The organism is Microtetraspora sp. NBRC 16547 (assembly GCF_030268965.1).
GTDB lineage: Bacteria > Actinomycetota > Actinomycetes > Streptosporangiales > Streptosporangiaceae > Microtetraspora.
In genome coordinates this window covers 1-57671 of the sequence record NZ_BSSE01000009.1, presented here as the reverse complement: position 1 = coordinate 57671, position 57671 = coordinate 1, and the positions used below count along the sequence as shown (strand labels likewise).

The 57671-nt window shown below is 68.1% G+C and carries 47 protein-coding genes, 1 pseudogene and 3 CRISPR repeat arrays (1 of these 51 running past the window's edge); of the genes and pseudogenes, 26 read left to right on the top strand and 22 right to left on the bottom strand.

Features of this window, described 5'->3' with window-relative positions:
• The 8 genes from QSK17_RS14990 to QSK17_RS14955 form a co-directional block, all read right to left on the bottom strand.
• Positions 1-879, bottom strand: partial view of a hypothetical protein gene (locus tag QSK17_RS14990; protein WP_285705322.1) — the 5' portion only. It extends 207 nt beyond the left edge of the window; only the first 879 of its 1086 coding nucleotides appear in the window; the start codon lies at positions 877-879; its stop codon lies off the left edge, out of view.
• A gap of 165 nt (positions 880-1044) precedes the next feature.
• A complete protein-coding gene (locus tag QSK17_RS14985) occupies positions 1045-3324 on the bottom strand; it encodes a hypothetical protein (protein WP_285705321.1) in 2280 nt (759 codons plus the stop codon).
• 152 nt (positions 3325-3476) lie between these two features.
• On the bottom strand, positions 3477-5690 hold the full coding sequence (locus QSK17_RS14980) for a TIGR03986 family type III CRISPR-associated RAMP protein (protein ID WP_285705320.1): 2214 nt from the start codon (positions 5688-5690) through the stop codon (positions 3477-3479).
• Positions 5690-6238 carry a type III-D CRISPR-associated protein Csx19 gene (csx19, locus tag QSK17_RS14975; RefSeq protein WP_285705319.1) on the bottom strand — a complete coding sequence of 183 codons (549 nt, stop codon included), beginning with the start codon at positions 6236-6238 and terminating at the stop codon, positions 5690-5692. Before csx19 ends, QSK17_RS14980 begins: the two co-directional genes overlap by 1 nt.
• Entirely contained in the window at positions 6235-7833 is a 1599-nt protein-coding gene (locus QSK17_RS14970) for an RAMP superfamily CRISPR-associated protein (RefSeq protein WP_285705318.1), read from the bottom strand. Before QSK17_RS14970 ends, csx19 begins: the two co-directional genes overlap by 4 nt.
• The gene (locus QSK17_RS14965) at positions 7830-10223 is read right to left on the bottom strand and encodes an RAMP superfamily CRISPR-associated protein (protein ID WP_285705317.1); all 2394 of its coding nucleotides are present in this window, start codon (positions 10221-10223) and stop codon (positions 7830-7832) included. The genes QSK17_RS14970 and QSK17_RS14965 overlap by 4 nt, the downstream gene beginning before the upstream one ends.
• Positions 10220-11890, bottom strand: a complete 1671-nt coding sequence (locus tag QSK17_RS14960; protein WP_285705316.1) for a Cas10/Cmr2 second palm domain-containing protein — start codon at positions 11888-11890, stop codon at positions 10220-10222. Before QSK17_RS14960 ends, QSK17_RS14965 begins: the two co-directional genes overlap by 4 nt.
• A complete protein-coding gene (locus QSK17_RS14955) occupies positions 11875-12993 on the bottom strand; it encodes a hypothetical protein (RefSeq protein ID WP_285705315.1) in 1119 nt (372 codons plus the stop codon). Before QSK17_RS14955 ends, QSK17_RS14960 begins: the two co-directional genes overlap by 16 nt.
• 252 nt (positions 12994-13245) lie before the next feature.
• A CRISPR array of direct repeats spans positions 13246-14033; the repeat unit is 30 nt; unit sequence GTTGCGACCCCTCGCAGGGGCGATGAGGAC.
• Between the two features lie 96 nt (positions 14034-14129).
• Positions 14130-15012: a CRISPR direct-repeat array (repeat unit 30 nt; unit sequence GTTGCGACCCCTCGCAGGGGCGATGAGGAC).
• Between the two features lie 293 nt (positions 15013-15305).
• Here QSK17_RS14955 and QSK17_RS14950 point away from each other — a divergent pair.
• The 8 genes from QSK17_RS14950 to cas2 are packed head-to-tail and all read left to right on the top strand — an operon-like array spanning position 15306 to position 23247.
• Entirely contained in the window at positions 15306-16034 is a 729-nt protein-coding gene (locus tag QSK17_RS14950; protein ID WP_285705314.1) for a CRISPR-associated endoribonuclease Cas6, read from the top strand.
• The gene (locus QSK17_RS14945) at positions 16031-17464 is read left to right on the top strand and encodes a hypothetical protein (RefSeq protein ID WP_285705313.1); all 1434 of its coding nucleotides are present in this window, start codon (positions 16031-16033) and stop codon (positions 17462-17464) included. The genes QSK17_RS14950 and QSK17_RS14945 overlap by 4 nt, the downstream gene beginning before the upstream one ends.
• Positions 17465-17467: 3 nt before the next feature.
• Positions 17468-18502 (top strand): type I-B CRISPR-associated protein Cas7/Cst2/DevR, encoded by a 1035-nt coding sequence (gene cas7i / locus QSK17_RS14940; RefSeq protein WP_285705312.1) that lies wholly within the window; start codon positions 17468-17470, stop codon positions 18500-18502.
• Complete coding sequence (cas5, locus tag QSK17_RS14935; protein ID WP_285705311.1) at positions 18499-19164, top strand: CRISPR-associated protein Cas5; 666 nt, start codon at positions 18499-18501, stop codon at positions 19162-19164. The genes cas7i and cas5 overlap by 4 nt, the downstream gene beginning before the upstream one ends.
• A gap of 1 nt (position 19165) precedes the next feature.
• Positions 19166-21502, top strand: a complete 2337-nt coding sequence (gene cas3 / locus QSK17_RS14930; RefSeq protein ID WP_285705310.1) for a CRISPR-associated helicase Cas3' — start codon at positions 19166-19168, stop codon at positions 21500-21502.
• Positions 21499-21996 carry a CRISPR-associated protein Cas4 gene (locus QSK17_RS14925; protein WP_285705309.1) on the top strand — a complete coding sequence of 166 codons (498 nt, stop codon included), beginning with the start codon at positions 21499-21501 and terminating at the stop codon, positions 21994-21996. The genes cas3 and QSK17_RS14925 overlap by 4 nt, the downstream gene beginning before the upstream one ends.
• On the top strand, positions 21997-22977 hold the full coding sequence (gene cas1, locus QSK17_RS14920) for a CRISPR-associated endonuclease Cas1 (RefSeq protein WP_285705308.1): 981 nt from the start codon (positions 21997-21999) through the stop codon (positions 22975-22977).
• 6 nt (positions 22978-22983) lie between these two features.
• On the top strand, positions 22984-23247 hold the full coding sequence (gene cas2 / locus QSK17_RS14915; protein WP_285705307.1) for a CRISPR-associated endonuclease Cas2: 264 nt from the start codon (positions 22984-22986) through the stop codon (positions 23245-23247).
• Positions 23248-23376: 129 nt separating this feature from the next.
• Positions 23377-25603: direct repeats of the CRISPR family, unit length 30 nt; unit sequence GTCCTCATCGCCCCTACGAGGGGTCGCAAC.
• A gap of 184 nt (positions 25604-25787) precedes the next feature.
• Here cas2 and QSK17_RS14910 read toward each other — a convergent pair.
• Positions 25788-26225: an NUDIX hydrolase gene (locus QSK17_RS14910; protein WP_285705306.1), complete on the bottom strand. Its 438-nt coding sequence runs from the start codon at positions 26223-26225 to the stop codon at positions 25788-25790.
• A 78-nt stretch (positions 26226-26303) separates the two neighbouring features.
• Here QSK17_RS14910 and QSK17_RS14905 point away from each other — a divergent pair, with 78 nt between their 5' ends.
• The 5 genes from QSK17_RS14905 to QSK17_RS14885 all read left to right on the top strand — a co-directional run bounded on the left by QSK17_RS14905 (position 26304) and on the right by QSK17_RS14885 (position 29921).
• Positions 26304-27089: a GntR family transcriptional regulator gene (locus QSK17_RS14905; protein ID WP_285705305.1), complete on the top strand. Its 786-nt coding sequence runs from the start codon at positions 26304-26306 to the stop codon at positions 27087-27089.
• 123 nt (positions 27090-27212) lie between these two features.
• The gene (locus QSK17_RS14900; RefSeq protein WP_285705304.1) at positions 27213-27569 is read left to right on the top strand and encodes a hypothetical protein; all 357 of its coding nucleotides are present in this window, start codon (positions 27213-27215) and stop codon (positions 27567-27569) included.
• Between the two features lie 44 nt (positions 27570-27613).
• A complete protein-coding gene (locus tag QSK17_RS14895; RefSeq protein ID WP_285705303.1) occupies positions 27614-28360 on the top strand; it encodes a hypothetical protein in 747 nt (248 codons plus the stop codon).
• Positions 28361-28428: 68 nt separating this feature from the next.
• Complete coding sequence (locus tag QSK17_RS14890; protein WP_285705302.1) at positions 28429-29346, top strand: phosphotransferase family protein; 918 nt, start codon at positions 28429-28431, stop codon at positions 29344-29346.
• Positions 29343-29921: a class I SAM-dependent methyltransferase gene (locus QSK17_RS14885; RefSeq protein ID WP_285705301.1), complete on the top strand. Its 579-nt coding sequence runs from the start codon at positions 29343-29345 to the stop codon at positions 29919-29921. Before QSK17_RS14890 ends, QSK17_RS14885 begins: the two co-directional genes overlap by 4 nt.
• Here QSK17_RS14885 and QSK17_RS14880 read toward each other — a convergent pair.
• The 7 genes and pseudogenes from QSK17_RS14880 to QSK17_RS14850 all read right to left on the bottom strand — a co-directional run.
• Positions 29890-31053, bottom strand: a pseudogene (locus QSK17_RS14880) (ISL3 family transposase); the annotation flags it as partial. The gene QSK17_RS14885 and the pseudogene QSK17_RS14880 overlap by 32 nt on opposite strands.
• Positions 31054-31152: 99 nt before the next feature.
• Positions 31153-32046, bottom strand: coding sequence for a methyltransferase domain-containing protein (locus QSK17_RS14875; RefSeq protein WP_285705300.1), 894 nt, complete (start codon positions 32044-32046; stop codon positions 31153-31155).
• Positions 32047-32499: 453 nt separating this feature from the next.
• Positions 32500-32874, bottom strand: a complete 375-nt coding sequence (locus QSK17_RS14870; protein WP_285705299.1) for a hypothetical protein — start codon at positions 32872-32874, stop codon at positions 32500-32502.
• Between the two features lie 202 nt (positions 32875-33076).
• Positions 33077-35605: a GmrSD restriction endonuclease domain-containing protein gene (locus tag QSK17_RS14865; RefSeq protein ID WP_285705298.1), complete on the bottom strand. Its 2529-nt coding sequence runs from the start codon at positions 35603-35605 to the stop codon at positions 33077-33079.
• Positions 35606-35750: 145 nt separating this feature from the next.
• Positions 35751-35972 (bottom strand): helix-turn-helix domain-containing protein, encoded by a 222-nt coding sequence (locus QSK17_RS14860; protein WP_285705297.1) that lies wholly within the window; start codon positions 35970-35972, stop codon positions 35751-35753.
• Positions 35969-36799, bottom strand: coding sequence for a C40 family peptidase (locus tag QSK17_RS14855; RefSeq protein ID WP_285705296.1), 831 nt, complete (start codon positions 36797-36799; stop codon positions 35969-35971). The genes QSK17_RS14860 and QSK17_RS14855 overlap by 4 nt, the downstream gene beginning before the upstream one ends.
• A 93-nt stretch (positions 36800-36892) precedes the next feature.
• Positions 36893-37171 carry a helix-turn-helix domain-containing protein gene (locus QSK17_RS14850; protein WP_285705295.1) on the bottom strand — a complete coding sequence of 93 codons (279 nt, stop codon included), beginning with the start codon at positions 37169-37171 and terminating at the stop codon, positions 36893-36895.
• Positions 37172-37350: 179 nt separating this feature from the next.
• On the opposite strand from QSK17_RS14850, the gene QSK17_RS14845 reads away from it, so the two are divergent.
• From QSK17_RS14845 to QSK17_RS14800, 10 genes are all read left to right on the top strand, one after another.
• Entirely contained in the window at positions 37351-37641 is a 291-nt protein-coding gene (locus QSK17_RS14845) for a hypothetical protein (protein WP_285705294.1), read from the top strand.
• Positions 37638-38249 carry a DUF8175 domain-containg protein gene (locus QSK17_RS14840; RefSeq protein ID WP_285705292.1) on the top strand — a complete coding sequence of 204 codons (612 nt, stop codon included), beginning with the start codon at positions 37638-37640 and terminating at the stop codon, positions 38247-38249. The genes QSK17_RS14845 and QSK17_RS14840 overlap by 4 nt, the downstream gene beginning before the upstream one ends.
• A gap of 6 nt (positions 38250-38255) precedes the next feature.
• Positions 38256-39476 (top strand): hypothetical protein, encoded by a 1221-nt coding sequence (locus QSK17_RS14835; protein ID WP_285705290.1) that lies wholly within the window; start codon positions 38256-38258, stop codon positions 39474-39476.
• Entirely contained in the window at positions 39473-40918 is a 1446-nt protein-coding gene (locus QSK17_RS14830; RefSeq protein ID WP_285705289.1) for an SCO6880 family protein, read from the top strand. The genes QSK17_RS14835 and QSK17_RS14830 overlap by 4 nt, the downstream gene beginning before the upstream one ends.
• Positions 40918-42294, top strand: a complete 1377-nt coding sequence (locus QSK17_RS14825) for a putative type IV secretion/conjugal transfer ATPase (RefSeq protein ID WP_285705288.1) — start codon at positions 40918-40920, stop codon at positions 42292-42294. The genes QSK17_RS14830 and QSK17_RS14825 overlap by 1 nt, the downstream gene beginning before the upstream one ends.
• Positions 42295-42434: 140 nt before the next feature.
• Positions 42435-44024 carry a type IV secretory system conjugative DNA transfer family protein gene (locus QSK17_RS14820; protein WP_285705287.1) on the top strand — a complete coding sequence of 530 codons (1590 nt, stop codon included), beginning with the start codon at positions 42435-42437 and terminating at the stop codon, positions 44022-44024.
• Positions 44021-44398: a DUF4913 domain-containing protein gene (locus QSK17_RS14815; protein ID WP_285705286.1), complete on the top strand. Its 378-nt coding sequence runs from the start codon at positions 44021-44023 to the stop codon at positions 44396-44398. Before QSK17_RS14820 ends, QSK17_RS14815 begins: the two co-directional genes overlap by 4 nt.
• A gap of 76 nt (positions 44399-44474) precedes the next feature.
• Complete coding sequence (locus tag QSK17_RS14810; protein WP_285705285.1) at positions 44475-44903, top strand: hypothetical protein; 429 nt, start codon at positions 44475-44477, stop codon at positions 44901-44903.
• Positions 44900-46405 carry a hypothetical protein gene (locus tag QSK17_RS14805; RefSeq protein ID WP_285705284.1) on the top strand — a complete coding sequence of 502 codons (1506 nt, stop codon included), beginning with the start codon at positions 44900-44902 and terminating at the stop codon, positions 46403-46405. Before QSK17_RS14810 ends, QSK17_RS14805 begins: the two co-directional genes overlap by 4 nt.
• Positions 46406-47425: 1020 nt before the next feature.
• On the top strand, positions 47426-48307 hold the full coding sequence (locus tag QSK17_RS14800) for a hypothetical protein (protein ID WP_285705283.1): 882 nt from the start codon (positions 47426-47428) through the stop codon (positions 48305-48307).
• Between the two features lie 58 nt (positions 48308-48365).
• Here the strand turns inward: QSK17_RS14800 and QSK17_RS14795 are convergent, their stop codons facing one another.
• The 4 genes from QSK17_RS14795 to QSK17_RS14780 form a co-directional block, all read right to left on the bottom strand.
• Positions 48366-49088, bottom strand: coding sequence for a hypothetical protein (locus tag QSK17_RS14795; RefSeq protein ID WP_285705282.1), 723 nt, complete (start codon positions 49086-49088; stop codon positions 48366-48368).
• 39 nt (positions 49089-49127) lie between these two features.
• Positions 49128-49373, bottom strand: coding sequence for a hypothetical protein (locus QSK17_RS14790; RefSeq protein ID WP_285705281.1), 246 nt, complete (start codon positions 49371-49373; stop codon positions 49128-49130).
• 110 nt (positions 49374-49483) lie between these two features.
• Positions 49484-49837, bottom strand: coding sequence for a hypothetical protein (locus QSK17_RS14785; RefSeq protein WP_285705280.1), 354 nt, complete (start codon positions 49835-49837; stop codon positions 49484-49486).
• A gap of 58 nt (positions 49838-49895) precedes the next feature.
• Positions 49896-51146 (bottom strand): helix-turn-helix domain-containing protein, encoded by a 1251-nt coding sequence (locus QSK17_RS14780; RefSeq protein WP_285705279.1) that lies wholly within the window; start codon positions 51144-51146, stop codon positions 49896-49898.
• A 112-nt stretch (positions 51147-51258) separates the two neighbouring features.
• Here QSK17_RS14780 and QSK17_RS14775 point away from each other — a divergent pair, with 112 nt between their 5' ends.
• The 3 genes from QSK17_RS14775 to QSK17_RS14765 all read left to right on the top strand — a co-directional run bounded on the left by QSK17_RS14775 (position 51259) and on the right by QSK17_RS14765 (position 56055).
• Positions 51259-51804, top strand: coding sequence for a flavoprotein (locus QSK17_RS14775; RefSeq protein WP_285705278.1), 546 nt, complete (start codon positions 51259-51261; stop codon positions 51802-51804).
• A 227-nt stretch (positions 51805-52031) separates the two neighbouring features.
• Positions 52032-54263: an NsdA family TPR-like regulatory protein gene (locus QSK17_RS14770; protein ID WP_285705277.1), complete on the top strand. Its 2232-nt coding sequence runs from the start codon at positions 52032-52034 to the stop codon at positions 54261-54263.
• 571 nt (positions 54264-54834) lie between these two features.
• The gene (locus QSK17_RS14765) at positions 54835-56055 is read left to right on the top strand and encodes an amidohydrolase family protein (RefSeq protein WP_285705276.1); all 1221 of its coding nucleotides are present in this window, start codon (positions 54835-54837) and stop codon (positions 56053-56055) included.
• A gap of 51 nt (positions 56056-56106) precedes the next feature.
• Here QSK17_RS14765 and QSK17_RS14760 read toward each other — a convergent pair whose 3' ends face one another.
• Both QSK17_RS14760 and QSK17_RS14755 read right to left on the bottom strand, forming a co-directional pair.
• Positions 56107-57240 (bottom strand): IS630 family transposase, encoded by a 1134-nt coding sequence (locus tag QSK17_RS14760; RefSeq protein ID WP_285705275.1) that lies wholly within the window; start codon positions 57238-57240, stop codon positions 56107-56109.
• Positions 57241-57348: 108 nt separating this feature from the next.
• A partial coding sequence (locus tag QSK17_RS14755) for a transposase (RefSeq protein WP_502889210.1) occupies positions 57349-57671 on the bottom strand: 323 nt, incomplete at its 5' end.

Below are 57671 nucleotides of genomic sequence, written 5' to 3'. Positions count from 1 at the left end.
CAGATAGCGCGCCCGGACCGGGCGCGCGGTCACCTGCCCGCCCGTCAGCAGCTTGCCCAGCGTCCGCCGTGCTGCTTCCTTCTCTTCCCCCAAAATGAACAGCTCCTCCGGCCCCTGCAGGGAGGCGCCGCCGGGGAACAGAGCCTCCTCCCCCAGATATCCGGCCACGTTGGCTGCGTAGAAGCCGGGGCGCAACGCGCGGAGACGCTCCAGCGAGTCACGCAGCATGCGCCGTGCTGCCGGCAGGTCCAGCCTCAGGCGTTCGAGCAGTCCACGGGGTACATCGTAGAGATCCACGCCACCGTTCCGCAGCCTGATGACGGCGTCCTCCAGAAGCTCGAAGGCGACCCCGTCGACGCGCAGCGGCTTCGCCCAGTCGGACGTCCGAAGGTCACGCTCGGGCTTCGCCGACGCGCCACGACTCATCGCGTCCGCACGGCGTACGCGTGCTTCAAGACTCCTCAGCGGGTGATAGACGAGCTGCGCACGGGCCGCGCGGACTCCGCATGACTCCTCCTCGCTGGGCCACCCCCGCAACTGACGAGCCACGAGGTCAAGCCTCTCCCCGGCGGCATCGGACGAGGTCAGCCACCGAACGGCCGACTCCATCTCGCGTACCGTCTCCCCCGTCCGCGTGCGGGGCGGCACTCCCGCGAGAGTCTTTCGCAGTCTGCCGTACCCGTCGAGCAAGTGATCCGCGATCACCTGCTCGCACTCGTCACACCAACGAGTGCGGTCGACTCCGCTGCACGGCCTTCCGTTGTGCCGGGCCCGACGCAGCGGCCCGCGCGCGGCGTCCCTGAGCGCCGGCGAGATCAGTGAGAAGTACGCGTGGAAGGCGGTCGACTCGCATGCGGAAACGATGGCGGCGAGAGTCATGAGAATTGCCCCTCCGAGGCATGGCAGGAGAACGCGCCTGAAAACGCGGTCTCGTGAACATCGGCCTCGAAGTCCGAGGCCCTCAGAGGGAGCGGAATGAACCACTCAAGCTCGCAGGCGTTCCGCCGTTGAACGAGACAAGGCTGCCAACGGCCGCAGCCACCGTCAAGCGCTTTCCCGATAAATCGCCTCAAGAGTGTTGACAACCGATTTGTGACGACTGACGAGTACGTCATCGCCTCTGTCCGGTCCGCCCAGGTCGCGCACAGCGCGTCGCAGAACTTCACGGACTTCCGCGGACCGAGCCGTGCGAGGGCGGGCCCGACCCCGCCGATCCAGAGCATGTCCCTGGATCGACTCGTTCGCCAGCCTGCCCAGCTCCTTCAGCGCTGGGCGCTCCTTGCGGAGCTCCTCCCACTGCCCCCACGAGAACAGCGCCGGACGCAGCGTCTCCACGGCGATGTACACCGTCGGCACCCGGTGCCGCTGTTCACGACCGACCTCGGCGATCAGCGTCAGGCGCCGCCTGGCCGCTGCCAGGCACTGGGCAGCCGTCCAATCGTCGCCGGCGGCACCGAACACATCGTCTTCCAATGCCGTGAGCAGAGGAATCACGTCACGCAAGGTGTCGGAGCCACGTCCGACGAGGCGCCGAGCGGTCCGCAGATCCAGCCGCCTGACGGCGCTCACCGCCAGGCCGGCCAGCATGCGGTCCGCGCCCAGCCTCGCCAGCACTCGCTCACCGCCGCGAAGCTCGGACGCCGCGCCGGGCCTGCGGATCAGCTCTGTCACCCAGAGCGGGCAGGCAGCGGCCAGCGACCATTCCACGCCCGCCGCGATCATGCCGTAGTTGGTCAGGGGCGGTCCCGGGTTGAGGACCAGCACCAGCTCGTCGACATCACGGAGACTGCCCGATCCCCGCTTCCCGGTCGGCACCGCTTCAGAGGCGAGCCCGGCGACGATGGAATCCCGAGCGGCCTCGAAGGCGGCGGCGACGGGCGAAATCACGCGCACGTCGGCATCGCCGTCGTCAGCCGCCCATCGTGCCAGCGCCAAGGCCCGCTCCTGAGCCTCGGCGCTGGCGAGCAGCCGCAGTCGTACGGCTCCCCGGCGCAGCAAGGACTCGCGCCTCCTGCGCAGCTCGGCGAGGACCGTTCGTACGGCGACGCGGTCCTCGGCCTCCCTGCCGTCGTGGTCCAACCCGACGGCGAGAAGTCCCAGGACGTCACCGCTGCCCAGCACCGGCCATCCGGTCATACCGGTGCGGGAGACCAGCTTGATCCCCTGGTCGTCCTTCTCCCACCGGTCGGCGGCGTTCAGCAGAGTGGGCGGCAGTGGTCCCGCGAGCCGTTCCGAGCTGAGATGGGCCCGATGCGTGGACGCGGCGGTATAGAGCTTGATCAGCGCGTCGTCCTTGAGCATGGCCCCGCATGCGCTGGCCGGTTCCTTCCAGAGCTGCTGGGCCGTCATACGGATGTGCCCGACAAGGCCGCGTTCCCCGTCACCTCGGTGGGTGAGCGTGTCGACGAGCCGCTCCATGTGATCGTGAGCTTCGTGCGACAGTCGGCTCTTCTCCCCGTTGAAAAGGCCGCGGAGATGCTGCGCGAACCAGGCGCGGAGCAGCCCGTAATCCGCGGCCTCTCCGCGCCCGAGCCGCTCGAAAAGGGCTGCCTGCGCGGTCGGCCACGTCTCGGTGAACTTGCTGATCCGGCCGTCGGTGAGGGAACGGCCGGTGCCCGAGTTGGAGCCTTCCCGCATGGCGGCGGCGTAGATGGTGTCCCCGGCCTGCCGGGCGGCGAGCAGTTCCCATACCTCCTGGTTGGCAGGATCGATCTCGGCGAGTGCGTCCCAGAACCGGTAACGGAGCAGCCAGGACCGCAGCCGCGCTTCCATGTCCCACACCCCGTCGAGCGCGTACGGCCGTCGCGACCCGTCGATGTGGACGATCTGGGCGGGACGACGGGCAGCCAGCGCGGCGCACACGGCCCCGGCGCTGAGCGCGAACGCTCCCGAGCCGCACGTGACCAGGATCTCGGTGGGGGACCGTCCCAGGAGCCATCGACGCAGCGCCTGCGAGCCGTCTCCGAGAGTCGGCGCCTCCACCCCGACGACCGAGACCGCCGCGGGATCGAAACGCACGCCGTACAACCCGCCTTGCGAGGTGAGCCGCGCACTGATCTCCTCGGCGTGCTCGGCGAACGTCCGGTCTCCCGGCCCTCCCGGCCCTCCCGGCGTGGTGGTTCCGAGCAGAGCGACCAGGGAGACTGGGATCCGGGCGGAGGCGAGCCCCTCGAACACCTTCCTGAGCGGTCGGCGGTCCTTGCCTTCACCCTGTGGATCATCGTCGAGATCGGGGAGCAGCCCCTCGAAGCTTCGGGCCCCCGGCAGCCCCAGATCGCCGCCGCCCACGGCGTGAACGAGCAGAACGCCCTCGGTTTTCTCCACGACAAGGCCTTCCACATGGCAGGTCGTAACGGAATCGACCGGGCGACGTTAACCCATCAGACCAGAGCATCTCCCGCGAAATCGTGAACTATCACCCTCACGCTATTTCCGGAACACCTCTAAATCCGGAAGGTGCGGGAATTAATCATGACTCAACGGCTTTTGCTTCGCTTCCGCCGTCCAGAACGGCCGTCATCGCCCTCCTCTCGTTGTTCGTCCGCGAGATAGGTGGTCAGCGGTGTATCGGTGTCTCCCACGCCGGGCAGAGAGCGGCCTCGACCCGCCGTAGGCGCGTCCTTCGCGATTCTCTCGTTCTCGGTGAACCACTCGTAGGTCCTCCCCCGGGGATCCGGCGGCGCCGGGATGTTCTCCGCCAGCCATTTGGGACGTGTACGGGGATAGTGCACCGGCAGCTCGGCGTTGCCGCGTGCCACGGCCAACACCGCCTCCCTCACAGTGACCAGCTGATGTGAGCTGTCCACCAGGCGGACGAACTCCTCGCGCGACGCCTCCAGGACCTTGACTCCATCACCGCTCGGGAGCGACGCTGACAACGAGCGGTAGTAGTCTGCGAACTCCCCGCCGGAGTGGAGCCAGGTGTTCTCGGCGTCGATGTCGAGCCGTACGCTCCCGAACCCGAGCGGACGCCCGAGACCGATTCGGTGGAAGTGCTCCGGCGGCAGAGCGAGCAGCCAGGCGAGCGCTCCGAGTTCGAGGTCGTCAAGGTCCCTGACGTCGACGGAGAAGCGGAAGGTCGTTCCCGGTCGCACCCACCCCTTGACAGAGCGGTTCTGCGTGTCGTGCTGCTCCTCGTCGGTCGTCCGGTATCGCTTCCTCTCCGCGTCCGGGCTGCCGTTCTCGTCGTACGGGGCTCGGGAGCGGCGGTACTCACGGTAGTGGGAGCCGATCCGGACCTGGGCGGGATCGCGCAAGCCCTGCCCCTCGCTCCAGTGCTGACGCGGATCCAGCCCGGCGTGATGCCAGTACGCCTTCCTCCCGCGCAGGCCACGCCCCGGCCGGTAGAGCTTCTCCTTCGGCGTCCCGTCCCTGACCGGGCGATCCGGCCGGTCGGCCGTCTCGGCGAGATAGAAGCGTCCCTGCTGCGGCCTGGGCTGCCCGAGGATGGCGATCGGCAGACCGGCTCCGTCGAACCGTTCCACCGCCGCGTCGGCGTTCTGCTCACAGGTGACGGGGCCGATGCGCAGTCGGCCACGGTACGCCGCGGGACGCACGCCCGAACCTTGCGGAGAGACCCAGCCGAACACCCGATCGGCCGGTGACAACTCGTCGTAACGCCGTGCCGGCGCCAGCGAATCGGGCAGCAGTTCTCGTGGGGAAACGGGATAGAGATCGCGCGGCACCAGAACCGGATAGAGCGCCGTGACTCGGCCGTTCTCCTTCCGGGCGTAGCACAGCCGACCTCCCCTGATGTCCTGCCGAGCCGCATCGTAGAGATGTGGGCTCCAGGCGAGCTGCCCAGGACCGTCGCCGATCCGTTCTCCCGGACCGGCGACGCCGCCGTCAGCACGGCGGCGTCCGAAGATCTCGGCGTCGTCGTGCGCGCGGCGGTAGTCGGCGATCAGGTTGCTCCACCGCCGTTCCAGTTCGCTCCACAGCCCGGGCGCCAGTTCAAGCTTCTGAGGGGTCTGGCCTTCCTCCAGGTAGAAGAACCGTTCGCAGGTCTTGCGCTCGATGTTGGGGCCGGTGACGAAAGAGATGCCCTCGACGATTCGCTCCCCGCTTCCCCGCGTAAGTACCTCTTCTGTGCCCTTCCTAACAAACCGGACGACCTCAGTACCGTTGTTCTTGCTACGTCTGACCACGGCGCGGAGCCGTTCCAGATGCTGGGGCGCCTCCTGGCCGTCCTTTGGGTAGATGCTCGTCCCGTCGCTGTCGTACATCCTGAGTGCCGCCTGCTGGAACTCGTACAGCACTCTGCCGGTCCCAACGAGAACGGGCACCATTCCCAAGGCGAATCCCGCGTCCCTGCGGAAGCCGAGCGGGCGGTCGTGTCCGTCGAAGACGCCGAGCCTGGAGTTGGTGACCGCCTCGTACGCGGAGCGCAGCATGCCCTTGACCGAGGTGGCGGGCAGGTGGGGGCGTCCGTCGCGGAGCCGTACAGGGTAGACGAAGTGACCTTCCGCGCTTTCCGCACCGTCCACCGCATCCGACAGCGGGGACTTCCGGGCGGTGTCGAGGAGCAGCAGCGGTGTCCGCACAGTGAGGGTGACACCGATGCGGCCGGTCCAGCAACCGCGACGCAGCCGGTCACGCGCAGGCGGCGGGGCATCGCCGAGCGGCTCCGGCAGCCCCTCGCGGGGAAACGCCGGGATGAACGTGTAGGGGTTGAGGAACTCATCGGCCATCACGCGGCCCCTTCCGCTGCATAGGGTTCGAATCCGATCAGGCGTTCCTCGGCGACGTAGGCGTTGCCGTGCTCGGGATCCGCGACGACGTACTCGCGGGCAGCCAGCCGGACACGCTCCCCCTCTCCGGCGGACGCCGAGGGAACGGCCAGAGAGCCCACCCGAGAGGAGACGAGGGTGGCCCAGCCGGATCCGTTCGCCGTCACGGCACCCCAGACGAGATAGCGCGTGTCCGTCGTCGCGAGGGCGGCCAGCGGTTCCACCCGCTCGCCGAACGACTCAGGCAGCAGCCGCTCGTCCTCCGTGAGCAGGACCGCGTAGCCGGGCTCCACCCAGCGCAGCTCCGCCTCCGAGGTGAATACCCGCGCCTCGTAGACGGCCGACAGATCGACCGGTCCGGACGCGCTGACACAGTCACCGTCCTCGACTCTGGCGACGCGGTACGCCGAAGGAGTGGTGAGCAGTGCGCACCCGCCGTTCAGTCCGGTGGCCTGCAACGCCTCCGGCAGGGTGACGCCGGTGGCGGCGGCGCCGTACAGGGTCGTCATGACACCTCCTGTGCCAGGTAGTCCGTCCACGCCCTGGCGATGGACGAGATCGCCGGTCCGTTCAGCACCTCGGACAGCGTGACCTGCTTGCGCCACGGCCCGCCGATGAATGTGATCTCGCTGACCTCGATGTCGCCGAACCCCCTGTTGACGGACGCGCCGAGTGGGACGCGTCCCTCGGCCAGATCGCGCAGGGTCAGCAGGAGCAGGGCCAGCGCAGGATCGCGGCGGTCGGCCAGCCGGGTGAGGTCGATCGAGAGCCTGATCGGCTCCCACTCGATCGCGTGCGGTTCGAGCACGCTGAACAGGCGTCCGTCTGCGGCGCCGCCGGTCCACCGATCGAGGGCGACGTGGTCGGCCTGAGCCATGCCGATGTCGTCCAGCCCGTCCCGCACCGCCGTCGGCAACTCCGCGCGCTCCCCTGGCGATGCCTCCGGCAGGGGGTCGGCTCCGGTGACGGTCTGCCACAGTGTTTCCGGGATCGTGATCAGTGCCCGGCACTCCTCGGCCCGCAGGGCTCCCGCCCACCGGTCCTTGACGTCATCGCGCGCCCCGCCGAACAGATCCCGTACGGCGGGAAGCTGGTCGAGCCGCGCCCGGAACGCGGCGCTGTGGCCGGCGGCGTTGTCCGCGGAGGTGGCGGTTTCCGGAGGGTCTTCGGGTGTGAACCTCGCCGTGCGTTCCACGAACTCGGCGTGCGCCCGCAGCGCGCCCTTGAGCGAGCCGCCGGGCAGGACGAGCGTTAGGTGACGTTGATCGACCCGGGTCGTGAGAGGCAGCGTGTCTACGGTGAGACCGTTCGGCGTCGCCCGGACCATCACCGGCGCGAGCGGCCTCCAGCCGATCTGGACGTGGAGGAATTCACGCCGAGTCGGCAGTTCCGGGTCCGCGACGCTCAGAGACGCCCTCGGGCTGACGCGCGCGGCGTCCCCGCGGAGAACGGCCAGCAATCCCTGCGGCGAGTCGAATCTGTCGACGACGACCTCAAGGGGGTCGTCCAGCAGCCGCACCGAACCCAGACCTCGACCGGTCGCCGCGCCGATCCGTATCTCCCCTGCGGAAAGCGCCATGAGGAGAGCTTCCAGCCGGGCCTCGTCCACGGCCGGGTCCGAGTGGGAACCGGACTCTATGTCGATCTCCAGCCGGATGAAGCATCCGGCTGGGACGACCTGCCTGCCGTACAGGAACTCCTGTGCGGCGGTGCCGGTCACCCGGTCGATGCCGACCGAGGTCCGGAACTCCAGGAACGCGCGATCGAGCGGACCGACCGGCAGGCCGCGATCGTCCAGCCGGGTGCCGGACGTCACCAGGCCGTCGGCGACGATCACACGGCTCGCCCCGCCCTCGGCGTCTTCCTCAGCGGTCCCCCACAGGTCGTGCAGCGGCGCTTCCGGATCGGCGCCCCGCGACCAACTCCGCAGGACTCCGGCGAGGGTCGTGCCGGGCACATATGGGCGGCCCAGACCGTCCAGGGCGACCGGCAGCGGCTCCGACGGGTCCGTACCGAGGCCTCCAACATGCAGCGGCGACTCGGTGCGCAGCCAGCCGCGGGCCCGGACCCGGCTCGTCACGTGCCGTCCTGTTCTGCGCGTCATTCCGCTTCTCCTTTCGCCCGCTCGCGGCTGTGCGCTCCCAGGCAGGCGGTGAGCAGGACGCGCACCGCCTCGTCGTGCAGTTCGGCGCGCAGCGCGGCCGCGCCGTCGGCGGTCACGGTGAGCCGCTCCTCCGGCAGACCGAGCAGCGTCCAGATGCGATCGGAATCCGCGAGCAGGGCAGCGAGCATCTCCGCCTTCTTCTCCGGCCAGGACGGGCGGCCCTTCTTGGGCCGGGTGAGCCTTGCGAGCCGGTTGCGGGCTCTTTCCATCGAGGGCTCTCTGACGACCTCGCGCAGCCCGTTGAGCTGGGTGGGAGTCACCGTGACCGGCAGGAGTTCCGCCCGCCGATCGCCATCCGCCATGACGGCTTCGCAGGTTCGGTGGATCTCCCCACGCCATGCGGCGCGTTCGAAGATCCGGCCCTCGGCGTGGCCGTCCTCACCCGGTGCGATCGGCTCGGGTGGGGCCGGCTCTCTGTCAGGAGCGCCGTGCGGCGTCATGTCGCCGGCGCTCCGGAGCAGGAGGGCGTGATCGATCTCGACCTGTCCGAAACCCTCAGCGCGGCGCTCCCCCACCCCGGCAGCGCGTACCTCGTCCAGAGCCTTGGGGGTGATCGCGCCGCCGGACACCTCAAAGGTGAGGCAGCTCCCGGCGGCCAGGCCGTACAGGGTGGGCCGAGGTAGGCCCCAGCCCCGATGCCAGCTCTCCGTCCGTTGTGCGCCGAGTGCGACCTGGACGCGGCCTTCTCGCGGCTCGGTCAGCGGTGTCAGGGTCAGCCCGGGAGCGCCCGCTCGGGCGAGAGCCTGCTCCAACGCACGGCCGACGTCACGCGGGTCGGTACTGAACCTCAGCCTGCTGTCCCGGACCAGCAGGTCCGACAGCAGCCACACGCGCAACAGGTCGCCTTCACCGTGGGCCGCGTTCGGGCCGCCCTCGCCCCGGGCCACGTCCGGCCTGTCTTCGCCGTAGACCGCGTTCGGCGCGACGACCTCCTGCGATAGGGGACCGTTCGGGACCCGGCGCGCACCTTGCCGGGAACTGTTCGGCATGACGCTTGGGCGTGCTTCCACCTGCGCCTGGCCGTAATCGTCCTTCGCCGACCGGCCGATCCGCCACCGCCCGGTCAGCAGCTTCTGCCAGCCCGGCTCGAGAACGCCTGCCCGCACCCGTACCTCGGCGCGGAGCACCGAACCGGCGGCCAGGGCCTTGTATATGTAGACCCCGCCCACGTCCCGGCTCGGCCGTTGGATGTCGTCCCGGATCGTGTTGTGCATGCGAAGCGTGAAGTCCGGGCTGAGGACCGTGCCCGTCTCCTCTCCGTCCGGGACAATGTGCCCCTCCCGGTACGGCTTGCCATGTGGCGCGTCTTCGGCCATGCGGTTGCCGATGACGTCCCTGCTTCCCTTCGCGTGCACGAACACCTTGGGCACGGGCAGGCTCCGCACTCCACCGAGTGACTGCGGGGTTGCCGCGGTGACCAGGAGGTCTCCCGTACGTACGAGAGCGTGCGCCGGTCGCCCGAGCCGCCTGGCCACCTCGGGCACCAGGCACCAGCCGGGAATGGACGCCTCGCCTCGGACCAGGTTGCCCTGTACGGTGGCCGCGGCGAGGACCGGCTGCTCGACGGTGATGACCAGATCGGCACGCTCCCAGCCGTCACCGGCCGCTGCGGGAACCGGAGCGGGGCGATCCGCCACCGCGTACGGCACGTCCTGAGGGGGAGCCGGGATGTCCGTCCGGGTGAACACGGCGAAGTCGGGCTCGACGTCCCGCAGATCCAACCGGCACCGGCCGGAGCCACGACGCCGCTTGCCTCCCAACCGTTCCAGCAAGCGGGCGCCCGCCACCAGCAGGGCTATGGCCGCCTCCCGCTGCTCCCATTCCAGCGCGTCGAGGCCCCGGATCAGCGCGCGGCCGGTCAGCCGGACGCCCGCCCTGGACATCTCCTCGAATCGGAGCATCCCGGTTTCGGCGGTGCCCGTCCTCGGATCGATCGCCACTCCCGGCTTGCGGAACGTCGCGGCCCAGGCCACCTCCGGGCGGACACGCAGCAGCTCGGGAAGTCGTCCCGGCAGGCGCAGGGCCCCGTCGAGGGCCAGTGCCGCGGGCCCTACAGCATGGCGGCGGTCGGCGCTGTACTGGCCACCGAACAGGAAGTCCAGCCAGTCGTGCCACACCCCGGAGGGGCCGCTGTCGAGCGCGTGCGCCGCCAGCTCACAGGAGTCCCGCCAGACGCCGATCAGGGTCTTGGCGGGGACGATCGGCGCGGCGGTCGCTCCGGACACGCCGCGGGTGTCCCGCTGGACCAGCCGGTCGGCGTAGCCGGGGACTCCCGTACCGGTGCCGACCGCCCAGTCGCTCAGCATGTGAAGTTCGAGTTCGATGTTCATCGGGCCGCTCCCTCAACGGGCAGGAAGGACTCGGCGGCCACGGCATCCATGAGACCCGTTACCATCCTCTCTCCGCCATCGCCCTCATCACCGTCCTGGCGGCAGGCGACGTGATCGACAAGCTCTCCCTGGTCGGCATGGGAGACGCGCATGTCCTGGTCGCGCCACACCAACCGCCCGGGATCCCCTTCCAGCTCCGCCAGCGCCGCCAGGCGAGCCGGGGCGCCGCTGAACCGCGTGCGAAGCAGGGCGAGTCGGGCGTCCGCGACCTCCGCGCCCAGGCACAGCCCCTCGCGCAGCTCGTGCACCGCAGCGCTCGGGATGAGCAGCTCGCCGGACCCGGCATCCCTCCGCCGGAGCGCGTCGACCCGGCGGACGAGGTCCAACCAGCGCCGCCGTTCCGCGCGGGGGTCGGCCGATCCCCGCCCGACCAGGTACGGCGACGCCGACGCGACGGACCCGCCCGCCAGCGTGGACGAGCTCCTTATCCGCGCGAGATCGGGCGCCGAGCTCTCGAACAGCACGGTGAACGCCAGCGCCGACCCCCATACCTTGACCCGCTTGGCCTCAGCGGTGATCAGCTCCTCGGCGAGGTCGTAGGCGAACCTGAACGGGTAGTTGCGCTTGACGATCGCCACCCCGGCCGCCGCCCCCAGCCAGGGGCGGTCCGCCTTGTCGAGGATCGGGCGAAGCAGTGCGTCGCTCGCGGTCTCCTCCTCGAACGCCTCCAGGTAGTGCCGGGTGAACGGCAGTGCGACGGCACCCTCGCAGAGCACGGTCAGGTCGTCGCCGCCGAGCACCAGCGGGAGGACGGGAGACTTGCCGTTCACGGTGGCGGACCTGTGTTCGGCCGCCGTCCGGGCCAGTGCCGTGTGGAAGGCCCTTTTCGCGCAGCCATCGACCCCTCGAGACAATTTGCGCAGCGCGTCGGCGTACGCCGCATCGGGATCTCCGGCGTCCGTCCCTTCGAGCAGCTTCCCGAGCCCCCGGAAGAGGTCTCCGAACCCGTTGCCGTCGGCGTGCACCACCGCCACCCAGTCGGCCTCCAGCCCCAGCCTGTCGACGATCTTCCGCATCGTGGGCACGTCCGTCTCCGCGTCCTCGGCCAGGCGGCCGAGCGCATGCGGGAAATGGCCGAGTTTGGCCATCGACGCCGCCGACCTGGTCCTGACGGGCTCGTCCCGCCCTTCACGATGGAGAGACATCGCGGGCAGCCCCGTGGATGCGCAGTCCTCGACCAGCGGCAGCCGCAGGAACCTCGCCTGCGGGCCCGGCCTAAACTCCCGCACCGCCGCGAGCTCCGTACGCGCGGCGGAGATGCTGTCCGCGAGCGGGCCCATCGCCTCGACCACCACGCCGCAGACGTCCAGACCGGGGGCCTCGCGGAGGGCCCGGCCGGTCAGCTCGGTGACAAGGCCGCGACCAGCGTCCCTGTCCTGGACCAGCACGGTGATGGCACCCGCGCCAGCGGTCACCATCTCGGCGGGGTAGCCGTCCTTTATACGCCAGCTTCGCTCGAACCCGGGGAACACGTCGACCATCGCCTCGTCGGCCCAGACGCCGTCGACCCGGGCGATCAGGTCGGATGCCCCGACGATCTCCTGGCGTTTGCGGGAGGAGAAGATGTACCGCTGGTTGCCCGCCGTACCGATCACGACGACGTACATGGCTCTCCCGTCTTGTTCGGGGTCTCAGAGGATGTCTCATATGGGTGCGCGACGGGGGTTACCTTGTGCCCCAGCAGCCAGCCGAGCGCGAAGGCGACGCTGGCCGGAGCCGCGATGAACAACCGCGGCCGTAGCCCGGCGTACTGCGGGCGAGCCTCGATCCACGCCGACCACGCCGCGTAGACGTGCCGGACCACCAGCTCGAAGTCACCGGTGGTTTCCGGGATGTTGGCCGGGCCGCCGTCGACGACCAGTGCCGCGCGGCATCGCCCCCAGCAGCCGTCGACGTCGAGGCAGCCCTCGCGCGCCGCAAGCAGCGCCTCGGCGACCATCGTCGGGTTGTCGGCGAGATGCACCACGAGCGCGACCGCTCCCCCATCCGAAGCGCCGTCGAATTCCGGCTCCTCGATCACCGTGGCCAGCTTCGCCGCGCGTACGGCTTCCGCCGGGGTCGGCGGCTCCTTCAACCGGCCACTGATCCGTACGGCCGTGAAGAAGTCCGTACGGGCGAGCTCGGCCCGTTGAGGCAGGGCGACCTCGGCAACCGCCTTACGGTCGCCAATGGACGCATCGTCGTGAGGGGATGCGCCGACGCTGCAAAGCCTCCGATGCACGTTGAACTTGAACCTCGCGCCCATCTCGAAGGCGTCAGGCAGGGCGGCGTTGACATAGAGCGACACCGGCGTCGAGGGGTCAGCCTCGGCCAGCTCCGTGAGCCGCGCGTTCACCAGCTCGTAGGCGAGCTCGATAGCGTCCGCGCGCGCCTCTCGCGCGGACGCCTTCACCTCTGCTGCGTCATCCGGCCTCGCCGTCACGATGTCCTTTCGTACGGTGAAGCAGGAGTCGTGATGACGCCGGGCGTGGGCCACCGCGGCGGCGACCCACTGGGCGCTCCACGGCGCCCGCCAGTTCGTCCTCGGCAGGGCGATCACGATGCCCACGCCCTTGCTGCGCTGCTGCCACAGGTTGATGCCCGCGAACGCCGCCGCCGAGGCGACGCACAGGGCGGTGAGGAAGCCTCGCTGATCGCCCAGCCAACTCTTGATCACATCCGGCGCCGTGCCGGCGGCGACCGCCGCCGCGACACCCGCGAGGGCTGCCACACTCCAGCGTGATGCGCCCTCCATCGCCGCTCTCGCCCTGCCCGTCGTCCGAGCCCGGGAAAGCCCCATCCAGTCGTCCTCTCCGCCCCGCATTTCCGCCTTCACCCGATACAGATGGACGACGCATAAAGCGACGAGATAGACACAAATTGCAACTATCTCTGGTAGTCGACGACCCGCCGACGCCGCCTCTCACAGGGCGATGCGGACGGCGGACCTGCCGACGACCATGGCGGAGTACCGGACGGTAATGTTGCAACCCCTCGTAGGGGCAATGAGGACGCGAGCCCTCATCCACCCTTAGGAAGGGATTGAAGGCGTTGCGACCCCTCGTAGGGGCGATGAGGACCGGCCACTACGAGCAGGTCCACAAGAACACGCCCGCCAACTGGAACTCCGACGGGGCCGGCGCGAGAGGTTGCGACCCCTCGCAGGGGCGATGAGGACACGAGTGACGGCAGCGTTGTCACCGTGAGCGTGCCGCGTTGCGACCCCTCGTAGGGGCGATGAGGACTCCGGGTCACGGACTCCACGCCTCCCGGTGAACCTGTTGCGACCCCTCGCAGGGGCGATGAGGACGACGAGAGTCCCATAGACCACGTGATGGACCTGGCGTTGCGACCCCTCGCAGGGGCGATGAGGACCCGTCCGCGAAATCGTTCCGGGTGCAGCTGCACGCGTTGCGACCCCTCGCAGGGGCGATGAGGACGTCTCCAACACCGGTTGACAAGGTCAAGGACGCGGCCCGAGTTGCGACCCCTCGCAGGGGCGATGAGGACTTCGTTGTCGGCCCGGGCTCCCGCGGGCGCGTCGTCGTTGCGACCCCTCGCAGGGACGATGAGGACGACCCAGATCCGGATCAATGCGCGGATGCTCACTCGTTGCGACCCCTCGCAGGGGCGATGAGGACGACCTGACCGCGATCGACCACCTGCAGCTCTGGCTGTTGCGACCCCTCGCAGGGGCGATGAGGACGTGGAAATCACCACGGGGCTCCGTGTCTTCACCAAGTTGCGACCCCTCGCAGGGGCGATGAGGACGTGAACCGTCCCCGGGGGCGGGGCGTCTCACCAGGTTGCGACCCCTCCAGGGGCGATGAGGACGCGCCGCCGCCATGCTGGTCACGCCTTACGTGATGTTTCGACCCCTCGCAGGGGCGATGAGGACGGCATCACCGACCGGGAGGAGCGCCTCCAGGACTGCTGTTGCGACCCCTCGCAGGGGCGATGAGGACCTCAACAGGGAGTCGTACGCGATCCTGTCCGGCCGGTTGCGACCCCTCGCAGGGGCGATGAGGACAGGGCGACCGCTCGGCCTGAGATCGACATCACGCAGTTGCGACCCCTCGCAGGGGCGATGAGGACACCGCTACGAGTGCCGCACCTGCCACAACACGGCCGTTGCGACCCCTCGCAGGGGCGATGAGGACCAGCTCCGCAACACGCGCAACCTGATGCTGACCGCGTTGCGACCCCTCGCAGGGGCGATGAGGACTCGAAGTTCGGGGTGACCGCCGACCCCCACAGCGGTTGCGACCCCTCGCAGGGGCGATGAGGACACGGTCCCCATGGTCAGCAAGGGCCGTACGGCCCCCGTTGCGACCCCTCGCAGGGGCGATGAGGACGGCGGCACAGCTCCCCTGCGGCCTCGAACCCGCCGTGTTGCGACCCCTCGCAGGGGCGATGAGGACTGGTTTCGCGCGTGGCGTGTATCTCCAGATCGAGGGTTGCGACCCCTCGCAGGGGCGATGAGGACAACACGCCGGTACAGGAGATCTGTATCTTGAATCCCGTTGCGACCCCTCGCAGGGGCGATGAGGACCACACCACGGCCGACACACGCCCACGTCACACCACCGTGTTGCGACCCCTCGCAGGGGCGATGAGGACGGCAAGAGACTGCGGGCCGTAGATGCCGTCGACGTGTTGCGACCCCTCGCAGGGGCGATGAGGACCGCGGCCTCGGCGTCGGCCGCGCGCTGCTCGGCGTGTTGCGACCCCTCGCAGGGGCGATGAGGACCCCACCGTAAAGGTGCAGGTCAATGAGCACAAGCGAAGCCAAAATCGGCGCCGTTTTGCAGTGAACCTCCGGTTGTGCAGAAAACCCGGGAGGTCTGCTGCAAAAGCATGATCCACATCCCCGTCGACAACATCGCGAACGAAGATTAGCCCGAGGTGCGTCCTCATGGAACCAGCACTCGTCGATCTCTGATCCATTAACACTCTGACCTCGGCAAACAGTCACCTGCCTCCTCTACGAAGTCGTCGTCCATCTGTACAGGGTGAACGGCAAAGCAAACGGGAGGCAGAGCAGTGAGGTTACGGATCGAGGTCGCGACGGCGGCGACCGAGCTCGCGTGGGCGAAGGTTCTGGCACCGGGAAGATCCCTGGCGTACGACCTCCTGGCCCATGAGGCACCTGACATCGGACAACAGTTGCATCATCAAGGAGCCGGGCCGCACGGAATGGTCCCGCTGGGGCACGGCGCGCCAGTGTTCCCGAAGGCTGCGCGACGCAAGGGGAAGTACGCCGCAGGAGGGCGGGGCTTCGTCGAAATCGGTAGCCCGCTCTTCGAGGTCGTGACCGCCCTGGCTCAGGGCGTGAAGCAGCGAGAGCTGCTCGATTGGGGCGGTGCGGCTTTTCGCGTGTTGAACGTCGCCCTCGCCGAGCCCCCGGACTTTCGGTCAGGCCGGGGCCGGTTCCGTACGTCCACTCCCGTGGTGATGAAGGGAACGGGCCGAGACGACGACGGGGCCCGGACGACGCGGCAGGCGTGGCTGATGCCGACCGACCCGGAGTTCCCTGTGTTCTTCCAGCGCAACCTCCGCCGTAAGGCCGAGACCCTCGGCCTCGACCCGGAGGTGTACCTGACGGCGATCACCTGGATCGGCTCCAAGCGGTCGTTCTCGGTAGGCCACGGGGCGAAGCCCGGAGCGCCGGTCGAGGTCGAGCTGGCCGGGCCGCCGGAGACACTCCAGGCGATCTGGAGCTGGGGTCTCGGACAGGCCAACGCCGCCGGCTTCGGGTGGATAGCCGCATGAACGAACCCGATCCACGGCACGTGGACACAGACGAACAGGCACGGCTCCGGCTGACCGCGCACCCCCTCCAGCGGATCGGCGCGTACGCGCTGGCTGCCCTCGGCAAGACGTCAGCAGTCGAGAGCCTCACGCCCGACGGCTTCAACGCGGCGGTGAAGACGGTGACCCAGGACGCGGTGACCGCAGCGCTCGTCCGCGACACGAAGAGCGAGCAGGGCTTCTGGCTCAAGACCAGCATGTCCTTCTTCCCGAACTCGAAGATGAACCACCTCAGCAACGCGAAGAAGGACAACCTCACGATCCGTGGTGCAGTAGAGCGATGGCGTGAGCGCCCGGATCCATCGGCGTGGCCGGAGGCGGCATGTGTGCTGTGCGGGCGCCAGGCCGTGGGCTATTACGGCAAGGTCGACGTCCCCTTGGCCGAAAGCGATCTCTACCGCAACAACACGCCACGCGGACACGCCGGGATGGCGCTGTGCTGGCCGTGCCTGTGCAGCTTCTACGTCCTGCCGTACGGCTGCCGCCTGACGGGCGGGCCCTCCACCGCGCTGCACAGTTGGGACGAGCGGTTTATGGCGCGGACGCTGTCCCGGCGAGTGGAGCGCAACCGGCAGTTGATCGCCTTGGGCAGGGCCGACTCCGGCAGGGTGCTTTCGAACGAGGTGATGGCCCTGCAGGCCTTGCGCCGCCATGAGGACCGGCTGATCGCCGGGGTCGAGCTGCTGGTTTTCAGCAACAACAACCGGGGCCAGACCCTGGAGATCCAATCACTCGACCAGTCGATCGCCGAGTGGTTGCGCCGCACGTCCCGGCCTCCGTACAACCGCGGCTTCCCCGCACTGCTGCGTGCCCATTCGACGCAGGACCGGCCCGGCGTGCTTTGCCTGGCGCGTAATGCCTTCCGCGCGCCGGAGCAGATCGCCTCCGCGTGCGGCCGATACCTGACCGCGCGGCTCGACCGTGGCGTGATCCGTACGGACACTGCCGAGCTGGCCGGGCTGTGCTTCTCCTTCGTGACCGAGGTGATGCGAATGAACCAGAACGAGATCGACGAGATCAGGGCCGCCGGAGCCCAGGTTGCGGCGTGGCTGAACGCGGAGAACTCGGCAGGGCAGCTCCGCGCTTTCAACGCGACGCTCAAGGAGCCCCGGCGGATGCGGCACTGGCTAATGCGCCGCAACCTCGACGCCCTGCTCGCCCAGGACGGCGGCATCAGCGGCCCGCTGGTCAGCGAGAGCCAGTTCCGGCTGCTCTTCGACCCGGAGGTGGAGCAGGCGTGGTTCCACCGGCAGCTGCTCATCGTCTCGGTAGTCCAGCGGCTGCACGAGCTGGGATTCAAGCCCTCGGACCGGGCCGAGGTCGCCGCCGCCATGGCGGACGAGGAAAGAGAGCACCCCGAGGACATCGACTACGTGAAAGGCGAGGAGTGACAAATGAGCTACCTGGTCGGGAAGGTCGTCCTGGACATCGTGGCCGGCGCGCCGAACAACGGCCTCGGCGAGGACAACGTCGCCACGGTGAAGCAACTGCGCGTCGGGCGTGACGTGCATCCCTACGTGTCGGCGCAGGCCTTCCGCCGCTGGTTGCGGGACTCGCTGCCCGCCTCGGAACTGGTCTCACCGGTGGTGCGGTCGGGCAGTGGGCAGAAGCAACAGGCGTATACGAAGGGCCGCCCGGATCTGTACCTCGACGACGACCTTTTCGGCTACATGGTCGCGGTCAAGGGCGACAAGAACAAGACGTGCCAGCGGGACACGGTCCTCGCCACGGGCACGTTCGTCTCTGTCGTCCCGCGTCGTCCCGAGCGGGACTTCGGGACAATGAGCCGCGGCTTCGCCGCCGGGGAGAACCCGGTGCTGCACGGCCACGAGTTCTACAGCGCCGAGCTGGCCGGTGACGTGCTGCTCGACCTGGCCCGGATCGGTGTGTTCGAAATCGACGGCACCGGCCTGAAGATCGCCCTACCGGAACCGGCCGCCAAGGAGGCGGCGGACAACGGAGCGGAGCCGGTCAGCTTCCGCGGCTGCTCGGCGCTGCGGCTGACGATCGCGGAGCGACGCCGGAGGGCCGCTCTTCTGCTGCGTACGCTCACGGCCGTACGCGGCGGAGCGAAGCAGTCGATGCACTATGGTGACCGCACCCCGGCGCTCATCCTCCTCGCGCCGGTCAAGGGCGGCGTCAATCCCTTCACCCGAATCCTCGGTGTCCGGAGCGACCGCACGCTGTTCGACGCGAACGTGCTGCGCGCCGAGATCGAGGCATGGGCCGACGAGCTGGACGGACCCGTGCTGCTGGGCTGGGCGCCGGGCTTCCTCGGCGAGCAGCGGGACCGCGCCCGCGCGGAACTCGCCGACCTGATCGACGCCGGGAGCCTCACCATCGGCCATCCCCGTGTGCTGTTCGGCGGCCTGGCGGACGAGATCGAGCGGGGTGAGCGAGACGCCTGGTTCGAGGATCCGAAGGCATGACCACGACCGAGGCATTGCGGGTGACGGTCACCGCGCCGATCGTCTCTTTCCGCAACCCGTTGTACGCGGGTGTGCAGGTGGCGCTCCCCTGCCCTCCGCCGGCCACAGTGGGCGGGATGCTCGCGGCGGCTGCCGGCGGCTGGCACTCCGTGGACACGGACACGCGGTTCGCCATGGCCTTCCACGCCCGAGGCAAGGGCGTCGACTTCGAGACGTACCATCCACTGGACGCCACAGGGAAGAAGGCTCCTCCGACGCCGCGCGAGCGTGAGTTCCTGGCGGACATCACTCTGACGGTGTGGCTGACCGAGGATCTCAACGTCTGGGAACGCAGGCTTCGCAGGCCTGTCTGGCCGTTGCGGCTGGGCAGAAGCCAGGACCTGGTCGGGCTCGCTACCCGCCGTGTCGTCCTCCGGGCCGGGCCAGGACGTCAGGGCAGCGCCGTGCTTCCTGAGGGAAGCACTCCCCAGCCTCTCGGAACGCTGCTCCGGCTGCCAACAGCGGTCTCCCTCAACCGGCACCGGACCCGCTGGGACGCGTATCACTTCGACGCATCGGGCCGCGGCGAGGTGCTGGTCGACTCCCTCTGGGCGGACGAGGACGGCAGGGCCGTGGTTCCGCTGCCACCGGTGCATCCCTCGCGGCTGACGGGGAGTGGGTGACATGGAGCTACCGGACATACTGGCCAAGAGCGATCCGCGCGAGAGACTGGTCGACCATCTGGCGGCGACGCTGGACGGAGCCCTCGCACTCCGGCGGCGCGTGGGCGAGATCGCTCTGATGGAGCAAGTCACCGAAGGCCGGTTCTGGTCCGCGATCTGCCTCGCGGCGCTCTGTCACGACGCCGGGAAAATTCCGGACGGCTTTCAGGCGATGCTGAGGGGAGCCACCCGGTCGTGGGGCGAACGGCATGAGGTCGTCTCCCTGGGTTTCCTCCCCGCTCTCGTCGAAGACGAGGCCTTGCTGGCCTGGGTCTCAACCGGAGTGGCCACCCACCACCGGTCACTCGAAGGTGGGCGCGGCTCCCTGATCGGGCTGTACGGCGGTCTTTCCGTCGCGGAGTGGCGCGACCGGCTGCGGCCCCTCCCCGACCTGGTCGCTGTTCAGCTCCTCGACTGGCTGGCTTGTACAGCGAAGTGCGCCGGACTTCCGGCTTCCTCGCTCACACCGGAGGAGCTCGACGTGGTCGGCGAGGCCCGGCGCGTGTTCGAGCTGCTGCTCGACCGGTGGGAACTTCCGGCCCATCCCGACGAAGGTCTCGCGGCGGTACTCCTCCAAGGGGCCGTCACTCTGGCGGACCACGTCTCCTCCGCACACGGCTCGCTCCACGGCGTCCAACCCATCGGCGCCCGGTTCCGACCCCTGTTGGAGAAGGCGTTCGCCGAGAAGGGGCAAACCCTGCGCCCGCACCAGGCCGAGGCGGCGGAGGCAGACGGCCACCTCCTGCTCCGCGCCCCCACCGGCTCGGGCAAGACCGAAGCCGGGCTCCTCTGGGCGGCAGCGCAGGTCGCCGAGATCGCGCGCCGCACGGGCGGTGTGCCGCGGGTCTTCTTCACGCTCCCCTACCTCGCGTCCATCAACGCCATGGCCGTACGTCTCGGAAAGCTCCTGGGGGACGACGCGCTGGTGGGGGTCATGCACTCGCGGGCCGCGTCGTACCACCTGGCACGTGCCATCTGCCCAGAAGACGGCGACGACGAGCGCGTCGAAGCAGCGAAGAAGGCGGTGTCCCGGGCTGCAGCGACCCGCCTGTTCCGGGAGACCGTACGGGTCGGCACCCCGTACCAGATCCTGCGCGGCGCGCTGGCGGGACCCGCTCATTCAGGAACCCTTATCGACACGGCCAACTCGGTGTTCGTGCTGGACGAGCTGCACGCCTACGATCCTCAGCGGCTCGGCTACATCCTCGCGACCGCGCGGCTGTGGGAGCAGCTCGGCGGGCGCATCGCCGTACTGTCCGCCACACTTCCCGACGCGCTCGCTCGGCTGTTCCAGGACCTGCTTGATCACGATGTGCGACTGGTCGAGGCGTCGACCGAAGACGCGCCGCTTCGCCATCGGCTCGGCCTTCGGAAGCGGCACCTGACCGATCCGGCATCGATCGGGGAGATCAGGAGCAGGTTGGCGGCCGGCGATTCGGTGCTCGTGGTCGCCAACAACGTTGCCGACTCCCAGCTTCTGTTCACCGAACTCGAAGCGAACGCCGATGCCGCCTTCCTGCTGCACTCTCGGTTCCGACGTATGGATCGGTCAGCCCTGGAGCAGGCCATCGCCGAGCGGTTCGGCGTCGGCCGGGACCGCCTGCCGGGACTGGTCGTGGCCACCCAGGTCGTGGAGGTGAGCCTGGACGTGGACTTCGACTGCCTGTTCACCTCCGCGGCACCGCTGGAGGCCCTCCTGCAGCGGTTCGGCCGGGTCAACCGGATCGCCGCCCGGCCACCCGCCGACGTCATCGTGCACGCCGCCGCCTTCGCTCCCCGGCGCAGAGGCGGCGAGGACGTCGCTGACGGCGTCTATCCCCGGACACCTGTCGAAACGGGCTGGCACATCCTCACCCACCATGACGGCCTCGCCGTAGACGAATCGAACGCCCGCCTCTGGCTCGACGAGGTCTACGCCACGGAATGGGGCCAGGAATGGCGTGCTGAAGTGCTGCGGAACCAGACCGTATTCACGGAGGCGTTCCTGGGCTTCGCCCACCCCTTCGTCAGCCGGGATGAGCTCACCGAACGGTTCGACGAGCTGTTCGACGGCACGGAGGCGGTCCTGGAACGCGATCGCGACGCGTACGAAGCGGACCTGGCGGCCGGCCACAAGGCGGCGGGACGGCTGCTCGCCGAGCGGTACCTGGTCCCGATGCCGAACTGGGCGACACCTCTCACCAGGTGGGAGAAGCGACTCGGCGTACGGATCATCGACGCCGATTACGACGAGCGGCTGGGGCTGGGCGCGGTCCACGGGCCGGCCGCCCAGGTCTACCAGGCGGGTGAGGTCCTGTGATCGAAGCCGACGAAGTCGGCGGGGTGCACATCAAGTACCTCTACCACTGCCGTCGCCAGCTCTGGCTGTACGCACGTGGGGTCCGACCGGAACATCTCAGCTCCACGGTGCAGATGGGAGAGGCCGTCCACGAGACCTCATACAGCCGTGCCTCCCCCGTCGACCTCGGCGCCGCCAAGCTCGACCACCTCGACGGAGCCGCCTGGGTGCACGAGATCAAGTCGTCGTCGAAGCCCAGCCAGGCCGACGAGGCCCAGGCCATGCACTACTGCTATCGGCTGCACGCCGTCGGGGTCGCCGCGCAGGGCGGAATCCTGCACTACCCGAAGACCCGCCGGACCCGGCGCCTGCCGTACACGGCCGAGACGGCGAAGCAGGCCGAGGCGGATATCGCGGAGGTCCTGGCCGTGGTCTCCGCACTTTCCTCGCCGCCGCGGCTCTCCCGCTCGGCCTGCCGGGGATGCTCCTACATCGACTATTGCTGGAACGAGTAGATGCCCGCTGCCTCCCGTACGTACTGGCTGACGACGCCCTGCCGGATCCGGCGGAAAGACCAATCGCTGCTGATCGAGCGAGTTGACGGCTCTCCGGTGCACATCCCGATCACCGACGTCCGCGACATCGTGGCGTGCGAGTCGGTCGACATCAACACCGCTGTGATCAGCCTGCTGAACCAGTACCGCGTCAACGTTCACTTTTTGAGCCATTACGGCGACTACGCCGGATCGCTGCTGACATCGGAGAGCAGCACTTCGGGTCAGACCGTCGTCGCCCAGACTCGGCTGGCCTGCGATCCGCTCGCGTCTTTGGACGTCGCCCGGGCGATCGTGCTGAGTGCGGCGGCGAACGTGCGCCGAGTGATCGACCGCAAGCTGCTCACCCGTCCGATGGCTGTGCTGGAGGCATCCGTCGCTGCGGCGTCGACTCGCGAGGGGCTCATGGGTACGGAAGGCACCTTCCGGCGCGCGGCCTGGGCCGTGCTCGATACTCGGCTGCCCGATTGGTTACGGCTTGACGGCCGCAGCCGCCGGCCCCCGCTCAACGCCGGGAACGCGTTCATCAGCTACGTCAACGGCATCGTCTACGCCCGGCTGCTGTCGGCCGTCCGGCTCACCCCACTGCACTCCGGCGTCGCCTTCCTGCACAGCACCATGGAACGCCAGCGGCACTCCCTCGTGCTCGACCTCTCCGAAGTGTTCAAGCCCCTCTTCTCCGAACGTCTCCTGCTCCGGCTCGCCGGTCGCGGCCAGCTCAAACCGGCCCACTTCGATGTCGACGTCAACCAGGCGATGCTGAGCGAATCAGGCCGCAAGCTGGTCGTGCAGACCGTACGTGACGAACTCGCCGTAACCATCCAGCACCGCTCCCTCGGCCGGAACGTGGCATACGACGAGCTGCTCTATCTCGAAGCCCTCCAGCTCACTCGCACATGCCTGGAAGGAACGCCGTACAAGCCGTTCAAGATCTGGTGGTGAGGTCACGTGTATGTCGTGGTCGTCTACGACACCCTGGCGAAACGCAACGCCGCCATCCTGCGTCTGTGCCGCCAATACCTCCACCACGTGCAGAGAAGCGTCTTCGAGGGCGCGCTGAGCGCGGCACAGCTCCGGCGTTTTCGCCACGCGGTCGAGGATGTGATCGACGCCGGATACGACAGCGTGCTCGTCTTCACATTCCCGCCCGGGACGACTCCGGAGCGCCAGGAATGGGGCGTCGCCCAACCTGCTCCCAGCGATATCCTGTGACCGAACGTGCAATTTGATCATGAGTTTTGCAGCAGACCTCCCGGGTTTTCTGCACAACCGAAGGTTCGCTGCAAAACACCATACGTGGCCCACGATAATCAGGCCAGTGACCTGCGCCTTTACCGTGGGGTCCTCATCGCCCCTACGAGGGGTCGCAACGTCGCGATGTCATCGATGATGAGCAGCTCGCCGCCGGTCCTCATCGCCCCTACGAGGGGTCGCAACGGAGGCGTCCCGGTGAACCAGATTTGCGGGTTGGGGTCCTCATCGCCCCTACGAGGGGTCGCAACTTCTTCTTCTGCCAGCGGTAGCAGAACGCGCGGTCGTCCTCATCGCCCCTACGAGGGGTCGCAACAATGCGATGCTCAAGCAGCATTTGGCCCAATACCGTCCTCATCGCCCCTACGAGGGGTCGCAACGATGTGGTCCCGGCTGAGGGGCTGAAATCGCACGCAGTCCTCATCGCCCCTACGAGGGGTCGCAACGCGACAAACTGAGCCGTCACCTTAGCCAGATGAAGTCCTCATCGCCCCTACGAGGGGTCGCAACCCGAAACCATCCCCGGTTTCGACCGGGTAGGGTCGCGGTCCTCATCGCCCCTACGAGGGGTCGCAACACCCGGTAGATCCGCCAGGCGACCGCGACGCAGCCGTCCGGTCACCAGAGTCCTCATGGCCCCTACGAGGGGTCGCAACTCGTGGTCGGCGCCCGGCCGGGCATGGGCAAGTCCGGTCCTCATCGCCCCTACGAGGGGTCGCAACACCTTGTCCACCCAGAACTGCAGTGAGCCGTCCCGGTCCTCATCGCCCCTACGAGGGGTCGCAACATCACAGTCGGTCAGACCTTCCTGCCGGTCTTGGGGTCCTCATCGCCCCTACGAGGGGTCGCAACGGGAGGAGGTACCGGCCGTAGTGGTCGTACAGGCGCCGGGGTCCTCATCGCCCCTACGAGGGGTCGCAACTCAACATCGGCCTCCATCGTGCAGAGCGCTTCCCACGTCCTCATCGCCCCTACGAGGGGTCGCAACCCGGGCCGGATGTCCGGGGTCATGCCGTAGGCGAGTCCTCATCGCCCCTACGAGGGGTCGCAACCGGGCGTAGGTACAGACGTAGATGACGTCCGCCCGTCCTCATCGCCCCTACGAGGGGTCGCAACTTCTCTGCCGGCTGCTCGATCTGGTCGATGCCGGTGTCCTCATCGCCCCTACGAGGGGTCGCAACGCGCAAAGCTCCGCGATGCGCTTCTTGATGATCCGGTCCTCATCGCCCCTACGAGGGGTCGCAACCTGAGATCTTGGAGGCCAGGCCGTACTGGAGCCCGAGTCCTCATCGCCCCTACGAGGGGTCGCAACACGACTGGGCACAGGCCAAGGCGTACGCGTTCGGCGTCCTCATCGCCCCTACGAGGGGTCGCAACCATCTACTGGGTGGACCAGACCACCGGCCGTAGGGTCCTCATCGCCCCTACGAGGGGTCGCAACACGGCGAGAGCGGCCCGCGCATCCTGCGCATGGCGGTCCTCATCGCCCCTACGAGGGGTCGCAACCCCCAATCGCTGGAGCCGCCCGTGTCGGTCGTGTGTCCTCATCGCCCCTACGAGGGGTCGCAACAGGGGGAGATGCCTGATCAGAGCCAGGACGAGCGTGTCCTCATCGCCCCTACGAGGGGTCGCAACCGAGCGCTGTCCTCATCGCCCCTACGAGGGGTCGCAACTTCGCGTTCTCCTGGCGGAGCTTCGCCTCCACGAGTCCTCATCGCCCCTACGAGGGGTCGCAACGCCTTGATTGCTCGGCCGATTTCGGCCAGGGCAGTCCTCATCGCCCCTACGAGGGGTCGCAACCGGGCCTCTTCCTCGGTCCAGACGGTCATGCTCAGGGTCCTCATCGCCCCTACGAGGGGTCGCAACAGTACTCATCGCCCCAATCCTTATTCTGATCGCCGTCCTCATCGCCCCTACGAGAGGTCGCAACGGATGTTCTGAAGGTTGGGCTCAGAGCTGCTGAAGTCCTCATCGCCCCTACGAGGGGTCGCAACGCTCGTGCCCGGGGATCTCCAAGCGGAGTCCTCATCGCCCCTAACCGGGGTCGCAACATGAACTCGACCGGGAGCGCGCTGCACGCGCGCAGTCCTCATCGCCCCTACGAGGGGTCGCAACCGTCGTCCAGCAGCGCAAGCGACAGCTCGCACGGGCGTCCTCATCGCCCCTACGAGGGGTCGCAACATGAATTCCATTACTTTGCGTTACTCCAGTGCTTGACGTCCTCATCGCCCCTACCAGGGGTCGCAACCCGTGAAGGCTGTAGACGCTGATGATCTGGTTGAGGGTGGTCCTCATCGCCTCTACGAGGGGTCACAACGCGAAGTCTCGGGCGAGCTGCTCAGCCCGCTCGATGACCTGTCCTCATGGCCCCTACCAGGGTCGCAACGCCTTTCTGAGCTGGATTAGGCAGAAGGACATGAGTCCTCATCGCCCCTACGAGGGACCGCTGCTCCACGGGCAGATGGCATTTTTCCTGCCGCCGGCGCTCGGGGACGCACCAGCTATCTCGGGAGTAGAGCGCGGTCGCCGGTGATGCGGACGCCGTCGTGGGCTCGTACGGCGGGCGAGGACAGGGCCTGGATGGCGTCCAGGACGCGGACGGCGTAGGCCTCGGTGGCCAGGTCGCGTACCTCGTCGGCGGTGGCCCAGCGGAACGCGCGGGCCTCATCGTTCACGCTCAACTCCCCTCCGACGGCCTCGCAGCGGAAGACGAGGGCGATGATGCCGCGGGTCATGTTCTTGTACACGCCGGTCATCGCATGGGGGACCACGTCAAGGCCGGTCTCCTCGTGGACCTCGCGCAGCAGGCCAGAGATGATGTCCTCGTCGCGTTCCAGGACCCCGCCGGGTGCCTCCCAGTGGCCGTTGTCGCGACGCTGGATCAGCAGAGCCCGCCCCTGCCCGTCGAGGATCACGCCGGACACACTGACCGAGTGCATGTTCGGATGATCCATCCCCGACCTCCCCAGGTGGCTATCCTCGACCCTACATGTATGTACGAGTTGAGGAGTTGGCCTGTGGCGGAGCTGTCGCTGCCGGATCTGGACCCGACCAGCGACCGGGCGGTCTTCCGTCAGATCGCCGACCATCTCCGCGACGCGATCGAGCGCGGCGCTCTCGCCCAGGGCGACAAGGTGCCCTCCGAGGCCCGGCTCATGGAGCACTACGGTGTCGCCCGGATGACCATCCGCAACGCACTGCAGGTCCTGCAAAGCGAAGGGCTCACCGTCGCCGAGCACGGCAGGGGCGTGTTCGTCCGCTCCCATCCCCCGGTGCGGCGGCTCGCCTCCGACAGATTCGCCCGCCGCCATCGCGACCAGGGCAAGGCGGCCTTCATCGCCGAGACAGAGGAAGCTGGCGGCACGCCCTCCGTCGACTCCATAAAGATCACTGAAACCGCGCCAACGCCCGACATCGCCGAACGGCTCGGACTCGCGACAAGGGACCGTGTGATCGTGCGATCCAGGCGCTACCTGATCAACGGTCAGCCGGTCGAGACCGCGGTGTCGTACATCCCCGCCGAGATCGCCAAAGGCACGCCGATCATGCAGCCCGACAGCGGGCCGGGCGGCATCTACGCCCGCCTGGAGGAGCTCGGCTTCCAGCTCGACCACTTCATCGAAGAGATCAAGTCCCGGATGCCCATGCGCGACGAGGCCAAGGCGCTGCGGCTCGCTCCCGGCGTTCCCGTGTTCCACCTGGTCCGTACGGCTTACGCCACCAACGGCCGCGCGGTCGAAGTGTGCGACACCGTGATGTCCAGCGACGCCTACATGCTGACCTACGAACTTCCCGCGCGATAACGCTTGACGAACTCATCTAGAGGAGTCATAAAGGAGCCCAGCAACTCCTCTAGTCGAGCAGATGAGAATCGACCAGAGGGCAAGCACCTCCACGGCGTTCGATATCTCCAGGAAAAGGCGGCAATGACCGGATACGGCACAGCGCTCGCGGAACAACCGGCAATCCGCGACCCGCCGCAACAGCGTGACGCGAAGGCCCTTCTCACCGGATACCACGGCCTCCATGTCGCCCCCACGCAGAAGCAACACGACAAGATCCGCTGGGTCGCCCCGACCTCGCGCAGCAGCCGCATCCGGGTGCGCGAGCACACCTGCGAATGCAAGGCGACGATCTACGAGCTGTGCCAGGCCGGCGGGCTGACCTTCATCCGCCGCACCGTCCGAGGACCTGATGGTCCGGTCGTCCACGAGGGTCCCTGGCTCCTTGCCGCGAAAGCCGAACGGCTGTGGCACCACCTGCTGCTGGGCCAGACCCGATAGCTCCCCCTTCACCCCGTCATCACACGAACGAAGGAGTACGAGCAATGTCCCCGAACACCCAAACGCGTACCGGGTTCGGCGTGCAGCTGCCGGTCGCGTTCGACCCGCGCTGGAACCGCATCCCCGGCATCACCGTGAACGGCACCACCATCACCGTCGAGCCCGAGACGTACTTCTTCCGGTTCGAGACCTCCACCTGGCTGCTGTGCGACTGGCAGATCGTCAGCAGCGAACTCCTCACCTGCGAGGAGACCACCGAGACCACCGTCGAGCAGCTCGCCCTCGACTTCGTGAAGACCTACGGCTTCTCCACCTCCGACGCCGGGCTCGTGCTGTCCACCGCCTGGGACGTCTACAGCTACCTCTTCCGGGACGAGCACCTGCCCGCCCTCGGCCTGCCCCAGGTCACCGCCGAACACCTGCGGATGCTGCGCGAGGCCGCGACCTTCATGGCCCTGAACAAGGTCGAACTCGACGGGCACATCTCCAACGTCGGCCCGTGCTGGTTCTTCCCCGCCGCCACCAGCGTCGTCTTCGACCTCGACGAGGACGAGGGCGGCATGCTGGACGAGGTCTACCACGGCACCTGGTTCAACGAGTACCGCCGCATCGAGTCCATCAAGGCCCACGCCGCCCTCGGTGGACGGCTGGTCCACGGCTGCCAGTCCGTGCCCGACCAGTCCGGCGGAGCCTGCGTGCCGTACGGCGCCTCGATGGAGACCTTCCGCGCCGAGCTGGCCGGCTTCCGCCAGGAGTGGCTCGCCAAGGTGTACGCCTGCCGCGCCGCCTGACCACGCCACAGGCTGTACGGCTCCCACGCGGAGCCGTACAGCCCCTGCTCCCGGAAGGAGAAGACTCGATGAACGAGGCGACGGTCACGCGGCTGTGCGCCCAGATATGCGCTGCGGCGGGATTCGACAGCGCGCCGAAACGCGAGCCGATGCGCGCCTGGTCCCTATCTGCCGTAGAACGCCTGCACTTCCCCGGCGGCGCCACCGCCATCTTCAAGTACGCCGCCGAGCCGTTCACCACAGAGGACCAGGCGCTCATGCTCGCCGCCGCCTACGGCGTGCCCGTTCCGATCCTGTACGGCTCCGCCGTCAGCAAGCGCATCCTCGGCATGGTGATGGAAGACCTCGGCCGGCCCGTACGCGAAGCAGACGACCGCGACGGAGCCGAAGCCGCGGTACGCCTGCACGCCGTACGCGCATCGGAACTCCTTCCGATCACCCTCGGCGAGGCCGGGCTGCGCAGGCTCCCCACACGAGCGCTCGCGCACCTGGACTACCTGCGCCAGGTAGGACGCTGGGCGCACACCGACGACATCGCCGACATGCTCGCCGCGCTGGAGACCGCGGCCTCGGCGCGATCCCAGGGGGCGGAACTGGCACCGTTCGGGCTGTGCCATTCGGAGTTCCACCCCAGCTCGCTGCACATCGGGGAGAGCGGGTGGCGGCTGCTGGACTTCGCCCGCGCGTTCAACGGTCCCGGCCTGCTCGATCTGGCCTCCTGGCCCGGCACCCTCGAAGTGGCCGACCCCGTGCGGGCCGGTGACCTGATCGACTCCTACATCGCAGCCGGCGGCCATCGCGACGCTCAGGCGCGACGCGGCGGCCTGAGCGCAGAGTCTTGGGCGCTGGGCTGGCACCGCGTATGGATCACCGAGTGGTTCATGGACCAGGCCGTGCACTGGATCGCCGACCCCGCAACCGACCCCGCCTATCTCACGGCCGTCCGCCGCCACCTCGCAGACGCGGTACGCCTGCTCGCGCCATGAACCGGGCGGCCTGGCAGGAGCACGCCCGCCAGCGCCAGACCACCGAACCTCAAGGACCGTCTCCTGCACCGCCGCGGATATATTGGGGGCAGCACCCAGGCGTAGGGCCGGGAGCGGAGATCCTCGGTGATCTCACCGGCCGCACGGTCATCGATCTCGGCTGCGGCCCCGGCCACCACGCCGCGTACCTCCTCACGCTCGGCGCCATCGTGACGGGCATCGACATCGCCGACGCCCAGATCGAACGGGCCCGCAACCGCTACGGCCATCTGGCTGGCATCACCTTCACCGTGGCCGACGCCATCGACTTCCTCGGCGAGGTGGAGTGCGACATCTGCTACTCCGTCTTCGGTGCGGTGGGGCTCGCACCACCTGAGCGTCTGCTCCCGGCGATCGCCGCCGCGTTGCGGCCTGGCGGGCTGCTGGCCTTCAGCGTCCCCCACCCCGGCCGCTGGGCTCACTCGAACTGGCTTACCCTCCCTTTCGGTGACCGGGTGCCCATTCAGCGCTGGAAACCATCCGTGTCCTCCTGGCCAAAGCGGCTCATCCCAATTGAGGGTGTAGCTGCTTCCTGAAGCCGCCGGTCTCCGGGAGGGATCTGGCGATGTAGTGCGTGAGGTTGCGGAAGCCGAGCGCGGAGCCGCCCAGGTGCTCGAGCCTGCCGTTGATCGCCTCCGTGGGCCCGTTGCTCGTGCCGGGTCTGTCGAAGAACGCCAGCACGTCCACGGCCCACTTCTTCAGTGTTCGCCCGAGGCTGATGATCTCGACCAGTGCGTCGGGAACACCGTGGCTGACCGACTCGAGGAGCTCGGTCATGAGTTCGCGCCCACGCTTCGGGTCGGGGTGCCGGTAGGCGGCGATGCGTTGGTAGATGCCCCAGGTCACCTCGACCGGCACGTGCTCCTCGGTGGCGAACAGGTCGGTCAGGTGGGCGGCCTGCCGGTCGGTGAGCAGGCCGGCTCCGGTGTGCAGGGTGCGCCGTGCCCGGTAGAGCGGATCGGAGGCCAGGCCGCGGTGGCCGTGCAGTTCCTGCTGGACCCGTCGCCGGCACCGGTCCAGAGCTTCGCCAGCAAGGCGCACGACGTGGAACAGGCCCATGGCCGTCACGGCGTCCTGCAGTTCCTCGGCGGCTGCGGTCTTGAATCCGGTGAACCCGTCCATCGCCACGACGTCGATGTTCGCTTGCCAGGTCTTGGGCCGGTCGGCGAGCCACTTCTTGAACGACTGCTTCGAGCAGCCCTCGACTATGTCCAGCAGTCGTGCCGGGCCCGTCCCGCCGCGCACCGGGGTCAGGTCGATGATCACGGTCACGTACTTGTCGCCGTGGCGGGTGCGCCGCCACACATGCTCGTCCACGCCGATCACGCTCATCCCGTCGAACCAGTGCGGGTCGCTGATCAAGACGCGTTGCCCCTCGGCCAGGATGGCGTCGTTCGCGGTACTCCACGCCACGCCCAGTGCCTCGGTGACCCGGGCCACGGTCAGGTGCTGACACACCAGAGCGACCAACGCCCAGGTCACCGCCGCCCGGGAAAACCTCGAGCGCGGAGCCGCTGCCTTGGAGGTGTCCTGCCGCCACACGTGCCTGCAGCCCGGGCACCGGTAGCGGCGCACCCTGATCAGCAGCGTCGTCGGCCGCCACCCGAATGGCTCGTGCGCCAACCAGCGGGTGACGCTGTCGCACACGACACCCTCGGCGCCGCACTGGTGGTCTTGGCCGCGGGTGGATACCCGGGCGTACCCGACCGGTGTGTCGGCACCGGGGTTGCGGGACGTTTCCGAGACGATGCTCGCCTGGATCCGCACCTAACCGAGTGCCGGCAGGTGCTCGGCTGGACGGCGTCCCCAGGCCGAGATCAGCGGCGCGAGTGTCAGGTCGAGTTTGCCCGCGTGGATGGCGGCCAAGTGCGCGTCGATCTCGGCGTCGTCGGCCAGGCCGGCCGCGAGCAGCTCGCCGCGCACGTGCCGGATGGTCGCCGCCTCCAGCCGGTCGCAGGCCAGCCCGCCGATCGGGAAAGAGCCCGCCGCGGCGACATCTACCAAGCCGGCCTCACGCAATGCCCGCGGCAGTGTCCGGCCGTAGCGCAGGTCCGCGCCGCGGCGCGTCAGCAGCTCCCGGACCGCGTCGCGCAGCCGGTTGGCCCGCCGCTGCGCCGGGCCGCTGTCGTCCAGGCATGCCAGTGGCTGCAGAGCGGTATCGGCGTCCTCGACCAGCAGCCAGCCGCCGGGCCGCAGCGCCGCCGCCATCGTGGCCAACGCCCGGGCCCGGTCGGGTACATGGACCAGCACGAGCCGGGCGTGCACCAGATCGAACATGCCCGGCTCCGGGGGCGGATCAGCGGCGACGTCGTGCCGGCGCACCTCGTACCCGCCGCCTGCCTTCAGCCACGACGGGTCGATGTCCGTGGCCAGCACGTGCCCGGTCGGACCGACGGCCGCCGCGAGCGCCTCCGGGATACTGCGGCCACCGGCCCCCACCTCCCAGCAGCGCGAGCCAACCCTGACCCCCAGTCGATCGAAGTGCCCCCGCGTCACACCGTCGAACAGCTCGGCCAGCCAAACGAATCGCTCGCCCGCCTCGGCGCGCGCGTTGTCCAGCAGGTACCCGCGGGCGGGAGCGGGCTCTCCACCGAGCGCGGTAGTCCCGCCTATCGGATCCGGTCGGCCACCGACGTGCGGCGGGCGGGGCGAGGAGGTCATCACTACATGGTCACCTCCCCAGACCACCAGCGCCACGACGACGGGAGAGGGATATCTCACACAGCCAGCGAACCCCGCACGTCCTACAGCACGGTTCTGCACCGTGACGCGCCGGAAGGGGTACATGCATTCGGCCCCCACAGCCAGCGCACCAGGCGCGGGACAGCGCGCTGACCGGACTGTCGGCTACGGCCGGTTCGACCTCGTACCGGACGCCTTCGATCACGACGTAAAGTCGGGGCCAGCGGATCCAGCAGATGCACGTCCCCGTTCATGACGGGTGGTACCTCTTCTCCAGTTCGGGATCCGGGGCGCGCCACTCGCAGGGCTTGGCGCCGGTGGCGCCGTCGCGGTGCTGTTACGCGACGCGCACACCTGTCGATGGGCCTTAGCGTTGTTTTTTCGCTGGAAGCTACGGGGGGCCTGCAGGGTGACCACGAAGCACAGTGAGAATCAGACAAGATTATCGAGCAGTCGGCCGAAGGCCCCAAGATCGGCACACTCCACCGAGTGCGCGTAGGAGATCGAATGCTTTCCGGTGTGGACCCTCTTCGGGAACCTGCGCATGTTCCGGCCGTGCCATATGCCGGAGGGGACCGCCAGGCCCATCACGCCGGCTAGCCGGGACAGGTCGGTCTCCGGATGGATCAACACCGCGATCACATTCACAAGGGTCCGCGGGCGATTGAGGTAGACCGTCACACCGTCGGGATGCTCCAGTTCGCAGAAGTACTTGACCGGCTCGCTAGCCGGCGTGAAGCCGTGCTCAGCCGCCACCGAGATCAGGCGGCTTTCGAGGTCCGAAAGGGGGTGCCTGACGACAACCATTCGCTGATCCTTCCTGCTAATGGAGTTTCGCCACAGTGGAACCGGGACTCGGAGTGTGGACTCGGGACCGATTGAGGCCCCGCGCACTGTGCGTATCTGTCCGAGCCCGACAGTGATCTCCGCGGCTGCCCGCCAAGCCTCCCCGGGATCAGTCGGACCGAGAAAGCCTGGCGAGGCAGCCAGGGCATCGGCTTACCTTTGCTCAGGTGGCGGCCTTCACCTGTGCGGCGAACCAATCAAGCGCGGCAATGACGACGTCGAAGACGGCGACGTTGGCGAGCAGAGTGACGTTGAACGAGGGATACAGTTCCAGCTTCCCGACAGGGATGTCGACGCCCGGTGCGTCGTTGATCCGCTGTCTCAGTTCCTCACGCAACGCCGGGTCGTCGAACGGAGTGCGTCTCTTGAGCGTCCCGAAGGGAACCGACACCGTGTCGGCGTAGAAGCGGATGGCGTGGATCGTCTTGCCGGCGACCTTCATGATGGGAGCGCACGAGGCACCCGCCGAGGTACCGTACTCGACCTCCCCGCCATGTGCCCGCCAATGCTCCAGCACCCGGTGGACCGCACCGGCCGCCTGAGGTCCACTCTGCTCGTTGAGCTGCTCGAAGAAGCGCCGCTCACGTTCCCCGACGACCTCGGAGTCCGATGCGGTCTCCCCGCTCAGCTCAATCTCCGTCATGTCGGCCGCACCGGGAAGTCCGAGCAGCTCGGCGAGCTCCCGGGCACTCATGTGCTGTCCAGGGTCGGCATAGCCAGCCTCGTCGAACCTGATCCCCTCTGCACGAAGGACCTCATGCACATCTCTGTCGTCCTCGGGATCCGTCCAGCGGAAGCTCCCGGACACCTGCCCGGTCTTGGTGAGCACCCGATGGGCGTTGAGCACCGGGACGGTGGCCAGATGCACCCCGACAGGGACCGCGTGCGAGCCGATCAGCTCGGCGATGTCAGAGTAGGAGGTCCAGGTGGCGGGCGGGAGGGCAGCCAGGGCGTTGTGCAACAGCGTCCAGTCGCGAGAGGCGGCGGTGCCGCGGTCGGTCTCCACGGGGCCCGGCCAGATCTCGATCGCACGACCGGCCAGCAGGTCGGCCCGGACGAGGATCTGCGCCTTGCCCCAGGATTCGGCGGCGGCGATCTCCTGGTTCATCACCAGCCCGCTCTTCGCCAGCAGCTCGCGCTTCGCGCTGAAGGATCCGTTGCTGAGCTCTGAGTTGTACCCAGTGAGGGTGAGGTTGCCGAGGGTGTGCACGAGTTGCCGATGCAGCAGGTCGGGGTCCTCGCTGCCAGCGGACAGCTCGCGAAGCCAGTCGGCAGTCAGAGTCTGCGGCAGAACGTGCTCAATGCTGATTCCCTTCTCGGACAAGTCCACCCGTTCTTTACTCCCGAGCGACTCCTCCAGACGGCGCAGGACCAGCTTCTGCTGCGTCGCACGCCCTTGCCAGTAAAAGGCCCGGCTACGCACCTCCTCACGCAGTTGCTCGTCGGAGGGCCAGTACAGCCTCGCGGGCGACAGCGCAGTGCGGATGGCCTCCGGAATAGAAGACTCATCGGCCGACAGCTGCACGGCGAGCCGCTGGAAGATCCTGTTCAGGTTGCCTGTGGTCACCCCCGCGATCAGGCGGCGAACGAGGAAGCTCTCCACGTACAGAAGGGTTTCGGCGACTTCATCGTCGTCGATCACGTGGTCCTCGCGGAGCTCCAGCAGGCGCATCACCAGCGGATAGACGGTGGTGGCCTGCCAGTCATTGAGGAACCGCAGACGCCGCGCGGTTGGGGAGTCACCCTCGGGATTGAGGATCTGCTTCAGGTGCCGGGCGCGGCGGTGCAGCTCCTTGACGTACTCCTCAACCTTCGCCTCGTCGCCCGCCAGCTCCAGCAGAATCTGCTGATGCCCACGGTAGACAGCGTTGTACTGCGCCTCGTCCCCCTCCTTGAGGACAAGCACAAGGTACATCAGCTGTTCCATCGCCTTGGGCGGCAGCAGCTCCTGAATCGGCCGCCAGTAGTCGTCATAGACGTACTGCCCCCGGGTCGGCAGGCACATGAACACGTAGTTGCGAATCAGGTCGACCTGGCTGAGCCGCGTGCCAGTGTTGTTGATCGACTCGAAGATGCGGAACGCGTTGTCGTCCTTCTCCACCAGGATCTGCACGAGGTTGAGCCGGTCCAGCAGCACCGACTCCACCCGCTCGATGTCGTGCGGATCGGCCGGATCGTCGAACTCCACCAGCATGCTCTTGAAGAACTGATAAGCGTTGCCGACGAGGCTGTCGGCGGCCCCTCCCTCCTGCGCCCCATCCACGCACGCGATGAACGCCGCCCTGTCGCTCTGCGTCGGCAACAACCGATACCGCTTCTCTCCATGCTGCCACTTGTTGATCAGATGAAGCTCGTTGATCCGTTCACGATGCTTCGGGTCCTCCGCCGCCAAATGATCCCTGATGGCGCACAGCGCCAGCATCAGCGTGGTCAGCCGCTGCTGCCCGTCCACCACGATCCACTGCGACCGGCTCGGTGCCAAATCGGGGCCGGGGGCCAGCACCACCGACCCTAGGAAGTGACTCGGCGCCGCCTCCCTCCCCTCGGCCAGCGCGTCAACCTGGACCTTGATATCCGCCCACAGTTGCGCGAGCTGCGGACGCTCCCAGGTGTACTTGCGCTGGTACAGCGGGACCAGCAGCTGCTGGTCGCCCTGGATGAGCCGACGAAGCGTGGTCTCGTTCGCTTTCACGGCATCTCCTTCTTCGCCGTTCTCGTCGATCAGGCGCTCAGGAACATAGCGATCAAGCGGAAGCGTAGGCCGCTGTGCTGTCACCCGTCAGCGGGATGGCGAATTTGCCGACGATCACGACGGTGACCCCGCTGTGGTCCCAGCTTCAGCGGGGAGACGACGCCGGAGGGTCGACGCCGAGGAGCTTTAGCAGCTCGGCCGTGGGGACCAGATAGGCGACGCCGACCCGGATCACGCGGCAGGGAAACTCGCCCTTCTTGGCCAGCTCGTACGCCTTGGTCCGGCCCAGTCCCAGCGCCCGGGCGGCGGTGAGCAGATCGACGGTGGCCGGCAGGTCGTGCAGTTCCGCCAGGGTGAAACCCTTCATCTCTTCTCCTCCGAAAGAAGTGCCGGACGGGTGAAACCGACGACATCGGACCGGTCCGCATACGACCCGTAACGCACCACGTCACCGGTTTGCGGCGCGTGGATCATCTGACCGGGCGCGACGACCACACCCACATGCCCCGGGCCGTCCGACTCCGGACGCATGAACACCAGGTCCCCCGGCTGCTCCTGGCCTCGAGGAACCGAAGGCCCCTGCCGCCACTGGTCAGCGGCGACCCGAGGAATCGCGATCCCGGCGTACTGGTACGCGCGCATCGTCAGCCCCGAGCAGTCGAAGGCACCGGGCCCCTCCGCACCCCAGGCGTACGGCTTGCCGAGCTGCGTCCGCGCGTACCCGATGACCCGACCGGCAACGGCGCTCGGTACGTAAGGAAGCGAGCAGAACTCCTCCCCCACCTCAGCCGAATACCGGCGGGCGAAGCCGAGCACCCGCCGCACATACCAGTCCGCGTGGTTGTAGCGCCAGATCGCCTCGTACATGCGCTCCGGTGCGCCGTTCTCCTTGAGGTAACGCGCCGCCGACGGGATGGCGTCGGCCGGGTCATAGACGTCCGCCCGCCCATCACCATTGCCGTCCACGCGATACGCCGACCAGGTGGAGCCGACGAACTGCATCGGACCCATCGCCCCTGCCGAGTTCACACCAGACGCGGCAACGGCCCGGCCATGGTCACTCTCGGCCTTGCCGATCGCGGCCAGCATCTGCCATGGAATCCCGTACGCCTCGCCGGCACGCTGATAGAGCCGCAGGTAGTCAGGTGGAATGTCGCTTGAGGAATCCGCTCCGCACCCCGGGGAGCCACCCACCGCCGTCACCAACAGGACCAATCCAAGTGGAAGTCCGATCGCGAGGCACAGGCCGCCGGCCGCGAGCCGCGCGATCAACGGGACCGCCCGGCATCACAGCTCCTCGGCGCGCTCCCGTGCCTGTCGAGCAGCCACTCGTCCGGCTCCCGTCCTGCCCTGCTGATCATCTTGCTCGCCCCCCGCAACTGCATGGGGCTGTCGCAGCACGTCGAGGACCGCACTCCAGGAGTACCGGTAGTCCTTCCCGGTCCGGAGCGCGGGGATCTGACCGGCGCTCGCCATCCGCCGGACCGTCTGAGCCGACAGGCCGAGCTTGGCGGCGAGTTCCTTGGTGGTCAGCACATCCGGGTCACGGCCGAGCGGCTCGGTCATGGTCACTCCTCCTGGTCGGCGGTTCCCCGACAAGTCTCCCCCAGCGAAGCTGCGACAGCACGCCATGTGAATATCTGACGCTCGATGAAGCTGTTTGACATTGCTTGCGCTCCACATCTTGCCCACGTAACGTGTCGATCACGCTACTCAACGTCAAAGATGTTCTCGGGGGGCGAGTGATGTTGATCCACACGGTGCTCGACATGGCGCAGGCCGTGCCCGTCCCGAATCCGGAGCCGATCGCGCCGCCCGGCCTGGAAAAGCCGATCAACACGATCCTCGGCTGGGGCAAGTGGGGCGTCATCGTCTCCGGCGTCGCGGGCCTGCTCATCTGCGGCGCGCAGATGGCCATCGGCCGCAAGAACCGCTCCTCCTTCGCGGCCGACGGAGCCTCCGGCATTCCCTGGGTGCTCGGCGGACTCAGCCTGGCCGCCACCGCGTCCGGCATCGTCGGAATGTTCCTCGGATGAGGGCCGCCATCCTGGCCGCGGCGGCCGTACTGCTCGCCGGGTGCTCCCAGGCCGTCTCGACTCCCGCGCCGAAAGCCCAGCTCACCTGGCAGGACTTCCACGGCGTACGGCTCCCGCTGTCCAGCGCGGATGGACCCCACACGCTGAAGAACGACCGAGCCGAGGGCTTCGCCCGCACCCGGCAGGGCGCACTGCTCGCCGCGCTGCACATCGCGGTACGTGCGAACGCCCAGTGGGGGCCGGACGTGTTCGAGCCCACCATCACCCGGCAGGTCACCGGGTCCGATGCCGCTCAACTCCTGGACAAGACACGCAAGCAGTACGAGGAAAGCCGCCAGGAGGCAGGGCTTCCGGAGCGGAGCACGCTCGGGCAGGCCTACGTGACCGAAGAGGCATACCGCTGGGAGAGCTACAGCCCGGACGCGGCAACGGTGGACATCGTCAGCGCCGGTCCGTCCGCCGCCGGGACGACCGTACGCGCCTCGACTCGCGTCCAGCTCGTCTGGCGTGACGGCGACTGGCGCGTGATCGCACCGCTCGGCGGTGACTGGGGCAACGCGGCGTCCGAGCTCAAGCAGCTCGACGGTTACACGATGTTCGGGGGGTGAGCGGTCGTGCCGTGCTCCTCCCTGATCTCTCCCGTCTGCGTCATCGGCGAACAGGTTGCGGGGCGCCTCGCCGCAGGAGCCGCCAACGGCGTGCTTGGTGAGATCGCCGAATCCATCCAGGACGCGGTCGCGTGGGTGGTCGGCAACACCGTCTCATGGTGGGTGAAGATCCCCTCACCCGATCTCGCCACCGAATCCGCCGTGGATCGCATCCGCCAGTGGACACTGCCGATCACCGCGGCGGTGGCCGTACTCGGCCTGATCAGCGCCGGCGCGAAGATGGCGCTGACCCGCAAGGCGAGCCCGCTCGTCGACGCCGGGTCCGGCCTGGTCGTCCTCACAGCGACATCGACCATCGGCGTGCTGACCGCCTCGATGCTCGTGAGCGCCGGCGACTCCTGGTCGAGTTGGGTTCTCGACTCCGCCGCCCAGGGCGACTTCGGCAAGCGCCTGACCGCCGTGCTCGGCATGAGCACAGCGGCTCCCGGGGTCGTGATCGTGCTCGGCATCATCGCGATCCTGGTCGCCGCGCTGCAGGCCGTACTCATGCTGTTCCGGGAAGCGGCGCTCATCATCCTCGCCGGACTGCTTCCGCTGGCGGCGGCGGGTTCGATGACCACGCTGACCAAGCCCTGGTTCCGCAAGGTCGCCGGCTGGATGCTGGCTCTCATCTTCTACAAGCCCGCCGCTGCCGCCGTGTACGCGACCACGTTCACGATGATCGGCGACGGCAAAGACCCTCGAACCGTGCTGATGGGATTCGCCATGGTCCTCATGTCGCTGATCGCACTGCCGGTACTGATGAAGTTCTTCACCTGGACGACCGGCTCCCTCGCGGCAGCAGGCAGCGGCGGAGGCATCCTCGGCGCGAGCGTCGCCGGAGCGGTGGCTGTCGGGGCGTTCCGCACGGCGGCCCCGGCGCAGGCGGCGGACGCGAACGCGCACGCGAGCTTCCTGGCGAGCCAGCTCGGCGGCGCGAAAGCAGCGAGCGGCGCCGCGCCCACACCTCCTCCAGGCGACTCCCGGAGTACGGCGACCAGCATTCCGGCGAGCCCGAGCGCGACGACCGGAACCACCGCGGCGACCAGCGCCAAGGCAGGCGGGAGCGCAGCGGCGGCGGGAAGCACGGCGGGACCTGCGGGAGCCGCCGCCGTCACCGTGGTGAACGGCCTGGCCACGGGCGCACGCAAGGCCGCGGAGACGATGGGAGAGGACCGGCGATCATGAGTGAGGTCCGCACGTACGGCGGCTGGCGCAGGCGGCGCAGCCTCGGCCTGCTCGGCCTGGGCACGACCGGCACCCTCATCCTGCTGGGAGCGGTCGCGACGCTGATCCTGGCCGTCTCGATCGATCCCCGGATAACCCTCTACGCCGGGCCGCCCGCGATCCTCGCCACAGCGCTCGTCCTGATTCGTGTCGGCGGCACGCCGGTCGGGCACCTCATCCTCCGCCAGATCCGCTGGTCGTCCGGCAAAGCGCGCGGCCACACGAAGTACCAGTCGGGCGTGATCGTCGCGCACCCGCGCGCGTTCCGGCTCCCAGGAGTGCTGGCCACCACGCAGCTCCTGTCAGCGGACGACGGGTTCGGCCAGCACTATGGCGTCGTCTGGGACCGCCGCACCGGCCTGTTCACCGCGACGCTGAAGGTCGCCCCGGCGTCCACCTGGCTGGCCGAACGGAGCGATGCGGACACCTGGGTCGCCAACTGGGGCGGCTGGCTCGCCTCGCTCGGCCACCTGCCCGCAGTCCGGTGGGTGACGGTCACCGTCGACACCGCGCCCGAGTCTGGGTCCACGCTGTCCGACACCATCGGCCGGGCCCTCTCCCCCGACGCTCCCGCCGCCGCGGTCCGTCTCATCGAGCAGCTCGTCGAGACCGCGCCGAGGACTGCCGCTGACGTGAACACCTACGTCAGCGTGACCTTCGACCCGACCCGCTCCCCCACGGCCGTGAACGACCTCCCGTCCGCGATCGGCGAGCTGAGCCGCGCCCTGGACGGCCTGGCCTCCGCGCTCGGCACCTGCGGCGTGACCGTCACCGGACGGGCGACCGCCGCCGAACTGGCCAGGGTCGTCCGTTGCGCGTTCGACCCGGCAGCTCGCGCCGACGCCGTACGGGCCGAGGATCTGACCTGGGCGGACGCGGGCCCGATCGGAGCCGAAGAGCACATGGACCACTACCGGCACGACAGCGGCGTCAGCGTGAGCTGGGCCTGGCACGAAGCGCCCCGGCAGAACGTCCCCGCCGACGTGCTCAGCCGCCTGGTCGCTCCCGGTCCGTTCCCCAAGCGGGTGAGCGTGCAATACCGGCCGCTGCCTGCGGCCGAGGCCACCCGCGTCCTGGAGGACGAGGTCAACGCCGCCGCGTTCCGCGAGCACTACCGCCGCAGGACCGGCCGGGACGAGACCGCCCGCGACGCCTTCGACCAGGCACGTGCCCGCCAGGCCGCCGCCGAGGAGGCCACCGGAGCCGGGGTCACACTGGTCACGCTCTACGTCACGACCACCGTCACCGATCTCAACGACCTGCCGCGCGCGGTCGCAGCGACCGAAGCCGCGGCCGAGGGATCGCGTATCCGCCTGCGTCGGCTGTGGGCCGGGCAGTCCGCCGGGTTCGCGACCACGTTGCCCTGCGGCGTCTGTCCCGCCGAGCTGGCGAGGAGGTCGTGATGTCGTCGCGTGGCTCGCGGGAGCCGTACGGCGGGCGGGCTGTGCATGTCGAAGCCGGAGCGGAGTTCCAGGCGACCACGACACAGGTCTGCGGGCTGTTCCCGTTCGTCGCCGGTTCGGGTTCGCCCGCCATCGGCACGCCGATCGGCCGCCACCAGCTCTTCGGTGAGGTTGTCTGCCTCGATCCGCTGGCCTGGCTGCGCGCGGGGCTCGTCACCAACCCGGGCGTCTTCGTACTCGGCCAGCCCGGCACCGGCAAATCCACGTTCGTCAAGCGGCTGATCATCGGCTCGATCGCTTTCGGCTCGACCGCGCTCATCCTCGGCGACACCAAGCCGGACTACACGATGCTCGTCGAGCACGTGGGCGGGCAGGTCATCCGGGTCGGGCGCGGGCTCGATCGGATCAACCCGCTGGACACCGGTCCGCTCAGCGCCGCCGTACGCAACCTGCGCGGAGCCGAGGCCGAACGGACCCGCTGGGAGGTCCGCGGCCGGCGGCTCTCCCTGCTCATGGCGCTCTGCACGCTGGTGCGGGAGGCCCCGGTCAGCAACGCCGAGGAGGTCATCCTCGGCCGCGCGATCGACCTGCTCGACGAGCGCCTGGCCGAGCCGACCATCCCGGACGTGCTCGCCGTACTGGAAGAAGGACCGGAGGCCCTCCGCTCGGCCGCACGCGCGGAGCATTCGGAGCGATATCGCGAACGCGTCAGTGACCTGGTCTTCACCCTGGAACTGCTGTGCACCGGCTCGCTCGCGGGCGTCTTTGACGGGCCCACCACGTGCCCGATCGACCTCGACGCGCCCGCCGTCTCCGTCGACATCTCCCGTGTCCGCGCGGCCGGCGACAAGCTGCTCACCGCCGCGATGCTGTGCACCTGGGCGTACGGCTTCGCAATGGTCGACGGCGCGGCTGGCGGTCCACGCCGTTCCTATCTCGGTGTGATGGACGAGCTGTGGCGGGCGCTGCGCGGAGCACCCGGCCTGGTCGAGTACGCCGACAGCCTGACCCGGCTCAACCGCGCCAAGGGCATGGCGTCCATCATGATCACTCATTCCCTGGCCGACCTCGACGCGCTCCGCACCGAGGAGGACCGGGCCAAGGCGCGTGGCTTCATCGATCGCAGCGCCATCACCGTTCTGGCCGGGCTGCCGCCGCGCGAACTGGCTCGGGTCAGCGAGATCACCCGGCTGACCCGGCCAGAACAGGAGCTGGTCGCCTCCTGGTCCGCGCCGGACTCGTGGCAGGCGGGAGCGCGGCATCCGGGACGCGGGAAATACCTCATCAAGACCGGTGACCGGCTCGGCATCCCGGTCGAACTCTCCCTCGTGGGCATCGAGCGCGAGCTCTACGACACCGACCAGGCGATCCGGTGACCCGCGCGATCGGGCCCCGAGCCGGCTTGCACGGAGCCACCGGTGGCTGGGCACTTCTGCTCACCTGCTGGGGCGTCATCGGTTTCTTCTGGCTGATCTGGGCGGCGGCTTGGATTGCAAGCCATCTGTTCAGGGGCCAAGTGAGCGAGTTCGGTTTCACGTTCGCCTCCGACATGGTGGCCGGCCGTACGGCCGCCGCATGGCCAGGAACCCCGACCGCCGCCGTCGTGGTCGTCTCCGTCCTGCTGGTCTCGCTGGCGGTGGCCGCGGTCGTGGGCGGCTGGTGGCTGATCGTCAGGCGGCTCCCCGATCCGGGCGATCCGGTTGCCGCGCTGGCCGACAATCCGGGGCTGGCGTCGTTGCGACCGGAGGCCGCAGCCCTGAAGGCGCGCGAGCTGCGCCGTACGTTGATGGGCACGCCGACTACGGGAGACATCGGTCTCGCGCTCGGCGACCTGATGCGCGGCGGACCCACGCTGTACGCCTCGTGGGAGGACACGATCGTCGCCTTCATGGCGCCGCGATCGGGGAAGACGACCTGCCTGAGCATCCCGTACGTGCTGTCGGCTCCTGGCCCGGTCATCGCGACGTCCAACAAGGCGGATCTGTGGGCGGCGACCGCTGTGCTGCGGGCCGAGCGCGGGACGACGTGGCTGTTCGATCCGCAGCGCATCACGTACCAGGATCAGGCCTGGTGGTGGGATCCGCTTCGCGACCTGCGCAACGTGGAGGACGCGCACCGGCTTGCCGGGCACTTCGTGCTGACCGTCGACGACGGCCAGAAGCGCGACCTGTGGGGACCAGCGGCTCAGGATCTGCTCTGCGCGCTGTTCCTCGCCGCCGCCACCTCGGGGCGTACTCTCCGCGATGTCGCCAGGTGGCTGGACGCGCCGGCCGTACCGACTCCGGTCGAGCTGCTGGAAGAGGCCGGGTTCGCGCTGCTCGCGTCGTCGCTGCGCGGCGCTCAGAACGGGGCGGTGGAGACGCGGGACGGCATCTACCAGACCGCGCGTACGGCGACCAAAACCCTGCGCGACGAGGCGATCATCTCGTGGGTGACGCCGTCGTCGCTCCCGGCGCTCGACCTCTCCGGCCTGGCCTGCGGGTGCGACACCTTGTATCTGCTGTCGAAGTCGCGGTCGGCGGCGGCTCCGCTGATCGCGGCGCTCACCGATGCCGCGATGCGGGCAGCCGAACGACGGGCCGAGCGGATGGGCGGGCGGCTCGACCCGCCGATGGTCGTCTCGCTGGACGAGGCGGCCAACATCTGCCGGATCGCCGACCTGCCCGAACTGTACAGCCACCTTGGCTCCCGGGGCATCGTCCCGGTGACGATCCTGCAGTCGTACGAGCAGGGCGTCACTGTCTGGGGCGACGCGGGTATGGCCGCCCTGTGGGGTGCCGCGACCCGCAAGGTCATCGGCGCCGGAGTGGACTCCCCTCGCCTCGCCCGCGACCTCGCCACCCTCGTCGGCCAGCACGACGTCCCGGTGCGTTCGGTGTCGTACGGCGACGGGCGCGCGTCGGAACAGGTCTCGCTGCGACGGCAGGACATCCTCGAACCGGCCGCGATCCGCGCCCTGCCACCAGGTACGGCGCTGCTGCTCGCCACGGGCGGCCGTCCGGCGCTGATCTCGCTGCTGCCCTGGTACCGAAGCCGCGACGCCGAGCGCATCCAGGCCTGCCGCGACTCCCTCGAACAGTTGATCACGGAAGGCGCGGGAGGATGAACGACCCGATGTACGGCTCGGTAGAGGAATGGGTCACCGAGCGGTTCGTACCGATGTACCGACGGACGCTCGGCGGCGAGTTCCGCTGGTGTGCCCAATGGTGGAAGCACGCCGAAGCGATTTCGCGCCTCACATCGCTCTGGCATGCCTGGGAGACGCTGCGGCTGGAGCCCGGCACCGGGATGGGCGTCTGGTATCGCGACCACCTCGACCACCAGCTCCCGATCCTGCTCGGCGCACGCGGCCCCTTCTATCAGTGCAGTGAGGACGAGCACCTCGAACCACACCTGGCCAAGGTTGAGCCCGCACCTCCCGGATGGTGGTCCGTCCCCGCAGAGGCGCCCATCGCCGACGGCTCGTCCACAGCCGGCTGAGCTTCCACAGAACTGCGTTCTGCGACTGGTGCCGAGCGCAAGCGCAGGCAGCATCGTCGGCAACGGAAGGAGAGACGTGCTCATTCACCACTACAACGACCTCAGCGCTATGCGCTACGCGGACCACTCATCTGTCACCGCCTCGGCAGCGGACACGTTCGCCATCATCGCCGCGACGCTGAAAGCGAAGGAGGAAAGCTGCCCGCCGGAGCTGCACGCCTGCTACGCCTACGCGGGGCAAGAAGCCATCGAGGGCCTCGCTGAACTCACCGCCCAGATCGATGAACGAGACGGCCTCAGCCTCGTCGCCACCTGGACCGACCAGTTGGAGCTGGACGACGACGATGGCCACCACGCCGACCTCGACGGGATCAGCAGGCTCGCCGCCCTGACGTGCGAGCTGCTGCTTGGGATGGTCAAGCGGTACCCCGAGCCGGCCGCGAAGCTCGCCCTGCTCAACGCCGCGGCGAACGCCGGCCGGATCCGGGACCTGACGGCGGCATGACCGTCACCTTCGGCGACCTCATCGACGGTGCCCAAGCCCACATGGAGATCGCCGATCTGCATGTGCGTCATGAGGTCGATGCCACCGTCTCCGCAGGGGTCTTCAACGCCGCCCGATCGCTCACCGCGATGCTCGCGCGCTGCGCCCGCGACTTCGCCCGGTCCGATGAGATCGCGCGTCCGATCCGCGAAGCCTCTCACCTGCTCGCCCGCTGGGAGCCGAACCACGCGGCCTCCTCGCATCCGATCCCGACGCACCTGTCGGCCGCTGCTACCGCCTGGGGAGCCGCCGGAGACGTGCTTGCCACACATTTCAGCGCGGACGGGACCGGTACCCGCTCCGACTGGACCACCGTCATCACCAGTCAGCAGGTCCGAGACCGGCTCGTGCGCGACGTGGCCGGTCATGCGCTGGCGCTGTCGGCCATCCTGGACCGTACGGCTCTCGCCCACGCCGCCGACGTCCGCTTCGCATCAGGGCTGCTCCGCTCACCCGTTCTCATCGCGGCATCCACGCTGGACGGCTCAGCGGCTCTGCGGGAGGTTCCGCTCAATCGCCCGGCCATCGTCCAGCCAGTCCCGCACCAGCCGGAGACGCCCGACGAACTACGCGCGGGCATCACCGCCGACACCGATGCGCTGCGCACCCTTTGTCACCTCGACACCGGCAGCGAGCCTAGCCCGAGGGAGTGGCAACGTACGGCTCTCGCCGCCTCGGTCAGCACTCACATCGGGACGAGGCTTCTCACCGAGCTCACTCGCCGCGCCTACGAGCTGAACCCGGATCGTAAGCACGGCCTAGGGAAGGCACTGCAGCGCGCCACCAACGGCATCGACGGCATGCACGCGATGTGGAAGGGCGTACGGCAAGCCTGGGAGGGACACCTTCCCTCCAAGACCGCCAACGGGTCAACGCGCCAGCAGCACCTGGACCAGGTAGTCGTACGCCTCGGGAGGCTGCTCTACGCCGATCCGCTGTGGACTCCCGCTCGACGCAACGCTATGTCAATGAAGACGCCCGAAGTGATCGCACCAACCACGAGGGACATGGTGCCGGCCCTCCGATCCGTACTGCGCGTCTTCGACGCGCTCACCGTCATCGCCGAACAAGACCGGCACGGCGTGACCCGCGCCATGCGAACCGAGAGGCTGCCCGAAGATCTGGTGCAAGCCTATGGATGGCTGACCTCATCACGGGTCCGCGCCTCCTGGGCTCTCGGCGAGGCACTCTTCCACGCCGCCGACCCCGGCCAGCGGCCTGAACTATGGCAAGAGGTCGATCTGCTGGAGATGCGCCGGGACCCGGCCACCTACTCCCGGCAGACGCTGCGGGAACGCGAAGGCACCCGGCAATGGCTGGAGTGGCTGAGCACCCGCGACGCCGTAGCCGAATCCCATCTCAACCTCTCCATCTCCCCGGCCATGGCCCCCGCCACCACCTCGGCCAGATCATCGTCCATCGGACGAGACACGAGCCGTACCCCGCACAATCGGCCAGGTTGACGCGGGGTGAGATCAGCTCGCCATGGAACCAGACGCCGCCTTGGCGCCGACGCTGTTCACCGCGCAAGGCGGGTGATCGGAATGGCGAGAGCCGGCCTTCGGGCTGGAGTCTTCAATGTGGACAGTCTCGGAGCGATGTAGATGGATCCCCGGCTTCGATGTCGCGGAGCTGCGCAGCGATTGCCTGGGTTGTCGGTGACGCGCCGGCTTGCGGGTGGTGAATCCACCAGCCCGGCCCCCATCTGAGCACCTTCCCGTACAGGGTGAGGATGAGACCGCTCTCGAAGTCATCGGCGGGGATCCTGACGTCGCGCACGAGAGGATCCTCGTCGGCCGAGTACTCGTAACGCCCATCTCCAGGCACGTACGCGGCCTGGCTCTCGGCGAAACAGTCGAAGAACACCCACCCACCCGAGCCCGCCGACGCGTAGCACAGCACCGCTTGCCGATGACCAGACTCGGCCTGCCGTAGGCCGCCTCCACCTCGCCGCGCCGCACGTCCCGTCCATCGAACCGGTCTCGCACCTGGCTGATCAGCTTGCCCCGCTCCGGCGCTTCAAGTGTCCGGTCGACGGTGAGGTAGCCGAGCCGATGAAACTGCTCGGCGAAGACGGACGCGACCTCGTCCACGCAATTGTGCTCCGTTCCGAAGCGAGCGTCGAAGGGCCCCTGCACGCCTACCTGGCCGTACCTGCGCAGTTCTTCCCTGACGTCCTCGTACTTCTGATCACGTTCGTCAAGGAAACAGAGATTCCCCAGGAGCGTCCGGGCGACGGTCTCCATTTCACGGCCGCGAGCGGCCCACATGCCCGGCCTCGTCATGACGATCTGCAGCTCATCCAGCCACCGCCGCCGCCGATCGTCCACCGTACGCACCCGCCCATACTAACGATCAAGGACGCTCGGACGCGTTCCTCGGGGAGGCAGGAAACCCGGTTGTGCGATGCACGTACGCGGCGGTTCCATATGGTGATCAATCACGTGAGGACCGGGTTCGCAGGAGGAAGAACACGTTGTCACATGAGTAGACGGCTTCGCCCCTCATCCGCGCGTGACGTCGGCGACCGCCTCAAACTGCACCTACAAGTGCTGGGCGTCGACGGCCGCGACTACCACGTCATCACGCCACGCCCCGGCGTGACGGCCAGGTTCTCCACCAACCGCTTCCATGAAACCTGGCACATTCTGTCCGACCCGCACGGCGCTCTGCTGCTCAGCCGCCTGTTGTGGGGACTCTCCTACCAGCGCCGTCCCGGCACGGTCGTCGTCATCGACCGGCCGCACCTGGACACCAACCCATTCGACGCGGAACCGGCCGACCCGATCGCGCTCGTACCCGCCCATCTGACCGTCCTGACCGCGCAAGCCGCCCGACAGCTTCGCCACCGGCTCAACCAGCCCGGCACAACCCCCGCCCGCACAGTCCGCTGGCACACCTGGGGCCTCGACGACCAGCTCACACGCATCCGAAACGCACACGACGACGGCTCGTGGCAACGGCGACGGCGGGAACTGTGGCCGGACCCCGACCCGTACGGCACCCGGATCGACCGGATCGGCGGCCTGCTCACTTTCCGCGCTGCACCGGTCCTCCTCAGACATTGGGCCCTGGAAGTGGCGCGGCTCGGCGAGGACGACTATCACGGCATGGCCTACACCGAGATCCACGGCGCGACATACGAGCCGTGCCGCGCCGACGGCGAGGTGCAGACCTTCCGCGACTACCACCAGCGGGTCGCCATCGCCCAGATCTCCCGCCAGGAGATCCTCGACGGCCCAGCCGATTCCCTGGCACCCGGCGAGGCCAACCCCCTCATCTGGCGCCACAACAGCACAGTCCGCGCCCGCCGCCACAAGACCAGTCAAAGCGCCCGACCTGATGCGAGAGTCCCAACGAATTGACGACGTGAGCGAAGCAACACACCGGTTCACGGCCCCAGGCGCGGCCACATAGCGCCTCTCAGGTGACCCGGCAGGCGTAGACCTTGGCGAGCCATTCTTGGCGGAAGTCAGCCAGTTCGGCGCGGAAGGTCTCCATCGAGGCGCCATACGGGATACAGGCTACGCCGGAGTGGCCGTGGACGAGCCGTCCGCCGAGTGCGGCGTGGGCCTTGATGGATTCGATGCGGTGGTACTCGTGGAACCAGGTGCCGACCCTGTCCAGCGTGTCGGCCTCTTCCTCGGACAGGTCGAAGACGACGCTGGTTGCGGCGGGGAAGAACCCGCACGGGCCGACGTTGGAGATGTGCCCGTCAAGTTCGACCTTGTTCAGGGCCATGAAGGTCGCGGCCTCGCGCAGCATCCGCAAGTGTTCGGCGGTGACCTGGGGCAGGCCAAGGGCGGGCAGGTGCTCGTCTCGGAAGAGGTTGCCGTAGACGTCCCAGGCGGTGGACAGCACCAGCCCGGCGTCGGACGTCGAGAAGCCGTACTCCTTCACGACATCCAAGGCGAGCTGCTCAACCGCCGCCTGCGAGGTCTCCTCGGCGAGCAGGAGTTCGTCGGTGACGATCCGCCAGTCGCACAGCAACCAGGTTGGACTCTCGAACCGGAAGAAGTACCTCTCCGGCTCGACGGTGATGGTGGTGCCGTGCACGCCGATGCCGGGGATACGGTTCCAGCGCGGGTCGAACGCGACCGGCAGTTGCACGCCGAACCCGCTGCGCGGCTCGCTGATGGGCGTCATCAATCTACGCTCCTTCAATTGAGAGTGAATGGAGGAGAGCTATCGGGCCTGGCCCAGCAGCAGGTCCAGCCACAGCCGCCGGGCTTTCGCGGCGATGAGCCAGGGGCTCTCGTGAACGACCGGACCATCAGGCCCACGGACGGTGCGACGGATGAACGTCAGGCCGCCTGCCTGGCACAGCTCGTAGATCGTCGCCTTGCACTCGCAGGTGTGCTCGCGGACGCGGAGACGAGTGCAGCGCTGGGTCGGCTGGAACCAGTAGATCTCGTCACGTTCCCTCTGCAAGGGAGCGACATGGACACCGTGAAATGGCGGTGGAAGATCCGTCTCGCCCGGTGCGACGCGTACGCCGTCACGGATGCGGACCGGCTTCGGTGTCTCCGTCCCGTGAAGAATCATGGCGACTCACCGGCGGCACAACCGCCTATCCGCACCGGGCAGGGCACCTCGCCCATCCCTCGGCCCACCTCAGCGAGGACGTTCTCGACAAGGTCGGCGGCGCCGGACACGGCCGTGACCGAGGCAATCCGGTTGGGCCAGGGAAACCAGTAGCTCAGCTCCCCGGCCTCGTCCGGAGCGACCAGCACGTTCTCCGTGAGGACGGGGGCCTCGGGATTGATGATGAGAAGGTGCGGCGGACGCCCCTCAGGAGTGCGCACCTGTACGGCGAACCGCCGGGCCTCCAGCTCCGACGCGAGGGTCTTCAGGGCTCGATCTATGACTCTCGGATCGGGAAGATCTCGGTTCATGCGGTGACCGTAGGTCCACCCGCGGATCACGAACCCAAGCAGCGGTTGGGGGTGGCGGCTACGCGATCACGCGAGCTCGTACGGCCAGATCCAGCAGCGTGGGGGAAGGACGACGGCTCGCCTCGATCATCTCAATGACCGTCTGCTTGGCTGGCAGGCTGAACATGAGCGTTTCCGCCGAATGCGTCTCGGACAGCCGAAGCGATGCCAGGGCTCCGTCGGAGTCCCTGTGCCGCAGCTGGCCGCGAGCCAGGTCGAGCAGGTGCTGCGCCCGCCGGTTGGAGGACGGAATCGTGGAGACCTCTATGGCCTTGGCACGGTCGACCGCCGCGCCCGAACGCCCTGTCTCCACCTCGATGGCGACGGCGTAGATGCCCACGTTGGCCTGGCCGAACATCGTCAACGGGTTGTGATGAGCCGCCCCCAGCGCGATTGCCGCATCCCTCGCCCGATCCCAATGCCGCCACGCATCCGCGGGTCGCCGGCTCTTCGCATAGGCGATCGCCGTGAACAGGTGTAGAGAGCCCCATACCGACAAGGCGGCCTTCGATGAGGAAAGTTCTGGTTCCAGATGGTGCACGGCGCATTCCGCTACATCTCGTGCTTCCTCAATCTCGCTACGGCCCAGGGCCGCCATGGTAGACGTCCACGCGGAGAGCGCCATCAGCAGGCGATCGTCCGTCTCCTCGGCCGCCAGCAACGCCCGATCCGCCGCTCGTGCCGCCAACTCCGGCTCACCCACGCAGTAGAGAAAGCGCTGGGCCAGCTGAAACGTCTCGGCCAGAATGGCCCACGTCTTCCGGCGTTCCTTGGGCTCCGCTGTTCGGTGCAGGGCCAGCGCGTCGGTGAGCAGCCCGGGTGCCACCCCGCCCAGTGCCGTGTACGGCCGCGCGGACATGTGCCACATCGACCAGGCCATGGTAAGGCGACGCCGCATGCTCTCGATCTTCGCGGGCACCTCACTGATCGTCTCAATCGGATAGATAGGCATGGAGATCACCTTGCGAATGGCGGGAACGGCCTCGTGCCGGAGCCGGCTGCCGTCGCTGACCACGCACGTCATCCCCTGGAGGCGTTCTTCGACGATGAGCCCGAGGTCCCGTACGCCGAGTACGCCCGCCAGGCTGACCAAGGTGGAGAGCTTGTCCAGCCGTTGCTCGCCTCGCTCCACCTGCCGGAGCCACTCTTCGGTTCGCCCGCACAGTTCGGCACAGGCTCGGAGCCCGAGCCCCTTGCGCAGCCGCAGCGCGCGAACGCGCTGTCCGACGCTCCGATCCAGCCCGCGGTCTTCGCTCGGTTCAGCCGCCATGGCACGACCTCACACCTGGGACGTAGTGTTCGCCGAAGAACACGTCAGATTCACCCGGTAGTCAACGGATCGTAGCTCTCGGTGAGCGCCGGCGGACGGAGATTGGCGAGACATGGCCCAAGGCAAGCCCGTGCTGTACGTGATCGCATGTGGAGGACGTCCCGCAGGGGACCTGCCCACCCTCGTGGAGCATGCCCAGGCAGATCAATGGACGGTCTGCGTGGTCACGACGCCTTCGGGCACGAAGTTCATCGACGCCGATCGTCTCCAAGAGACCACCGGCTTCCCGGTACGCAGCGGCTACAAGCGCCCGGAGGAGCCCGACGTTTTGCCACCACCCGACGCCATCGCCGTCGTCCCGGCGACCTTCAACACCATCAACAAGTGGGCCCAAGGCATCAGCGACACCCTGGCACTCGGGCTATTGAATGAGGCCATCGGACTCGGACTGCCGATCGTGGCCGTGCCGTGGCCCAACCAAGCGCTCGCACGCCACCCCGCCTTCTCCACGAGCGTCGCCGTACTGCGTGGCTGCGGCGTGTCGATCATCCTCGACCCCGATCGGCTTCCCGCGCCCAACTCCGGCGCTCCCGGCGCGGCCTCATTCCCCTGGAACGAGCTGCACAAGGAACTCCACAACATTCGCCTCGACCTATAGCCCCGATCATCCGCCTCAAAGGCGATTAAGCCGGGATCCTGAATCCTGTCCGAGCCGCTTTCGGGTGTCCTAATTCACGATCTCGTTGACCTCGGACGATGAGCCGATCTTTGATAGTCATCGGTGTCTTCCGCCGCCAGGAAAGAGCGGCGGCGGCTCGCATGCGCCACCACATTCTCGGCGTACGGGGCGAGAGTGAGATGGTCGTGCTCACAGGAAGAGGTCGGATGGCCCTCGAACCCCGATTCCGTCGGGTCGCGGCGCTGCATCGCCGTTTCGTCAACCGCGAGGACCAACGGGCGATCTTCGATGAAGAACTCGGCAAGATCGGCCACGGCCCGCGGGTCCTGAACGTCACCGGTGTGGGCGGGATCGGAAAGTCGCGCCTGCTGCGGGAGTTCGAGCAGCGCGCGCAGGACACCTGCATGGTGGCCACACTGGATCTCCAGGTCCCGGCACACCGCCAGCAGGAGGACGCTCTGGCCGTGCTGCGGATGCAACTCGGCCGCCAGGGCGTACGGTTCGACCGGTACGACATCGCGTACGCGGTGCTATGGCAGCGGCTGCACCCGCACCTCGGGCTGACCAGGCGAGAGCTTCCCTTCGTCGAGTCCAGCGAGGTCCTCACGGAGGTGCTCGACACCGCCGCCGGCGTACCGGTGTTCGCCACCGCGGTCGGCCTGGTCAAACTGCTGGACCGGGGAGCCGACGCGCGCAAGCGGCGGCGTCACCTGCGTACCGACGAGACGCTGGGCCAGCTCGACCAGCTTCCCGGCGCGGATCTGGTCGACGCGGTCACCTACCTGTTCGCCGAGGATCTCCGTGTCGGCCGCAAGGGTAGGCCGTACCTCGTCGTGATCGATGCCTACGACGCGCTCGGCCAGGCGGCCTCCGATGTGTGGCTGCGGGATCTGGTGGCCCAGCTCGATCGCGGCCTCGTTGTCGTGGCCAGCCGGGAACCGCTGCTCTGGCAGCAGTACGCCTCCGACTGGGGAGACATCATCCGTGAGCTTCCTTTGGAAGGGCTTCCGATGGAAGCCCGGATGGAACTGCTGACTGACGGCGGCGTCACCGATCCCCACATGCGAGAGGTCATCGCACAGGCAAGCATCGGCGTGCCGTTCTATCTGCATCTCGCGGTCGACAGCGAGAGCAAAAGGCAGGTGGTCTCTCAGGACGAGATCATGCAGCGCTTCCTGCAACACGTCGATCCGGACGAGCGCCGCTACCTGGAGCTGCTGGGCATCGCGCGCACCTTCGACTTCGAGCTGTTCAACCGGCTGGCCCAGGCTTTCCATCTTCCCGCCGGCCAGATCGCCTGGGAGAGGCTGACGTCGTACTCCTTCGTCTATCCGGCGCCGGAGGACCGCTACCAGTTGCACCAGCTCATGGCCAGTGTTCTGCGGGTACGGCTGTCGCCGACGGTCACCCGGGAGACCCACCGGGTCCTGCATGACCTGTGGAGCGAGCGCGCTCATGGCAGCGATGCGCCAACGGCGCTGCGGGAAGCGGCCTACCACGGCCTCGGTGCTGGGGTCCTGTCCAGCGACCGGCTACTCGACTACGCCGACCAGATCGCCGCCCTGGGTGGCTCGCAAGGAGTATCTGGCCTGGTCAGCGATCTCAAGGAGTTTCTCGATCAAGGCGAACCCGACGACGTTCTGGATCAGACCGCGCGGTGCCTGACCGCCAATCGTCAGGAACAGCAGGTCGGGGGCTTGGTCTTGATCAGGACGGCTCTCCTCCAGCTCTCGCGCGTACGTGCACTGCTCGACAACGCCGAGTTCTCCGAGTCGATCAGCTGCCAGTTGTTGTCTGTGGCGGGAGAGCTGTGCGTGTGCGCCGGGTGGCTGGCCTACGACTCCGACGATCAGCAACTCGCCCGCCGGCTGTACGGCGAAGCCCACCTCTACGCCACCCACTCCGACGACCCGGTCCTCCAGGTTCACGTGGCGTCAAACTCGGCGCTGCAGGCCGTACGGCTGGCTCGCGAGGAACCCGGCCGGGCACGGGAGGCCCTGCGGTTCGTCGCCGCGGCCGAGGCGTCTGCCTGGCGGTGTGCGACCCCACGCGTGCACGCCCTGCTCGCGCTCCGGGAGGCGTACGCGCACTCCATGCTCAAGGACGAGCTCGCCTACCGCTCGGCCATCACCAAGGCATGGCGCGAGCTGGACCGCGGCCCGCACGAGGACGACCCGCCATGGGTCCGCTTCGTGGACGCCGCAGAGCTGACCGGCAACGAGGGGATGGCCGCCATCAACCTGGGCCAAGCGCGACGAGCCGTGCAGCGCTTCGCCGAGGTGGTCGTCGAACCTCGGCTCGGTCAGCACAACCGCACCTACTATCGGGCCGGCTGGCCATGGCGCACCTGGCCAGCGGCGACGAGGCCGCCGCGTTCGCTGAGGCGACGAAGTCACTGTCCGCGGGCATCCGCTCGCGTCGCATCCTTCGTGAGCTGACACCGCTGCGCGGCCTCGCGGAGCGATCACGTGACCAGCAGGCCGAGCGGATCCGGGCCTCGTTCGACACGGTGGGCGCGGCGTAACTTCGTCTCATGCCGCTCACCTTCACGCGTCTCGACGATCTTGGAGTTGCTCGCGAGTCTCTTCCCCCACCCGTTCGGCCTGCAGATCGACCACGTGGGCCGATCGGGCAGGTCGATACGGATCCGCGCCAGAATCCGCTCATCGCAAGCAGCATGCGCGCGGCGCGGGATGATCTCCCTACGCGTGCACGACAGCTACGAGAGGTGAGTGTGCGATACCGCGATCAGCGGCTGGGAGACCGTGCTTCACCTGCGGGTGCGGCGGTTTCGGTGCGGCAACGACGCCTGGGGCACGAAGACCTTCGCCGAGCAGGTGCCCGGGCTGACCGTCCAGCACAGCCGCTTTCTCCGTGGACGCAACTGCTGCGGAACAACCAGCCTTAGATAACTATATTCTTGTTCTAGAAACTCGGCTAGCATTGAGGCGAGTTGCCCGAGCTGGCGCGCTCGTGCAGCGGTGACCTCTGATCACGCCGGGAGAGCACATGGACTATCAACTGTTCGATGCGGACAACCACTACTACGAGGTCGAAGACGCGTTCACGCGTTACGGGGATGACGAGGTCAAGCGCTTCGTGCGATGGGTCTCCGAGGGAAAGCGGCGGCACATCCTGTTCGGCAACGCCATGCAGACACTCGTGCCGAACCCGACGTTCAACCCCATCACGAAGCCGGGCGCCTTCCACGCTCGGCTGAAGGAACTCGAGTCGGGTGGGGGTGCGCGCGGCTCCGCCGCGGTCGGGATGAACGACAAGTCGCGGTACGGCGTCCTCGAACAGTTGCCGCCCCACTACCAGGAGCGTGACGCTCGCCTGAAGGTGATGGACGAGCAGGGGTTGGCCGGCGCGTTCCTCTTCCCCACCCTCGGCGTGGGAGTCGAGGGCCTCAACGCCGACAACATCCGCATGACATACAAGGCCTTCCGGGCCTTCAACCAGTGGGTCGAGGAGGACTGGGGCTTCGCCTATCAGAATCGGCTCTACTCGGCTCCGGCGATCCCGGTCCTGGACCCGGTCGAGGCGACGAAGGAGCTCGAGCTCGTCCTGAGCCGTGGGGCTCGCATCGTCGTGCTGCGCCCCGGCCCCGCCAACGGCCGCTCGCCCGCAGACCCGGTCTGGGACCCGTTCTGGTCGCTGCTGAACGACTCCGGCGCCCCGGTCGCCTATCACACCTACGGTGGCGGCGACGCGTACGACGCCGCATTCAAGATGCTCTGGCAGCGTTACGGCCAGGGCGATCCCGCGTATGAGAACAACCTGCGCTACTCCCTGTTCGCGGGTGACCGACCCATGATCGACACCGCGATGGCGCTCGTGCTCGGGAATGTCTTCGGGCGGTTCCCCCGCCTGCGCATCGTATCCATCGAGCTGGGCGCTGCGTGGGTGCCGTACGTCCTCCACTCTCTCGACCACGCGGGTGGGATCGTCGATCGGCACATCCAGGCCTTCGGCGCGGTCGTCGAAGAGCTTCCGTCCGAGGTGTTCAAGCGGCACTTCTGGGTGGCACCGTTCCCGGAGGAGGACGTCGCCGGGCTGGCCAAGTTGATCGGCGTGGACCGAGTCCTGTTCGGATCGGACTTCCCGCACGCCGAGGGTACCGAGCAGCCGGCGGACTTCGCCCGATACCTCGACAAGCTCGACCCCAGTGACGCCAAGAAGATCCTGCGCGACAACGCCATGGCGTTGCTGCAGCCTCCGACGTTCTGACACGTGGATCTCGGGCCCGCCCGTATCCCACGGCCGGGCCCTAGTGCCGCGTCAGGCCACGTTTGCCCTCTTGACGATGCGTCGTAGGCGGGGGTTATCGGTGTTGCGGTTTCGCCAGGCGATGTAGCGGCGGATCATGCTGGCCTGCTCCCGGTGGTCGGCGTGGTCGGTGCCGTTGAGGGTGAACTCGCGCAGCGCGGTGAACTGGGCCTCGATCCGGTTGAGGTAGGAGGAGTTGGTGGGCGTATAGGCGATCTCGACGTTGTTCGCCTCCGCCCACTGACCGACTCGCTTGTCCTTCTTCGTGGTCAGGTGCGGGCTGAAGTTGTCGCAGACGATGGCGATGCGGACCTCGAGCGGGTAGAGGCTGCGCAGGTAGCGGCAGAACTCAAGGAACTCTCCGCGCCGCTTGCGCTTCTTCACGTGCCCGTACATTCGGTCTTTTCCCAGGTCTAGGGCGGCGAACATGTGCCGCACACCCTGGGTGCGGGTGTAGGTGGCGCGCATCCGCGGCCGGGGTTCCCGGTTGGGGTCCTTGCCCTTACCGCCGACGTCGGTCCACTGCCTACCGGGCCGGGGTTGCAAGTTGAGCGGCCCGAACTCGTCCATGCAGAAGATCACAGCGGGTTCGCCGGGGTCGGGGACGACCTCGCCGTCGGCGATCGCATACAGGTGCTCGATGCGGGCCTTCTTGGCCGCGTAGTCCGGATCGCGGGAGCCCTTCCAGGTCTTCACGGCTTGAAAGGAGACTCCTTCCGCACGTAGAAGCTCGCGCAGGCCCTCATGGCTGATGTCCTCGACCACCCCCTCGGCGACCAGGAAGTCGGCCAGCTTGGTCAGACTCCACCGGGAGAACGGAAGCCCGTGCTCGGCAGGCTTGGACTTGGCGATCTTCTTTATTTCACGGCGTTGCGGAAGCGTGAACACCGGAGCGCGACCGCCCTTGTACTTGGGGTACAGGGAGTCGAACCCATCGGCGTTGAAGTTGTGGATCACATCCCGCACCCGGTCTTCGCTGGTGAAGGCCACCTTGGCGATCTGACCGGTGCTCATGCCCTGGGCCGACAGCAGCACCATCTGCGCCCGTCGCCAGGTCACCACTGATCCCGTGCCGCGCCGTACGATGCGCAGCAACCGGTTTCCTTCATCGTCATCGATCTCGCGTACGCGAACCCGCTCGGCCACGAGCAGAGTGTGAGGCGATCACGCCGATCGCGGTGGGACCTTGATCGGCGTGTCGTCACGAAACGGGGCAAACCCAAGCTGATGCGGCACTAGGTCGTGTTTTGTAGATCACGAGACGGGATTGCGGAGCCAGATCCGTACCGAGGCGACATCTATGGTGCCGAGATACATGAAGTCGCGCTTGTCGTAGCGGGTCGCGACGGCACGGCACTGTTTCAGCAGGTTGAAGCAGCGTTCCCCCGTGTTCCGATCTCTGTATCGGACAGAGTCGAACCCCGGGGGACGACCGCCCTTGGAGCCCAGTTTCCGCCGGTTGGCCTGCTGGTCGCTTTTTTCGGGAATTACCGCCTTGATCTTACGTTTCCGCAGGTAGGCGCGGTTCTTCTTGGAAGAGTAGGCCTTGTCGCACATCACGACGGCCGGCCGGGTCC

Bases quoted from the DNA above. Each gene is read 5' to 3' on its own strand.
- QSK17_RS14980 (WP_285705320.1), bottom strand. From the start codon at position 5,690: ATGGCCGATGAGTTCCTCAACCCCTACACGTTCATCCCGGCGTTTCCC.
- csx19 (WP_285705319.1), bottom strand. From the start codon at position 6,238: ATGACGACCCTGTACGGCGCCGCCGCCACCGGCGTCACCCTGCCGGAG.
- QSK17_RS14970 (WP_285705318.1), bottom strand. From the start codon at position 7,833: ATGACGCGCAGAACAGGACGGCACGTGACGAGCCGGGTCCGGGCCCGC.
- QSK17_RS14965 (WP_285705317.1), bottom strand. From the start codon at position 10,223: ATGAACATCGAACTCGAACTTCACATGCTGAGCGACTGGGCGGTCGGC.
- QSK17_RS14960 (WP_285705316.1), bottom strand. From the start codon at position 11,890: ATGTACGTCGTCGTGATCGGTACGGCGGGCAACCAGCGGTACATCTTC.
- QSK17_RS14945 (WP_285705313.1), top strand. From the start codon at position 16,031: ATGAACGAACCCGATCCACGGCACGTGGACACAGACGAACAGGCACGG.
- cas7i (WP_285705312.1), top strand. From the start codon at position 17,468: ATGAGCTACCTGGTCGGGAAGGTCGTCCTGGACATCGTGGCCGGCGCG.
- cas5 (WP_285705311.1), top strand. From the start codon at position 18,499: ATGACCACGACCGAGGCATTGCGGGTGACGGTCACCGCGCCGATCGTC.
- cas3 (WP_285705310.1), top strand. From the start codon at position 19,166: ATGGAGCTACCGGACATACTGGCCAAGAGCGATCCGCGCGAGAGACTG.
- cas1 (WP_285705308.1), top strand. From the start codon at position 21,997: ATGCCCGCTGCCTCCCGTACGTACTGGCTGACGACGCCCTGCCGGATC.
- QSK17_RS14910 (WP_285705306.1), bottom strand. From the start codon at position 26,225: ATGCACTCGGTCAGTGTGTCCGGCGTGATCCTCGACGGGCAGGGGCGG.
- QSK17_RS14900 (WP_285705304.1), top strand. From the start codon at position 27,213: ATGACCGGATACGGCACAGCGCTCGCGGAACAACCGGCAATCCGCGAC.
- QSK17_RS14895 (WP_285705303.1), top strand. From the start codon at position 27,614: ATGTCCCCGAACACCCAAACGCGTACCGGGTTCGGCGTGCAGCTGCCG.
- QSK17_RS14890 (WP_285705302.1), top strand. From the start codon at position 28,429: ATGAACGAGGCGACGGTCACGCGGCTGTGCGCCCAGATATGCGCTGCG.
- QSK17_RS14885 (WP_285705301.1), top strand. From the start codon at position 29,343: ATGAACCGGGCGGCCTGGCAGGAGCACGCCCGCCAGCGCCAGACCACC.
- QSK17_RS14875 (WP_285705300.1), bottom strand. From the start codon at position 32,046: ATGACCTCCTCGCCCCGCCCGCCGCACGTCGGTGGCCGACCGGATCCG.
- QSK17_RS14870 (WP_285705299.1), bottom strand. From the start codon at position 32,874: ATGGTTGTCGTCAGGCACCCCCTTTCGGACCTCGAAAGCCGCCTGATC.
- QSK17_RS14860 (WP_285705297.1), bottom strand. From the start codon at position 35,972: ATGAAGGGTTTCACCCTGGCGGAACTGCACGACCTGCCGGCCACCGTC.
- QSK17_RS14850 (WP_285705295.1), bottom strand. From the start codon at position 37,171: ATGACCGAGCCGCTCGGCCGTGACCCGGATGTGCTGACCACCAAGGAA.
- QSK17_RS14845 (WP_285705294.1), top strand. From the start codon at position 37,351: ATGTTGATCCACACGGTGCTCGACATGGCGCAGGCCGTGCCCGTCCCG.
- QSK17_RS14840 (WP_285705292.1), top strand. From the start codon at position 37,638: ATGAGGGCCGCCATCCTGGCCGCGGCGGCCGTACTGCTCGCCGGGTGC.
- QSK17_RS14830 (WP_285705289.1), top strand. From the start codon at position 39,473: ATGAGTGAGGTCCGCACGTACGGCGGCTGGCGCAGGCGGCGCAGCCTC.
- QSK17_RS14825 (WP_285705288.1), top strand. From the start codon at position 40,918: ATGTCGTCGCGTGGCTCGCGGGAGCCGTACGGCGGGCGGGCTGTGCAT.
- QSK17_RS14815 (WP_285705286.1), top strand. From the start codon at position 44,021: ATGAACGACCCGATGTACGGCTCGGTAGAGGAATGGGTCACCGAGCGG.
- QSK17_RS14805 (WP_285705284.1), top strand. From the start codon at position 44,900: ATGACCGTCACCTTCGGCGACCTCATCGACGGTGCCCAAGCCCACATG.
- QSK17_RS14800 (WP_285705283.1), top strand. From the start codon at position 47,426: ATGAGTAGACGGCTTCGCCCCTCATCCGCGCGTGACGTCGGCGACCGC.
- QSK17_RS14795 (WP_285705282.1), bottom strand. From the start codon at position 49,088: ATGACGCCCATCAGCGAGCCGCGCAGCGGGTTCGGCGTGCAACTGCCG.
- QSK17_RS14785 (WP_285705280.1), bottom strand. From the start codon at position 49,837: ATGAACCGAGATCTTCCCGATCCGAGAGTCATAGATCGAGCCCTGAAG.
- QSK17_RS14780 (WP_285705279.1), bottom strand. From the start codon at position 51,146: ATGGCGGCTGAACCGAGCGAAGACCGCGGGCTGGATCGGAGCGTCGGA.
- QSK17_RS14775 (WP_285705278.1), top strand. From the start codon at position 51,259: ATGGCCCAAGGCAAGCCCGTGCTGTACGTGATCGCATGTGGAGGACGT.
- QSK17_RS14770 (WP_285705277.1), top strand. From the start codon at position 52,032: ATGGCCCTCGAACCCCGATTCCGTCGGGTCGCGGCGCTGCATCGCCGT.
- QSK17_RS14765 (WP_285705276.1), top strand. From the start codon at position 54,835: ATGGACTATCAACTGTTCGATGCGGACAACCACTACTACGAGGTCGAA.